Origin of the sequence: Klebsiella sp. K-3 (assembly GCF_051207495.1) — a bacterium.
Lineage (GTDB): Bacteria > Pseudomonadota > Gammaproteobacteria > Enterobacterales > Enterobacteriaceae > Klebsiella > Klebsiella aerogenes.
In genome coordinates, this window is sequence record NZ_JBPNXF010000001.1 from 57,672 (window position 1) to 113,297 (window position 55,626).

Here is a 55,626-nt window from a genome sequence, read left to right on the forward strand (position 1 = left end):
CCGCCTGCGAACCCGGCGTGGTTTTAAGCGTTGCCGTCGACAGCCAGTTCCAGCGCTGCTGGCGGGTCGGCCAGACGAAAACCGGGCGATGCGCCGCGCCGCCCGGCTGCTCGCGCGGCAGGGCGCTGGTGTGGGTCGCGAGATTGACCAGCGTAATCGGTACACCCTGGTAGGTTGGCACGCGCGCGCCAGGCGGGGCGTATTTACTCAGCGGATCGTCAAGCTTAACCACTCCCTGATCGAGCAGTTTCACCAACATTTCACTGGTCATCAGCTTACTCAGAGAGGCGATACGGATAACGGAATCCAATTGTGGATGCTGATTATTACCCGGACGGGTTTCGCCGAAGCTGCGGAATACGCGCTGGTTGCCGTCAATAACCACCATCGCCATGCCGGTGGCGCCGCTGCCGTAATAAATATGTTCGGCGAAGCGGTCGACCACATCAGAAGTAAATACCGGATCAACGCTCGGCTGAACCGCCTGGGCTGAGGTCCACGACGCCGCGCACAGCGCAGCAAAAATGAGCAAACTACGTTTCAACGGAGGCATCCATCGTTTATTAGGGGAATATACACCGTATTTATACTACGAAGTCGCGGCGAGCAAAGTGGGAATAACGACAATATTTCACAGAAAAGCGTAACGGTGCGTAAAAATGACTTTTTTCCGCTTTCAGATATCTGCTTTTCCGCCTGACGCGTATGATTAAGCTCTTATTCATCTTATAAAAGAGAGTGGTGATGGCATCTCAACGGGTTCTGATGGTAGTGGATATGCAAAACGGCGTATTCGAGACGCCGCGTATCGATCGCGAACGCTGCGTGGCGCAAATCAATCGCCTGATTCACGCCGCCGATAGCGTTATTTTCATTCAGCACGCTGAAGCGGGCGGCCTGGAAGAGGGAAGCGAGGGGTTTGCGCTGCTGCCTGAACTGGCGCAACCCGCCGGGGCGCGCTACGTCACCAAAACGGCCTGTGATGCATTTTATAAAACCGATCTTGAACAGGTGCTGCGCGAGAGCGGAACTCACGATTTTGTTATTTGCGGCTGCGCGACCGATTATTGCGTCGATACCACCATCAAAAACGGCGCCAGCCGCGGCTATGCCATCACCATCGCCGAAGATGCCCATACCACCGCTAACCGCGCCGCCGCTGAAGCCAAAACGCTGATCGCTCACTATAACGAGGTGTGGCGGACCTTCATCCTCCCTGGTAATCCTTTACGCGTGAAACCCGTAGAAACAATTCTTGCCGAATGGCAGACGAACTAAGTCGCTGATATCCGGTCTCATCATGGGTCCGCTTTACTTCGCCGCCGCGCGTTGCGGCGGGCGTACGTGTGGTACACAGCAAAAACAGAACGATAAGAAGTTAGCAGGAGAGTACGATGTTTAAAGCTTTTTTCCCCAAACCGGGGCCGTTTTTTATTTCTGCCTTTATCTGGTCGCTGCTGGCGGTGATCTTTTGGCAGGCGGGCGGCGGCGACTGGCTGCTGCGGATAACCGGCGCATCGCAGGATGTCGCCATCAGCGCGGCGCGGTTCTGGTCGCTCAACTATCTGGTGTTTTACGCGTATTACCTGTTCTGCGTCGGCGCCTTCGCGCTGTTCTGGTTTATCTATAGCCCGCATCGCTGGCAATACTGGTCGATTCTCGGCACCTCGTTGATTATTTTTGTCACCTGGTTTTTGGTGGAAGTTGGGGTGGCGATCAACGCCTGGTATGCGCCGTTCTATGATTTGATTCAGAGCGCGCTGGCCACGCCCCATAAGGTCAGCATCAATCAGTTCTACCACGAGATTGGTATTTTTCTCGGTATCGCGCTGATTGCGGTGGTGATTGGCGTGCTGAATAACTTCTTCGTCAGCCACTATGTGTTCCGCTGGCGTACCGCGATGAACGAACACTATATGGAGCACTGGCAGCATCTGCGCCATATCGAAGGTGCCGCTCAGCGTGTGCAGGAAGACACCATGCGCTTCGCCGCGACGCTTGAAGATATGGGCGTAAGCTTTATTAATGCGGTAATGACCCTGATCGCCTTCCTGCCGGTGCTAGTTTCGCTGTCGGCGCATGTGCCGGACCTGCCGATCGTTGGTCATTTACCGTATGGACTTGTGATCGCCGCTATCGTGTGGTCGCTAATGGGAACCGGGCTGCTGGCGGTGGTCGGGATCAAGCTGCCGGGCCTGCAATTTAAAAACCAGCGCGTAGAAGCCGCCTATCGTAAAGAGCTGGTGTATGGCGAGGACGACGCCAACCGCGCCACGCCGCCGACCGTGCGCGAGCTGTTCAGCGCGGTGCGCCACAACTACTTCCGTCTCTATTTCCACTATATGTATTTCAATATCGCCCGTATTCTTTACCTGCAGGTGGATAACGTTTTCGGCTTGTTCCTGCTGTTTCCGTCGATTGTCGCCGGTACGATTACGCTCGGCCTGATGACCCAGATCACCAACGTGTTCGGCCAGGTACGCGGCTCGTTCCAGTATCTGATTAGTTCGTGGACCACGCTGGTGGAACTGATGTCCATCTATAAACGTCTGCGCAGCTTTGAGCGCGAACTGGATAACAAAGGGCTGCAGGAAGTCTCTTCAACCGTTAATTAATGAATGCAAGGAAGGTTTATGGCGCAGGTTTCTCGCAGTGTTTCACTCTCTTTAACGCTGCTGGCCGGGTTGGTGCTGAGCGCCTGTACCAGCCAGCAGGCGCCTAAGTTGAAAGAAGGCGAGAAGCCGGTGGATGTCGCCGCCGTGGTGCGGCAAAAAATGCCCGCTAGCGTCAAAGACCGCGAGGCCTGGGCGCAGGCGATTGCCAAAACCTTTGACAGCCAGAAGCTGGCGCCGACGGAAGAAAATGTCTGTTCGGTGCTGGCGGTCGCCCAGCAGGAATCAAATTATCAGGCCGATCCGGCGGTGCCGGGGCTAAGCAAAATAGCCTGGCAGGAAATTGACCGCCGGGCGGAGAAAATGCATATCCCGGTATTTCTGGTGCATACCGCGCTGAAAATCACCTCGCCGAACGGTAAAAGTTACAGCGAGCGCCTCGATAACGTCAAAACGGAAAAACAGCTGAGCGCGATTTTTGATGACTTCATTGGCATGGTGCCGATGGGCCAGAAGCTGTTCGGCTCCCTCAATCCGGTGCATACCGGCGGGCCGATGCAGGTAAGCATCGCCTTTGCCCAGCAGCACACCGATGGTTATCCGTGGAAAATGGACGGCACCGTGCGCCAGGAGGTTTTCAGTCTACGTGGCGGGTTGTGGTTCGGCACCTATCATCTGCTGAACTACCCGGCTAACTACAGTGTGCCGCTGTACCGCTTTGCTGATTTCAATGCCGGTTGGTATGCCAGCCGTAATGCCGCCTTCCAGAATGCGGTGGTTAAAGCCACCGGCGTTAAGCTGGCGCTGGATGGCGATCTTATTCGTTATGACAGCGATGAACCCGGAACGACTGAGCTGGCGGTGCGCCGTTTAGCCGGGCAGTTGGGGATGAGCGATAGCGATATCCATCGTCAACTGAAGAAGGGTGACAGCCTGGCGTTTGAAGAGAGCGATTTGTATAAGAAAATATTCAAAATCGCCGAGAAAAAGGCCGGGAAAACGCTTCCGCGCGAGATGTTGCCAGGGATCCAGCTTGAGAGCCCGAAAATCACCCGCAATCTTACTACCGCGTGGTTTGCTAAGCGGGTCGACGATCGCCGCGCCAGCTGTATGGCGCGTCGTTAACGGTTATGGTACCAGCGCAGGATAAGCCCCAGCGCGCCGACCAGCAGGCTACCAAACAGGAATGGAATTAAACCGAACAGGGTACCGACGCCGAGCCCAATCTCAATACGCGGGCGGTTGGTATCCTGAATCTGAATGAGATGTTCGAATACGCCTGGCGCGTGTACCAGCATGCTCAACATTTGCGCGCCGACCCAGATGCACAGCAGAACAAAAAGCGCGTAGGCAATGTTACCGCTGGTGATCGATACCTTCTTTTTGTTGCTCCCCATCAGCGTCTTTGAAAACGTAAATTCAGCCATATAAACCTCCGCAACACCTGTTCCGCTGGTTTTTCCTCCAGCTCTATAGACAGGAATTCTGGCAGCGCCGGTCGTTTCCCTGTATCAGATTGCTGGTAATTTCTGCCAGGAATAATCCTGTTTTGACAAAACTGTCGGCGGGCCCGCATTGCCCCAAAAGGGAGAGCGGCTTCGCATTGTGCGAACAATCTTGTTGGCGCGGCGGGCGGCTATGCGATGATGTTTTTTTTCTGCAGGAGTCGTTATGAAGCTGACCGACAAAATCCGCCGTGACTGGCACTACTACGCGTTTGCGCTGGGGTTAATTTTTATTCTCAATGGCGTGGTAGGGCTGTTGGGGTTTGACGCGCAGGGCTGGCAATCTTATGCCGTTGGTCTGGCGACGTGGGTCGTGAGCTTTTGGCTGGCGGGATTTGTTATTCGCCGCCGTCCGGCAGAAGAGGCGTAATAACGACGTGGTAGCCCGGGTAAGGCGATACGCCGCTACCCGGGAAAGAGGCTTAGTTCATTGAGGTTTTCAGCGCGCGGTCGGCAGCGTGGCGCTCCAGCGCCAGCTCGATCAGGCGGCTTATCAGGCTGGTGTAATCCAGACCGCTGGCCTGCCACAGCTTCGGATACATACTGATGTTGGTAAAGCCCGGTAGCGTGTTGATTTCGTTGATCACCACCTCGTCATCTTCCGTCAGGAAGACGTCCACGCGGGCCATTCCGCTGCAGCCGAGCGTTTGGTAAGCGCGGACGGCGATATCGCGGATTTTGTCGTTGATCTCCGGGGCGATGGCTGCCGGAACCACCACCTGCGCGCCTTTATCATCAATATACTTGGTATCGTAGGCATAGAATTCGCTATTGAGTACGATCTCCCCGCAGGTGCTGGCCTCGGGATAATCATTGCCCAGCACGGCACATTCGATTTCACGGCCCTTAATCCCTTGTTCAACCACCACTTTATGGTCGAATTCAAAGGCTAACGCGATGGCCTGCAGATACTCTTCTTCGCTCTTCACTTTGCTGACGCCGACGGAAGAACCCTGGTTCGCGGGCTTCACAAACAGCGGTAGCCCCAGCTTCGCTTTGATATCGGCAAAGCTGAACTGCTGGCGGTTGGCGCGAGTCAGGGTGATGAACGGCGCAATCGACAGACCGGCATCGCGTAGCAGGCGTTTAGTGACGTCTTTATCCATGCAGGCGGCGGAGCCCAGCACATCGGATCCGACGAACGGCAAATTCGCCATCCGCAGCATCCCCTGCAGCGAGCCATCTTCGCCAAGGGTGCCGTGAACAATCGGGAAGATGACGTCGATGGCCGCCAGCGGCTGGCCGCTATCGGCGTTGATCAACTGATGGGCATCGCGACCGGGAATTTGCGCCAGCGTCACGTCCGATGGGCGCAGCGCGATATGGGCGGGATCCTGCGGGTTCAGCAGATAGTTGCTGGCATCGTTGATATGCCAAAGCCCCTGTTTATCGATTCCCAGCAGCACAACATCAAAGCGCGTTTTATCAATTGCTTCGACGATATTTTTGGCTGACTGCAGCGACACTTCATGTTCTGCCGACTTACCGCCAAAAACGATCCCAACCCTCATTTTAGCCATTTCAACTTCCATCCTGATTACATCAAAACACATAACATAGCATGTGTTTTAGCGAGATGGCTGCCTGAATCTTTACCCTTTGCCGCAGAGGGTTAAATGCTGCGCATTCGCCGCTATGCGCCGGTGTGCGTCAGCACATCGCACTGACGAAAATGCGGTTATCTTCGATTATGTTTGTCTACTCCGCGGTCAGGGCGATAAAACACCAAACTCGCGGCATGCGCATCTCTGGTACTACGTGCGAAGACGGAAATTGCTAAGCTAGATAATAATTAACGAAACACTAATGAATACGCGTTGTTATGGAATCCTGGAAGGTTAATCTCATTTCTGTCTGGTTCGGCTGCTTTTTCACCGGACTCGCCATCAGTCAAATTCTGCCCTTCTTACCGCTGTATGTCTCTCAGTTGGGCGTTACCTCACACGAAGCGCTGTCGATGTGGTCGGGCTTGACCTTTAGCGTCACGTTCCTGGTGTCGGCGATTGTCTCGCCGATGTGGGGGAGCCTGGCAGACCGCAAAGGGCGCAAACTCATGCTGCTGCGCGCCTCCCTTGGCATGGCGATAGCGATTTTGCTACAGGCTTTTGCGACCAACGTTTGGCAGCTATTTATTTTGCGGGCGGTAATGGGGCTGACCTCAGGCTATATACCCAACGCCATGGCGCTGGTGGCCTCGCAGGTGCCGCGTGAACGCAGCGGTTGGGCGCTGAGTACCCTCTCGACAGCGCAGATAAGTGGCGTGATCGGCGGCCCGCTGCTCGGCGGTTTTCTTGCCGACCACGTCGGCCTGCGGGCGGTGTTTTTCATTACCGCGATTTTACTGACGGTCAGCTTCCTTGTGACGTTATTTCTGATTAAAGAAGGCGCCCGGCCGCAAATAAGCAAAGCCGAGCGTCTGAGCGGCAAAGCGGTCTTTGCTACGCTAACGCATCCGGGGTTGGTAATTAGCCTGTTTTTCACAACCTTGGTTATCCAGTTGTGTAACGGCTCTATCGGGCCGATTCTGGCGTTATTTATCAAGTCGATGGCGCCAGACAGCAACAATATCGCGTTTCTGGCGGGGATGATTGCCGCCGTACCGGGCATTTCGGCGTTGATTTCCGCACCTCGGCTGGGAAAACTCGGCGATCGCATCGGGACGTCGCGTATTCTGCTGGCGACGTTATGCTGCGCGGTGGTGATGTTCTTCGCAATGTCGTTCGTGACCTCGCCGCTGCAGCTCGGAGTATTGCGCTTCCTGCTGGGCTTTGCCGACGGAGCGATGCTACCGGCGGTCCAGACGCTGCTCTTGAAATACTGCAGCGATAACGTCACCGGGCGTATTTTCGGTTATAACCAGTCATTTATGTATCTGGGTAATGTCGCCGGGCCGCTCATTGGCGCTTCGGTCTCGGCAATGGCAGGTTTCCGCTGGGTGTTTATTGCCACTGCGTTGATTGTCCTGATTAATATCTGGCAACTGGCGATTATGTTACGCCGTAGCCGCCGCGCGGCCGTTTAAATAAAAATATTGGGCGCTCATAAGGGCGCCTTATATTAATCAGCTGATATAGCTATTAACCATTACCTTTAGTTATCCTTAAATAGTGCGACGCATATTCCATTTTATTATTTACTATTAAATTTGGTTATAGAATTATCTTTTGGCTATTAATAATAGGGGCTTTGCCTTTGTTGCCTGGCGGTAATAAAAACGTTTCGCTGAATATTATTGCAGGAATAACCCTATTATTTGAAAATAATTCTGGTATCGATATGCCGATGTATGACATAACTAGGCCATTATGGATGTTGCTTAAGGATAATGCGTAATGAAAAATCTCATTGCCGAGCTGTTGGTCAATCTGGCGCAAAAAGAAGAAGAGGCAAAAGAACTGACGGTACAGGTTGAGGCGCTGGAAATTGTCGTCACCGCGCTGCTGCGCCATATGGCTGAGGATGCGCAGCAACGTTTGATTCAGGATATCGAAACCGCAATGGAGCAGGTAAAGCCCGGGCCGCTGGTGGACGACCGTGACACCCAGCTTCTGCAGCAATATATAAAAAAGCTGCTCCGGCATCCTCGTAACTAATCATGTGACCAGTAAGGATGCTGTCATTTTTCTGTCACACCACTTTTATAAAGTCTCCCTCGTTTTGTTTTTTAAGTATTTTTTACATGGAGACGACAAAGTGAAATTATCTGCCCTCTTTATTGCCCTGTTACCGCTGCTGGCTCCCCCGGTTATTCATGCGCAAACCACTTCTTCGCCGGTGTTGGAAAATCGCGCGGCGCAGGGCGATATCACGACCCCAGGCGGCGCGCGCCGTTTAACGGGCGATCAGACCGAAGCGCTGCGCGCTTCGTTAATCAATAAACCGGCGAAAAATATTATTTTGCTCATTGGCGATGGTATGGGCGATTCAGAAATTACCGCCGCACGAAATTATGCCGAAGGCGCCGGCGGTTTCTTTAAAGGTATTGATGCCCTGCCGCTGACGGGCCAATATACCCATTATTCTCTGGATAAAAAAACCGGCAAACCGGATTACGTGACGGATTCCGCCGCTTCGGCAACCGCGTGGACCACCGGCGTGAAAAGCTATAACGGCGCGCTGGGCGTTGATATCCACGAAAAAGATCATCAGACCATCCTTGAGCTGGCGAAAGCCGCGGGTTTTGCCACCGGCAATGTCTCGACGGCTGAACTGCAGGATGCGACGCCGGCGGCGCAGGTTGCCCATGTGACCTCGCGTAAATGCTATGGTCCCAGCGTGACCAGCGAAAAATGCGCCAGCAACGCGCTGGAAAAAGGCGGTAAGGGCTCTATCACCGAACAACTGCTGAATGCCCGTCCGGATGTCTCTTTAGGCGGCGGGGCGAAGACCTTTGCTGAAACGGCGACCGCGGGGGAGTGGCAGGGGAAAACCCTGCATGAGCAGGCGGTCGCTCGCGGCTATCAGATTGTGACCGACGCCGCCTCTCTCGCCGCTATCAGCGAAGCTAATCAGGGTAAACCGCTGCTCGGTCTGTTCTCCGACGGCAATATGCCGGTGCGGTGGGAAGGCCCGAAAGCCTCTTATCACGGCAATATCGACAAGCCGCCGGTAACCTGTACGCCAAACCCGAAACGCGATGCTTCCGTACCGACGCTGGCGCAGATGACTGAAAAAGCGATTGACCTCCTGAGCCACAATGAAAAGGGATTCTTCCTGCAGGTTGAAGGGGCGTCTATCGATAAACAGGACCATGCCGCAAACCCTTGCGGCCAGATTGGCGAAACCGTTGACCTCGATGAAGCGGTACAGAAAGCGCTGGAATTTGCCAAAAAAGAGGGCAATACCCTGGTTATCGTCACCGCCGATCACGCCCACTCCAGCCAGATTATCCCGGCAGACACGAAAGCGCCGGGCCTGACCCAGACGCTGACTACTAAAGATGGCGCGGTAATGGTGATGAGCTATGGCAACTCTGAAGAAGAGTCAATGGAGCACACCGGTACCCAACTGCGCATTGCCGCATACGGACCGCATGCGGGCAACGTGGTGGGGCTCACCGACCAGACCGATCTGTTTTACACCATGAAAGACGCGCTGGGTCTGAAATAACCCGCGGCCGGTAACGAATTTACGTTACCGGCTGGTTTTTTTGCTGATAGCGACCAGACTTACAGAGATCCACTAACAGAGGGATGGTGTGATGAAAATAACATTTCTGGTAACCCTACTTTTTGGTTTGGTCTTTGTTGCCGCGGTAAGTGCCGCAGATAAAACGTTAACGCCTCAGCAGCAGAAAATGAGCGTATGTAATACCGAAGCGGCGTCAAAGTCGCTGAAGGGTGATGAACGTAAAGCTTTTATGAGCAATTGCCTGAAGAAAGATGCGCCAGCGGCCGGCAAGACGCTGACGCCTCAACAGCAGAAGATGAGCGCTTGTAGCAAAGAAGCGTCGTCGAAATCGCTGAAGGGTGACGATCGTAATAAGTTTATGAGTACCTGCCTGAAGAAATAAGATGACGGGTGGGGCGGCGCCTCACCCGTAGTCTCTTTAAGGCTTATCAGGAACGGCTCAGTTGCTCTGATTTTTCCATACATTTTGCCATTGCTTCGATAACGGCTGAACGGAAACCTTTCTCTTCCAGTACGCGAACCGCTTCAATGGTGGTGCCACCCGGCGAGCAGACCATATCTTTCAGCGCACCCGGATGTTCGCCGCTTTCCAGTACCATCTTCGCTGACCCCATCACCGCCTGCGCGGCGAATTTGTAGGCCTGCGCGCGCGGCATACCGCCGAGAACGGCGGCATCGGCCATGGCTTCGATAAACATAAAGACGTAAGCCGGCGCGGAACCGCTGACGCCAACCACCGGGTGAATCATCGGTTCGGCGATGGTTTCCGCCTGGCCGAAGCAGCGGAAAATGGTTAACACCTCGGCGATCTCTTCCGCGCTGACCAGCGCGTTTGGCGTTACGGAGGTCATCCCGGCGTTCACCAGCGACGGCGTGTTCGGCATGGCGCGAATAATTTTGCGATCGTGGCCCAGCGCCCGCGCCAGCTGATCCAGCGTGACGCCTGCGGCTATCGAAACCACCAGCGAATCTTTGTTCAGACTGGATGCGATATCGCTTAATACCTTGGTCATGATCCCCGGCTTCACCGCGCCGAAGACGATATCGGCGACCTGAGCGACTTCCTGCGCGCTTTCCGCCGCATTAATACCGTATTGGTCATGCAGGGCGGCAACTTTGTCCGGCGATGGGGTATAGACCCAGATTTGCGCCGGTTGCACTTGTCCGCTGGCGATCAGGCCGCCGAGAATGGCTTTACCCATGTTGCCGCAGCCGATAAAGCCAATTTTCTTATCCATTACCTTTCCCCTCTGCATTTTTCGTTACGATCCCACTAGCTTATCATCCTGGCGCTTTTCTGGGGGAGAAAAGCAGGCGACAATGTCGCAACCTTTGCCAACGACAGGAGCCGAAATGGCGATTTGGGTAGATGCGGACGCGTGTCCGAATGTCATTAAAGAAATTTTGTTCCGCGCCGCCGAACGCACGCAGACGCCGTTGACGCTGGTCGCCAACCAGTCGCTGCGGGTTCCGCCGTCGCGCTACGTCCGCGCGCTACGGGTGGCACAGGGTTTTGATGTTGCCGATAACGAGATTGTCCGTCTCTGTGAACCGGGCGATTTGGTGATCACCGCTGACATCCCGCTGGCGGCGGAAGTGCTGGCGAAAGGAGGCGCGGCGTTGAATCCGCGCGGCGAGCGCTACAGTGAGGCGACCATTCGCGAGCGCCTGACGATGCGTGATTTTATGGAGACGATGCGGGCCAGCGGCGTACAGACCGGCGGCCCGGATAGTTTATCGCAGCGCGATCGGCAGTTATTCGCCGCCGAGCTGGAAAAGTGGCTGCTGGCGGTTAAACGCCAGCAGGATTAAACCCAGCTGTCATCATCGCTACCGAAATCATCGTCATTGCCGAAGCCGGCGTCGAAATCGGAGTCAAGGGGGTTGTTGTCCGCCAGGAAAGGATCGTCCTGCTGGCGGAACGGATCCTCGGCGGCGTTATTATCCAGCGCCGGGCTGACGTCTTGTTGCTGCTGCGGCTGCTGTTCATCGATGATGTTCACGATCTCCTGCGGATGTGAACCACTGAACATATTGGTCAGCATATTGCCCAGCACCACGCCGCCTGCCACCCCGGCCGCGGTTTGTAGCGCGCCCGCCATAAAGCCGCCGCCGCTGCGCCCGGCCGCCTGCGGGGCATAGTTTTGCTGCGGCGCATACTGCGGTTGCGCGTTATTGGCCTGCGGGCGGCCATATTGCTCGGCCCCGGGAATCGGATCGGCGCCGCGGGACTGGCCGCCGCCGAACAGGCCCGACAGGAAGCCGCCGCTGCTCGGTTTTGCCGCCTGCAGCTGGCTAACCTGCGCCTCCAGCGCCTGAATGCGGTCGTTAAGCTGTTTGATAGCCGCTTCCTGAATCAGGATAGTTTGCGCCATATAGTACGGGGCCGCCGGCTGCTGGGTTACGTGCTGGGCAATCCGCTCCTCGGCGCTGGCGTCGCGCGATGCGCTGTGCGTCTCGGCCTCTTTTAAACGGGAAAACAGGCCATCAATAAGGCGTTGTTCTTCAGATTGCATGATACATTCCTCTGTCACACGGGTCATTTACCGTCAGAGTGCGACGGTCGGCCGGTGTTGTAAATATGTTGCAGCGTAAAGCTGTGCAGAAATGTGTTACCGTTTACGGCAAACGATGGATAAAAAATAATCCTTCGACTTTAAGTAAAGCTGGCATAACACTAAATGCAATGATAAGTTTACATGCGGAATCCATTCAAACTCTATGGTAAATAGGGTTCCCTAAAAAATGTAACGATTATTTTACGGTTATCGTGGCAGGCATTTGCAGGTATCATGGCGTACTTTTCGCCTTTATTTCTCCGCGACACGCGGAACCAGGGGGTCTTCGGTAATGACACAACCAATTTTTCTCATCGGGCCGCGAGGCTGCGGTAAAACGACGATCGGCCATGCCCTGGCGCGCGCGCTGCATTTCCAGTTTTCCGATACCGATCATCGTTTACAGGCTCATGAGAAACGCACGGTAGCGGAAATCGTGCAGAAAGAGGGCTGGGAGCGCTTTCGTGAACTGGAGACGCTGTCGCTGAAGGCCGTTACGCTGCCGGATACGGTGATTGCGACCGGCGGAGGGATTATTCTTGCTGAACGCAATCGTCTGTTTATGCGTGAAAACGGCATCGTGATCTATCTGCAGGCTTCTGTTAACGCCTTGATTGAGCGGCTGGAAGCTTATCCGCAGGCGGAACAACGCCCAACGCTGACCGGTAAGCCCGTCCGCGAGGAAGTCGGCGAAGTGTTGGCGCAGCGGGAAGCCCTGTACCGCGAAACCGCCCATCATACCGTAGACGCCACCGCGACGCCGGATGCGGTGGTTGAACAGATTATGACCATGCTGTGCGATGTGACGGTAAGTTAGGATTTTACCTGGGTCAGGGGGGAAAGCGGAGCCTATACTTAATTGTTCTGACAGCCGAAAAAGGAAGAACAATGCCAAACAGACCCCCTTATCCGAGACAAGCACGCGTTGTCGCCGTCGAAAAAGGCGCCGCGGGTCAGACGGTCACCTGGTATCAGCTGCGTGCGGATTACCCGACACCCGATTCGCTAATCAGCGAACATCCCTCCGAGCAGGAAGCGTTAGACGCCAAACGGCGTTACGAAGATCCCGAGAAAACCTAATCCCCCGGCCCGGTTTGCGTCATGAAGATGGCAATACCGGGCCCAGCTCACATTTTTAATTCATCAATGGTACTAATGAATACCTAACATACGGATTTTTCAGGAGCGACTCTGAAACTTCTGGAATCTTTACATTCCGCAGCGGCGCTGAGCTGCTACGCTTCTCGACGGTTGATTTTTACTCACCAGGGGGGCGGATGTCGTGTGTGAAAAGCCTGTGTTGAAGCAGTGGTAGTGAAAAGGTACATGATATGAGTGCAACGATGGCAATTTTGACCATTGGCGTAGCGCCGGTGGCGGAAGTTTTGCCGCTGTTAACCGAACATATCAGGGAAGAGCAGATCACCCATATTAGCCTGTTAGGTAAAATGACGCGTGAAGACGTTATGGAAGATTATGCCGTGGAATCCGGCGACCAGGGGCTGCTGACCTTACTCAATGACAACCAACTGGTGGAAGTCTCCCGCCAAAAGGTGGAGCGCGATCTGCGCTGCGTTATCGAGATGCTGGATCGGCAGGAATATGATGTCATTCTTCTTCTCAGTTCCGAGCAGTTGAGCGGCCTTGCGACGCACAACGCTATCCTTCTTGAGCCTGAACGGATTATTCCGCCGCTGGTGGCATCGATTGTCGATGGCCATCAGGTGGGCGTGATTGTACCCGTTGAAGAAGTCCTGCCCCTGCAGCGACAAAAGTGGCTCACTTTAGAAAATACGCCTTACTATGCGCTGGCGAATCCGATGGGCGGCAGCGATAGCGATTTGCTGGATGCAGGAAGAGGTTTAGTCGAACAGGGGGCGGATGTACTGGTGCTCGACTGTCTTGGCTATCATCAGCATCACCGCGACGTATTACAAAAGGCGCTGGATGTCCCGGTATTATTGTCAAATGTGCTGGTTTCGCGACTGGCGGCAGAACTATTAGTTTAACCCGACGTTATCGATTAATTTTACGTGACAGGGGCAAGGAGCGCCCCCTATATTGAAGCTTCAACCAACGATGATAAGGTCTTGTTTATGCTTCAAAGCAATGAGTATTTTTCAGGGAAAGTGAAATCTATCGGCTTCACCAGCAGCAGTACCGGCCGCGCCAGCGTTGGGGTGATGGAAGAGGGTGAATACGCCTTTGGCACCGCTCAGCCGGAAGAGATGACCGTGGTCAGCGGCGCACTGAACGTACTGTTGCCTGGGGAAACGGAATGGAAAGTTTATGCGGCAGGCGAAGTGTTTAACGTGCCGGGTAATAGCGAATTCCACCTGCAGGTGGCTGAACCAACTTCCTACCTGTGCCGTTATCTGTAATTTAAGCACCTTCCTGCCGCGTCCACTTTGCGGGCCCGGCAGGAAGGTGACGCATTAGCGTTGGGCTTCGCCGCCCAGGCCTTCCACCAGATTTTGAATCAATGCCGCCAGCTCGCCGGTCATTAAAATAAAGTCGGCGTCAAAACGCTGCGCAAAATCTTCGCGGTCAATATCTTCATTCTGGTCACGTAATTCGTCGCAGAACTTCAGACGTTTAATCGATGCGTCGTCGCAGATCACAAACTGGATACGCTGCTGCCAGTCGAGCGCCAGTTTGGTGACCACTTTACCCGCTTCGATATGTACGGCGATCTCATCACTCACCAGATCCTGTTTCTTCGCGCGGATCACGCCACCATCTTCCAGCATCGCTTTCAATTCGGCTTCGTCAAGTAGCTGGAAGCCCTGAGCCACGCTACCGGAGCGCACCCATTCGGTCAGCGTCAGCTCGATCGGGTTTTCCAGCGTCAGCGGCACCACCGGCAGCGAGCCCAGCGTTTTACGCAGCAGCGCCAGCGTATCTTCCGCTTTCTTCGCGCTGGCGCAGTCCACCATGATCAGGCCGTTGACGGTATCGATCCACATCATCGTTTGGCTGAAGCGGCTAAAGGCGCGCGGCAGCAGCGAGTGCAGAACTTCATCTTTCAGCGAATCTTTTTCCGTTTTCTTCAGCTTGCGGCCCTGATCGGCTTCGAGCTTGAGGATCTTCGCTTCCAGCGCCTGTTTGATCACCGGCGACGGCAGGATCTTTTCTTCTTTACGGGCGCAGATAACGATCTGGCCGTTTGCCGTATGCGTCAGCGCGTCGCTGTGCGATCCCATCGGCGATACCCAACCGGTTTTCGCCATATCCTGGCTGCCACAAGGGGTAAATGTCAGCTCGGCCAGCTGTTTTTCCATCTCTTCGGCACGCAATTCGATATCGCGGCTCAGACGGTAAACCATTAAATTTTTGAACCACAGCATGATAATTTCCACGGCTTTGTCGTTAAATCAGGCGGGCATGATAGCGAATTGTCGCTATGCTTGCATTGTTAATCGGGGTGAGGAGCAGACTGTGCGTATTGGTATTGATTTAGGTGGAACAAAAACAGAAGTTATCGCCCTGAGTGAGCAGGGCCAGCAGTTATTTCGCCACCGCTTGCCAACCCCGCGGGAGGATTATCGCCAGACCATCGAGACCATTGCCTCGCTGGTGGAGATGGCCGAGCAGGCGACCGGGCAGCGCGGCACCGTCGGTATGGGCATCCCCGGCTCGATTTCGCCGTATAGCGGGGTGGTGAAAAACGCCAACTCGACCTGGCTGAACGGACAACCCTTCGATAAAGACCTCAGCCAGCGCCTCAATCGTGAGGTCCGGCTTGCCAACGATGCTAACTGCCTGGCGGTTTCGGAAGCAGTTGATGGCGCGGCCGCGGGGGCGCAAACCGTGTTTGCGGTCATTATCGGTACCGGCTGCGGCGCGGGGGTGGCGTTGAACGGGCGCGCGCATATCGGCGGCAATGGCACTGCCGGCGAATGGGGACACAACCCGCTGCCGTGGATGGATGAAGATGAGCTGATCTACCGCCAACAGGTCCCTTGTTACTGCGGCAAGCAGGGGTGTATTGAAACCTTTATTTCCGGCACCGGCTTCGCCACCGACTATCAGCGGCTGAGCGGAAAACCGTTAACCGGCAGCGAGATTATGCGCCTGGTGGGTGACGGTGACGAAAAGGCCGAACTGGCGCTTAGCCGCTACGAGCAGCGGCTGGCGAAATCGCTGGCGCATGTGGTGAATATCCTCGACCCGGATGTCATTGTGTTAGGCGGCGGGATGAGCAATGTCGAACGCCTGTATCAAACGGTACCGGGGCTGGTGAAGCAGTGGGTATTCGGCGGAGAATGCGAGACGCCGATTCGCCAGGCGATGCACGGCGATTCCAGCGGCGTACGCGGCGCGGCATGGCTGTGGCCGCTATGATCTCATTCCCTCTCCCCAGTGGGAGAGGGGAAGACTTCACTCTACCGCAAACGCTTTCTCCAACCGACTGTATCCCAGACCGTTTATTTTTTTCACTTTAATCTGCACCGGGATACGCTCTTTCATCGCCTCGACGTGGCTAATCACGCCGATAACTTTGCCGCTGGCGTTAAGCGCGTCGAGCGCATCCAGCGCGGTATCCAGCGTTTCGCTATCGAGGGTGCCGAATCCTTCATCAAGGAATAGCGAATCAATCCGCGTCTTATGGCTCACCAGGTCAGATAGCGCCAGCGCCAGCGCGAGGCTCACAAGGAAGCTTTCGCCGCCGGAAAGCGTGCGGGTATCGCGCACCGCGTCGGCCTGCCAGGTATCCACCACTTCCAGCTCCAGCGCCTCGCTGGCTTTGCGTTGCAGCAAGTAGCGACCATGCAGGCGGTTGAGCTGCTGGTTAGCCAGCCACACCAGATTATCCAGCGTCAGTCCCTGGGCGAATTTACGGAACTTATCGCCCTCTTTTGAACCGATGAGCGCATTCAGCCACGCCCAGTCTTCGACCTGCTGCGCGGCTTGTTCCATCTGCTGGCGCAATGATTGCTGGCGCTGTTGGTTATCGCTGTTTTGCTTCAACTGCTGGCGGATCTCCCCCTGACGGGCGCTGTTTTCCCGCAACTGGCGCGCCAGCAGCTCCAGCCTATTCTCTAGCTGCTCCAGCGGCTGATTAATATCAATATCGGCGGGCGGCTGTTGCTGATGGCGTTCAAGCGACGCCTGCGCCCGCAGGGCCAGCGTTTGGTTGTGCTGAACGTCTTTTTCCAGCGTCTGCTTGAGTTGTTCCAGCCGCTGGCGGGTTGCCTCGTCAAGCAGAGCGGCAAGAAATGCAGCCCGATCGACAAACGGGCTGGCGGCCAGCGCGGCGGTAAACTGCTTTTCGCTTTCCTTCACCAGCGCCTGCTGCTGGCTTTCCTGCTGGCTCAGCGTTTGCCACTGACTCTGTAGCGCCAGGCAATCATCATGCACCTGCCGCCAGCCCTCCAGCGGTGCGGGATCCGCGGTTTCCGTTGACTCAGGCAGGGTTTCCAGCAGCGGCGTTAACTGCTGGCGCTGTTCCTGCAGGGCGGCGGCTTCATTTTGTTTCGCCTGCCAGCCGCGGGTTTCGGCTTCACGCTGGGCCAGCCAGCCGTCAGCCTCCGCGGCAGGCGGCAGTTCCAGCGAATACACAGCAAGCTCTGCATGCAGCGCGCTACGGCGTTGTTCGAGATCCTGCTGTAACTGCTGCAGCTGCTGCTGGCTCTCCTGCTGTTGCGCCTGCCAGGCCAGACGTTGTTGATGCTGATACAGCTGCTGTTCATGCTGCTGTTGGCTATCAAGCCAACCGGCAATATCATCCTGCGGCGTCAGCGCAATCGCCAATTCCGCGAGGGTGTCTTGCCATTGAGAGGTGAGCGCTTGCTCCTGCTGCAGAAGCGATGTTTTCTCGTCAGCGTCTTTTTGCTGTTGTTTAAGCAGTGCTTCAAGCTGGCCGCGCAGCTGCGCGCCTTCTTCCGCCAGCTGTCGCACTTCACGCTCCAGCGCGTCGCGGCGAGTTTGATTGATGCCGGGCACCAGCGCCTGGTATTCCGCGACCGCCGGATGATGCTCGGAACCGCACAGTGGACAAGGCGCGCCTGGCTGCAGGCGGGCGCGCTCGGCTTCCAGCCCGGCGATACGCGCTTCCAGTTCGCAGATGGCTTTTACATCGCTGAATTGTTGGTTTTTTTCCTTCCACGCCTGACGCCGCTGTTGTAGCGCGGCTTCAAGCTTCTCTTTTTCCTGCTGCGATGCGTTTTCCGCGCTCTGCAGCTGCTGCAAGCGCAGGTACAGCGGTTGCAGCTGGCGATGGAGGGTTGAGAGCCGTTGGCGCAGCGGGCGGGCGGCGGCATGCTGTGCCAGCTCGCGGCTGACCTGCTGCGCATCGAGGGTTAGCGCGGTGGCCGGCAATTCGCCGAGCTTGCGGCTGGCATCCTGCAGGCGCTGTTGTAGCGTCAACTGTTGCTGAGCGTCGCGGTTAAGCTGCTGGAAGGTGGCTTTCCAGCCCGCCAGCGCCGTGCTCCACTGCTGGAATCGCTCGTGCGCTTTAAGCCACTCATTCAACGATTGCTGGCTGGTTTCAAGTTGAGCCAGCCGTTGTTGGGCAGCCTGGCGGATCCCGGCGCGACGGCGCAGGCTGTCCTGTAAGCGAGTATTTACTTCCTCAACCTGACGGCGGGTTTGCGCCAGCGCGGTACTGTGTTCCTGGAGCCGCGACCATATTGGGCGCAGTTGCTCTGCCGGCTGCGCGGCTTGGAGCGCAGCCAGCTGCGGCGCGGCGGCTTTCTGCGCCAGTAACGCCTGCTGTAAAGCGGCCTGCGCCTGGGTGGCTTCCGCGTTTAGCTCCTGACGGCGGCGCAGCCACTGTAGGCCATTTTGCTGACGGGTTTGTTCGGCAAGCTGTTGCTGTTCTTCAGCAGTAAGTACTTGCAAACTTTGTTGTAGCGCCTGCTCTTGCTCATCATTTAACAGTACGACGCCGGAAGCCTGCGCCTGCAGCTTTTCCAGCTCAATGCGGGCGAGTTTATGTTTTTCAAAGACCTGCGCGGAAATTTGCCCGTAAATTTCCGTTCCGGTGAGCTCTTCCAGCAGCTCGGCGCGCTCTTTCGGTTTGGCATTGAGGAAAGCGGCGAATTGCCCCTGCGAAAGCAGCATTGAACGGGTAAAGCGCCCATAGTCGAGGCCGGTGATCGATGCCGTCAGCTCCAGTTTGTCTTTGACCTTGTCGGCAAGAATTTTACCGTCGTCGCAGCGCGCCAGCTCAACGCGCGGCGCCTGCAGATTGCCATCCGGCTGGTTGCGGGCGCGGTTCTGACTCCAGAAGGCGCGATAGGCGGTGCCCCGTACCTCAAATTCAACCTCCGCCAGGCACTCGGCGGTGTCGCGGGTCATCAGATCGTTTTGCGATTGCGATACGCTGCTCAGGCGCGGCGTTTCGTGGTACAGCGCGAGGCAGATGGCATCTAACAGGGTGGTTTTCCCGGCGCCGGTCGGCCCGGTAATTGCGAATAACCCATTGCTGGCGAATGGTTCTGAGGTAAAGTCGATTTTCCATTCGCCCTTCAGCGAGTTGAGGTTTTTCAGGCGTAGGCTCAGGATTTTCACAGGTGTTCCTCACCGTTCAGGCTATGCAGCGTTTCCGTAAACAGTTGCTCCAGCCGCTGTTGCTGCGGAGCATCAAGGGTTTCCAGCGCCAGGCGGCGGGCAAACACCTCCTCAACCTGCAGTTCGCTCAGCGTTTCTCGCTGAACGCCGGCCAGAATGCGTTCACGCTGGGCGCGACTGCGGCGCACCAGCAGCACTTCCACCGGCAGCGATTCGGTCTGCTGCTGAATTTTTCTTTGGATATCGTGCAGGTATTCATCACTGGTGATTTCGATATCCAGCCAGACCGGCGGCTGCTGCGCGCTATCCTGCCACTGCTGAAGCTGTTCGCTGATGCTGGCGAAATCACCTTTCAATACCGCCAGCGGCTGGGTGATCGGCACCGGCAGCGGCGTCACCTCGCTGAGCTTGCCTTCGCTGAACGAGACCAGATTAACGCTTTTGCTTTTTCCGGTTTCATCAAAGCTCAGCGGCAGCGGCGAACCGCTGTAGCGAATATGCTCGCAGCCGCCAACCACCTGGGCGCGATGAATATGGCCGAGCGCGATGTAATCGGCGGGCGGGAAGCGGTTGGCCGGGAAGGCGTCGAGGGTGCCGATATAGATTTCACGGACCGCGTCGCTTTTGCTGGCGCCGACGGTGGTCAGGTGGCCGCTGGCAATGATCGGTAATACGCGTTCGCCGCGCAGATCGCAGGCCTGCTGATATTGCTGCTGATAATAGTCGCTGATGGCGGTCAGTAACTGCTGCTGTTTTTCACCGCTGGAGTGGCCAGCCTGGCTGACCACCAGTTCGCGCGGGCGCAAAAACGGCACCGGGCAGAAGACCGCGCCGGGCGTGCCGTCGCGCCGCGGTAAGATAAAGGGCGCGTGGCCGGCGTTAGCGACCACGGTGGTTTTCAGAAAGGCGAGAATTTCGCGCGACTCGTTTAACGTCGCCACCGAATCGTGATTGCCCGCCAGCACCACCAACTGGCAGCCGGTTTGCTGCAGCTGAACGACAAAACGGTTATACAGTTCGCGGGCGTAGCTCGGCGGAGAGCCGGTATCAAAAATATCGCCAGCGACGATAATGGCATCCACCTCGTGTTCCTGCGCGCGCGCCAGCAGCCAGTCGAGAAAGGCGGCGTGTTCGTCCGCGCGGCTTTTGCTGTAGAAGTTCTGGCCGAGGTGCCAGTCGGAGGTATGAAGGATGCGCATAAAAATTCCGTTGCGATAAAAGCCAGGCGGCCATTATAACGTCGATCCCGCCGCCCGTATTCCTTTTGCCCTATTACGGTGAGACTGGATGCGTTAAGTGCGTGTCATCATTAAAAATCCGCATTCATCAGACGGTCATTTTTTCATAAATCTGTCACAAATCTGACGCATAATGGCCGCGCACTTCTATACTGATGGCTAAAAAACACAGGGTAAATAATGGCGAGAAGAATTCTGGTCGTTGAAGATGAAGCTCCAATCCGCGAAATGGTCTGCTTTGTTCTGGAGCAAAACGGCTTTCAGCCCGTCGAGGCGGAAGATTTTGACAGTGCGGTGAATCAACTCAATGAACCCTGGCCTGATTTGATTCTCCTCGACTGGATGTTGCCGGGCGGATCGGGGCTACAGTTTATTAAACAGCTTAAGCGCGAAGCGATGACCCGCGATATTCCGGTGGTGATGCTGACGGCGCGCGGCGAAGAGGAAGATCGCGTTCGCGGTCTGGAAACCGGCGCGGATGATTACATTACCAAACCGTTTTCGCCGAAGGAGCTGGTGGCGCGAATTAAGGCGGTGATGCGGCGTATTTCGCCAATGGCGGTCGAAGAGGTGATTGAGATGCAGGGGCTGAGCCTGGATCCCTCCTCGCATCGCGTCATGACCGGTGAAAACCCGCTGGATATGGGGCCGACCGAGTTTAAATTATTACACTTCTTTATGACCCACCCGGAACGCGTATACAGCCGTGAGCAGCTGCTGAATCACGTTTGGGGAACCAACGTTTACGTTGAAGACCGGACGGTGGATGTGCATATTCGCCGCCTGCGCAAAGCGCTGGAACATAGCGGCCATGACCGGATGGTACAGACGGTTCGCGGCACGGGATATCGTTTCTCCGCCCGTTTCTGAATTTTGACAGGAGTGTGACCCGTGCTGGAACGGCTGTCATGGAAAAGGCTGGCGCTTGAGCTTTTCTTATGTTGTATCCCGGCCCTGATCCTCGGGGCATTTTTCGGTCATCTGCCGTGGTTTTTACTGGCGGCGGTGACCGGGTTGCTTATTTGGCATTTCTGGAATTTGTTACGTCTGTCATGGTGGCTGTGGGTCGACCGCAGTATGACGCCGCCGCCGGGAAGCGGCAGTTGGGAACCGCTGCTGTATGGTCTGCATCAAATGCAGATGCGTAATAAAAAACGTCGCCGCGAGCTGGGAAGCCTTATCAAGCGCTTTCGCAGCGGGGCGGAATCCTTACCCGATGCGGTGGTGCTCACCACCGAAGAGGGCGCCATCTTTTGGTGTAATGGCCTGGCGCAACAAATCCTTAATCTACGCTGGCCGGACGATAGCGGGCAGAATATCCTCAACCTGCTGCGCTACCCTGAGTTTGCTAACTATCTGAAAAACCGTGATTTCACCAAGCCCCTTAATCTGGTGCTCAATAACGCCCGTCATCTGGAAATTCGCGTGATGCCTTATAGCGATAAACAGTGGTTGATGGTGGCGCGCGATGTCACGCAAATGCACCAGCTGGAAGGCGCGCGGCGCAACTTTTTCGCCAACGTCAGCCACGAGCTGCGCACGCCGCTCACCGTACTGCAGGGTTATCTCGAGATGATGCAGGAGCAGGTGCTGGAAGGGCCGACGCGGGAAAAAGCGCTGCACACCATGCGTGAGCAAACGCAGCGGATGGAAGGGTTGGTGAAGCAGTTGCTGACGCTCTCGCGTATTGAAGCCGCGCCGGTGCTGGCGATGAATGATAAAATCGACGTCCCGATGATGCTGCGGGTGGTTGAGCGCGAGGCGCAAACCCTTAGCCAGGGTAAGCATCAGCTGCACTTTAGCGTCGACGAAACGCTCCAGGTGATGGGTAACGAAGAGCAGTTGCGCAGCGCGATTTCTAATCTGGTGTACAACGCCGTTAACCATACGCCAGCGGGAACTGAGATTCACGTCAGCTGGCAGCGGGCGCCACACGGCGTGCTGTTTAGCGTTGAGGACAACGGCCCTGGTATCGCGCCTGAACATTTACCCCGGCTGACCGAGCGATTCTACCGCGTCGACAAGGCGCGTTCCCGGCAAACCGGCGGCAGCGGTTTAGGGTTGGCTATTGTGAAACATGCGGTTAGCCATCATGAAAGCCGGCTGGAAATCGAAAGTACGGTCGGGAAGGGAACGCGCTTTAGCTTCCTGCTGCCGGAACGTTTAATTGCCAAAAATGGCGCCTGAGGCGGCGTCTGTCAGCTTTCCTTGCCAATGACCAGCTTCGGCTGGTCATTTTCATTTGCAGTCAACTTTTCGTTGCGTATTAAACGAACGCCTGGTTATTTATTGTTCGCATGATTAGCCACGCGTTTTGCGTCGTTATGGTCAATTAATCCAGGTTCAAAATCATAGTTAGCATAATCATCTGGTTTTACGATCCCACCTTGCTTTAAAACGTTATAAGCGTTTAAATTGCCCCCTATGCAGTCCCGGTAAGACTGCTTTTGCGTGGTAATTCAAAAAACAATTCTTTTCCACGCCGCTTCGAGAGCATATCTCGCTGAGTTTACAGGCAATGGCCGCTGTATCATCCCGAAAGGAAGGCACGGTATTTTTCCGTTTTTTACAACACCACATCCACAGGCAGTAATGAATTTATGACCCATCAGTTAAAATCTCGCGACATCATCGCGCTGGGCTTTATGACCTTCGCGCTGTTCGTTGGCGCAGGCAACATTATCTTCCCTCCGATGGTTGGCTTACAGGCCGGCGAACACGTCTGGACCGCAGCCATTGGCTTCCTGATTACCGCCGTGGGTTTGCCGGTGCTAACGGTAGTCGCGCTGGCGAAAGTCGGCGGCGGCGTTGAGCGTCTGAGCTCGCCAATCGGCAAAGTTGCGGGCATTCTGCTGGCCGTGGTGTGCTATCTGGCGGTTGGGCCGCTGTTCGCGACCCCGCGTACCGCCACCGTTTCATTTGAAGTAGGGATTGCCCCGCTGACCGGCGACGGCAGGCTGCCGCTGCTTATCTATAGCGTTATCTATTTCGCGCTGGTGATTCTGGTTTCCCTCTATCCGGGCAAACTGCTGGATACCGTCGGCAACTTCCTGGCGCCGCTGAAAATTATCGCCCTGGTCGTGCTCGCGGTGGCCGCGGTTATCTGGCCGGCCGGCCCGATTAGCGACGCGATGGAAGCCTATCGTACCGCGCCGTTCTCTAATGGTTTCGTCAATGGCTATCTGACCATGGACACGCTGGGGGCGATGGTCTTTGGTATCGTTATCGTCAATGCCGCGCGTTCCCGCGGCGTTAGCGAAGCCCGATTGCTGACCCGATACACCGTCTGGGCTGGTCTGATGGCCGGCGTGGGCCTGACGCTGCTGTACCTGGCGCTGTTCCGCCTGGGTTCCGATAGCGCGACGCTGGTCGATCAGTCGGCAAACGGCGCGGCTATTCTGCACTCCTACGTGCAGCATACCTTCGGCGGCGCGGGCAGCTTCCTGCTGGCGGCATTGATATTTATCGCCTGTCTGGTCACCGCGGTTGGCCTGACCTGCGCCTGCGCTGAGTTCTTCGCGCAGTATCTGCCGCTGTCGTATCGTTCGCTGGTGTTTATTCTCGGCCTGTTCTCCATGGCGGTTTCTAACCTGGGGCTCAGCCATCTGATTCAGATCTCGATTCCGGTGTTAACCGCTATTTATCCGCCGTGTATCGCACTGGTGGTATTAAGCTTTACCCGCGGTTGGTGGCATAATTCCTCCCGCGTTATCGCGCCGGCAATGTTTATCAGCCTGATGTTTGGTATCATTGACGGTGTTAAAGCATCGGCGTTCGCAGATATCCTGCCGCAATGGACCGCGAGCCTGCCGCTGGCAGCGCAAGGTCTGGCATGGTTGCTGCCAACCGCGGTGATGGCTGTGCTGGCCGCGATCATCGATCGCGCAGCGGGTAGCCCGGTGGTCTCAAAAGCCCACTAACCGACGCTTTACGCAGGTGTTTAACCACGGGACTTAAGGTCCCGTGGTTTTTTGTTTTTTTGGTCATTCCCTTTTGCGTTTTGCCCCCGCAAAGCACAAACGAGAAAAACGGCATGGAACACGATGGAAAGTAGTAACAAGCTTAAGCGCGGGCTAAGTACCCGGCACATTCGCTTTATGGCCCTTGGTTCCGCTATTGGTACCGGCCTGTTCTATGGTTCGGCAGACGCCATTAAAATGGCGGGGCCGAGCGTATTGTTGGCATACATTATCGGCGGCGTGGCGGCGTATATCATCATGCGCGCGCTGGGCGAAATGTCGGTGCATAACCCTTCCGCCAGCTCTTTCTCGCGTTATGCGCAGGAGAACCTCGGCGGGCTGGCCGGCTATATCACCGGCTGGACCTATTGTTTTGAAATCCTGATCGTCGCGATTGCCGACGTGACCGCCTTCGGTATCTATATGGGCGTCTGGTTCCCGGCGGTGCCGCACTGGATATGGGTACTGAGCGTGGTGCTGATTATCTGCGCCGTCAATCTGATGAGCGTGAAGGTGTTCGGCGAACTGGAGTTCTGGTTCTCATTCTTTAAAGTCGCCACGATTATAATCATGATCCTTGCCGGTTTCGGCATCATCATCTGGGGTATTGGCAACGGCGGTCAGCCAACCGGTATTCATAACTTATGGAGTAACGGCGGCTTCTTCAGTAACGGCTGGCTGGGAATGGTGATGTCGCTGCAGATGGTGATGTTCGCTTACGGCGGGATTGAGATTATCGGTATCACCGCCGGTGAAGCGAAGGATCCGGAAAAATCCATTCCGCGGGCGATTAATTCGGTGCCGATGCGTATCCTGGTGTTCTACGTGGGGACGCTGTTCGTCATTATGTCTATCTATCCCTGGAACCTGGTGGGCACAAACGGCAGCCCGTTCGTGTTGACCTTCCAGCATATGGGAATTACCTTTGCCGCCGGCATCCTGAACTTCGTGGTGTTAACCGCGTCGCTATCGGCGATTAACAGCGACGTATTTGGCGTTGGCCGTATGCTGCACGGAATGGCCGAACAGGGGAGCGCGCCGAAGGTGTTCGCCAAAACGTCGCGTCGCGGTACGCCCTGGGTGACGGTGCTGGTGATGACCGTGGCGCTGCTGTTTGCGGTCTATCTCAACTACATCATGCCGGAAAACGTCTTCCTGGTGATTGCCTCGCTGGCGACCTTCGCCACCGTGTGGGTGTGGATTATGATCCTGTTGTCGCAAATCGCTTTCCGTCGTCGCCTGTCGCCGGAAGAGGTGAAAGCGCTGAAGTTTAAGGTGCCGGGCGGCGTAGCTACTACCGTGGTCGGCCTGCTGTTCCTGGTCTTTATCATCGCGCTTATCGGCTACCATCCGGATACCCGCATTTCGCTGTACGTCGGCTTTGCGTGGATCGTGCTGCTGCTGGTTGGCTGGAAAATTAAGACCCGCCGCGATCGCCAGTTAGCCCAGGCGCAGTAATTCTCCGCTCTTCCGGGTCCGGCTTAGCCGCGGCCCGGAAAATCACATCCTCCTCCGTTCTCCTCCCCCAATTATTCTATTGATGATGAGTTATACGCCTGTTCACTGTGGCAAGGTGTGGCCATTACGCAAAAAGAGGAATGATGATGTTGAAGGCCTGGCACCTGCCGGTTGCTCCTTTTATTAAAGAGCAGCAGGAACGACTCGTTATCACATTGTGGCTAAGCGGCGAAACAATGCCGCAGCGAATTACGCTGCGCGCGGAAGAAGACAATGAAGAGCTGTCGTTGCCCATGCAGCGCCTGCGCCAATCCCCACACGCCGATGTCGTCGCCTGGCGTGGAGAGATAAACCTGATGAACGGCCAGCCGCGCCGTCGCTATAGCTTTAAGCTGCTGTGGGCTGACCGCCAGCTGTGGTTTACGCCGCAGGGTTTCCAGCGTTTTCCGCCCGCGCGGCTGGAACAGTTTGCGGTTGATGTGCCAGATAGCGGCCCGCAGTGGGTCGCCGATCAGGTCTTTTATCAAATCTTTCCCGACCGTTTTGCCCGTAGCGAGGCGCGAGAAGCCGGGCAGGACCTGGTTTATTACCATCATGCCGCAGGCCAGAATATTGTGCTAAAAGCGTGGGACGAGCCGTTGACCGGCGAAGCGGGCGGTTCGACCTTTTATGGCGGCGACCTCGACGGTATTAGCGAGAAACTTCCCTATCTGAAGCAGCTTGGCGTGACCGCGCTGTATCTTAACCCGGTATTCGTCGCGCCCAGCGTACATAAATACGATACCGCTGATTACCGCCGTGTCGATCCGCAGTTCGGCGGCGATGCCGCGCTGTTGCGTCTGCGCCACAATACGCAGCGTGAAGGGATGCGCCTAATCCTCGACGGCGTGTTTAACCATACCGGTGATTCGCACCCGTGGTTCGATCGCCACCAGCAGGCGAGCAATGGCGCCTGCCATCAGCCGGATTCACCCTGGCGTGAGTGGTTTAATTTTTCGCAGGAAGGGGTGGCGCATAACTGGCTGGGTTACGCCAGTCTGCCAAAACTTGACTACCGTTCATCGAGCCTGGTTAACGAAATCTATGCGGGCGAAGACAGCGTGGTGCGGCACTGGTTAAAAGCGCCGTGGAGTATGGATGGCTGGCGGCTGGACGTGGTGCATATGCTGGGCGAAGATGGCGGGGCGCGTAATAACCTGCGCCATATTGCCGGTATCACCCAGGCGGCGAAGCGGGAGCAGCCGGAGGCTTTTGTATTCGGCGAGCATTTTGGCGACGCGCGTCAGTGGCTGCAGGCTGATGCCGAAGACGCGGCGATGAACTATCGCGGTTTTACCTTCCCGCTGTGGGGGTTCCTCGCTAATACCGATATTTCCTACGATCCGCAGCACATCGATGCGCAAACCTGTATGGCGTGGATGGACAACTATCGCGCCGGGCTGTCGCATCAGCAGCAATTGCGGATGTTTAACCAACTGGATAGCCACGATACCGCGCGTTTCAAATCCTTGCTGGGTAAAGATGTGGCGCGACTGCCGCTGGCGGTGGTCTGGCTGTTCTGCTGGCCGGGCGTTCCGTGTATTTACTATGGTGATGAAGTCGGCGTCGATGGCAACAACGATCCCTTCTGCCGTAAACCCTTCCCATGGGATCCGTCGCTGCAGGATGAAACCTTGTTGGCGTTATATAAGCGTATGACTACCTTGCGTAAGGGGTATCAGGCGCTGCGCTACGGCGGCTGCCAGGTCATCTATGCGGAAGATAACGTGGTGGTCTTTGTTCGCGTTTATAAACAGCAGCGGGTGCTGGTGGCGATAAACCGCGGTCACGCCTGCGAGGTGGTAATCGACGTATCGCCATTGCTGGAGGGGAAAACGTGGCAGCGTAAAGAAGGCGCGGGCGACATGCACGATGATGTGCTGAGTCTGCCCGCGATTTCCGCAAGCGTCTGGTGTAGCCGTTAACGGTAGAGCTGGCTCAGACAGCTGTCTTCGAGAATAGCCTCTCGCCACCAGCGCTGAGCCAGACCGTTATTGCCGCTACGCCAGGCCATATAGGTAATATCTTTCTCACGGCTCGAAATCACCGGTTTCTCCAGCAACTCACCGCTCTCCAGCCACGGGCGGGCGATGTGGCGGGGCAGGAACCCGCATCCCAAACCGGCGCGCAAGAGCGCGACTTTGGTGGCGAAATCATCGACCCGGATTTGCTCCTGCTCATCGAGCAGGTTGCTGTTCAGTGGATGACAGTAGCGGGCGCTATCGCTAATAACCACCGCGCGATGCAGGCTGAGCTGTTTGTTGGTCAGCGGCTGGGTTGTTTCCGCCAGCGGGTGGCCGGGCGCGACAACGAACACGTTGTCCATCGCGCCGAGCATTTTCCATGACCATTCCGCGGAGGTCGGCGGTTCGTTAATCGCCCCAAGAATAATATCCGCGCCGTTGTGAGTCAGCTCTTCCCACGAGCCCGCCAGAGTATGGTGGGTAAAGTTGAGCCGGGTTTGCGGATATTGCGCGTAAAACTTTTCAATCAGCGGCAATAGGGCCTGGAAAGGAAAAGAGTCGTCTAGCGCAATCGCCAGATCCCGCTCCCAGCCGGAACTCAGTAGCTGTGCCTGTTTTTCCAGATCGTTGGCGGCATTGAGCAGCAGGCGCCCCTTTTCCAGCATCATTTTACCGGTATCGGTAAATTTCGCCCGGTGCCCGGAACGATCCAGCAGACTGATGTTCAGATCGTTTTCCAGTTTTTGGATCATATAGCTCAGCGCGGCGGGGGTTTTAAATAGCGACTCGGCCGCCAGCGCGAAAGAGCCATGTCTATCCAGAGCATCAAGAATCAAAAGTACATCAAGGTTTAAACGCATTAGTCTCGATCCGCCAGTCTAATAATAATGTTGTTTTACCGAAGGCCGATGTTCAATTCCAGTGAATAAATTAGAACAGTTCCCCGTAATTTTTTGATTAGTCTTTTTTTAATTATTCAAACGGTCACTATTTTTACTCAAGTGAATTAAAACGGAAAGATTTCTTTAATAACTCGTTAGAAATTACTGACTATACTCATCATGCGTTATTGGCCACAATCAGCACAGCACAACGGCAGTGTATTATCTTCCTAACTAATTGATTAATAGGATGTGTTATGTCTATTCGTGAACTGATTGATCCGTCTAATTCCACCCTTATATTTATTGACCACCAGCCGCAAATGGCTTTTGGCGTGGCCAATATCGATCGCCAGACGCTGAAAAATAACACCGTCGCGTTGGCCAAAGCGGGCAAGATTTTTAACGTTCCTGTTATTTATACCTCTGTCGAAACCAAAAGCTTCAGCGGCTATATCTGGCCGGAACTGCTGGCGGTTCATCCTGAAGTGAAACCAATTGAACGTACTTCTATGAACTCCTGGGAAGACGCCGGTTTTGTTAATGCGGTGAAAGCCACTGGACGTAAAAAACTGATTATTTCCGCGCTGTGGACCGAAGTGTGCCTGACCTTCCCGGCGCTGATGGCGCTGGAAGAAGGTTATGAAGTGTACGTGGTCACCGATACCTCCGGCGGTACCTCCGTTGACGCTCACGAGCGCGCCATCGACCGTATGGTGCAGGCCGGCGCGGTACCGGTGACCTGGCAGCAGGTTCTGTTGGAGTACCAGCGCGACTGGTCACGTAAAGAGACTTACGATGCGGTGATGGATCTGGTTCGCGAACATAGCGGCGCTTACGGTATGGGCGTGGATTATGCTTATACCATGGTGCACGGCGCGCCGGAACGTAAAGCCTAAAACACTTCATCCTGCAAGCTGCCTCTTTGTTGGCTTCGCTTGCCCGCCCCGGTCACTGGCTGATGTCAGTGCTCGAGGGCGGGCAATCTTGCCGCCTCAATGCGGCATGAATGATTTTGTGTATTGTCATTTATGGCTGATGGCGGGAGAAATCCCGTCATTCCCCTGAAGCAAGGAACTCTTAATGGCGCAACAGAAATCAGTGACGCTGGTCATCAGTCATCATCTCGATCCACAAAACGGCCAGCGCTATGAAGCATGGTTGGGCAAAATCATGCCGGTTGCGGCGGAGTTTCCCGGCCATCTTGGCGCCAACGTGATCCGTCCGGCGGCTGGGCAAAATCTCTGGAGCGTGATTATTCGCTTCGACACCATAGAACATCTCTATGCCTGGACGCAGTCGGAAACCCGTCGCGAGTTAGTCGCGGAAATCGCGCCGTTTCTCAATGATGGCGATCGTACCGAAATCCGCACCGAACCGGCGTTCTGGTTTACCCCACCTGCGGCTAATGTTCGCCAGCCGCTGCGCTGGAAACAGTTTCTGATAACCCTGCTGGTCATCTTCCCAAGTACCAACCTGGTGCCGTGGCTGACCGGCATGGCGCTGCCGGAGTTACGGGGAAGCTTGTTACTGCATCTGATAAACGATGCCCTGGTGGTTGCGTTGGTGGTCTGGTTGTGGATGCCTATCGTGACCCGTCTGTTTGCCGGCTGGTTGAAAAAAAACTAGCTCAACCAGCTTAAAGGAGTGCGTTATGTCGCAAACTGCCACACTGATTCTGACCCACGGTCAGATTCATACGCTCGATCGCGCGAACCCACTGGCGGAAGCCGTGGCCATCGCCGATGGAAAAATTCTCGCGACCGGAAGCCACGATCGAATCATGACGTTCGCCGCCGAGGGGACGCAAATTGTCGATCTTAAAGGCCATACGGTGATCCCGGGTCTTAACGACTCCCACCTGCACCTGATTCGCGGCGGCCTGAACTATAACCTCGAGCTGCGCTGGGAAGGCGTGCCCTCGCTGGCGGATGCGCTGCGTATGCTAAAAGATCAGGCCGATCGCACGCCGTCGCCGCAGTGGGTGAGGGTGGTCGGCGGCTGGAGCGAATTCCAGTTTGCCGAACGCCGCATGCCGACGCTGGAAGAGCTGAATGAAGCGGCGCCTGACACGCCGGTATTCGTGCTGCATCTGTACGATCGCGCGCTGCTTAACCGCGCGGCGCTGAAAGCCGTTGGCTATACCAAAGAGACGCCGGATCCTGCGGGCGGCGAGATCGTTCGCGATAACAACGGCAACCCGACCGGGATGCTGATCGCCAAACCGAATGCTATGATCCTGTATGCCACGCTGGCCAAAGGACCGAAGCTGCCGCTCGATCTACAGGTTAACTCCACGCGCCAGTTTATGCGCGAACTGAACCGTTTAGGTTTAACCAGCGCTATCGATGCCGGCGGTGGTTTCCAGAACTACCCGGAAGATTACGAAATTATCGAGCAACTGCACGCCAAAGAGCAGATGACCGTGCGTATCGCTTACAACCTCTTTACCCAGAGGCCGAAGCAGGAGCTGGAAGATTTCGAGCGCTGGACCGACATGCTGAAGCCGGGGCAGGGCACCGATTTCTACCGTGCCAACGGCGCTGGTGAAATGCTGGTCTTCTCGGCGGCGGATTTTGAAGATTTCCTGCAGCCGCGGCCGGATCTGCCGCAAGGCATGGAAGATGAGCTGGAGCGGGTGGTGCGTCATCTGGTGGAACACCGCTGGCCTTTCCGTCTGCATGCCACCTACGATGAGTCGATTAGCCGAATGCTGGATGTGTTCGAGAAGGTGAACCGCGATATTCCGTTTAACGGCCTGCACTGGTTCTTCGATCACGCCGAGACCATCACCGAACGTAATATTGAACGTGTGAAGGCATTAGGCGGCGGCATCGCGGTACAGCACCGGATGGCCTTCCAGGGGGAATATTTCGTCGATCGCTACGGCAAAGAGGCGGTGAAACATACGCCGCCGGTGGCGAAAATGCTGGAACTGGACGTACCGGTAGGCTTGGGGACCGATGCGACCCGCGTCGCCAGTTATAACCCGTGGACCGCGCTGTACTGGCTGGTTTCCGGGCGTACCGTCGGCGGCATGGCGATGTACGACGATAACAACCGTCTGCCGCGCGACGTCGCCCTTGAGCTATGGACCGCCGGTAGCGCGTGGTTCTCCAGCGAGCAGGGTAAAAAAGGACGCATTGAGAAAGGGCAACTGGCTGACCTGGTGGTGCTGTCAAAAGACTACTTCAGCGTTGCCGAAGAAGAAATTAAGGGCATAGAGTCAGTGCTGACGGTAGTGGATGGCAAGGTAGTGTACGCGGCCGGTCATTTCTCGCCGCTGGCGCCGCCGCCAATTCCGGTATTGCCGGAGTGGTCGCCGGTGGTAAAAGTGCCAGGGCATTATCGCTCGGCGCCGCCTGCGGCCGCGAAGATTGGCGCGGTAGTGCAGATGCACCAGTGCTGCGGCAGCTGCGGCGTGCACGGACATCAGCATGATATTGCGCGCAAGTCGTCGATTCCGGTGGCGGATGAGCAGGCTTTCTGGGGCGTATTAGGCTGTTCTTGCTTCGCGTTCTGATACTTTTGCCCGGTGGCGCCGCGCTTACCGGGACTACAGCGAATATAACAGGTACAAAAAAGGCTCGCATTGGCGAGCCTTTTTATGGAAACGTCTAGCCGATTACAGGCTGGATACGTTTTCGGTCAGGTATTTAGCTACGCCTTCCGGAGATGCGGCCATACCTTCTTTTCCTTTTTCCCACTGAGCCGGGCAAACTTCACCGTGCTCTTCGTGGAACTGCAGCGCGTCAACCATACGCAGCATTTCGTCGATGTTACGGCCCAGCGGCAGGTCGTTAACAACCTGGTGGCGAACGATGCCGTTAGCGTCGATCAGGAAGGAACCGCGCAGCGCAACGCCTTCGTCCGGATGCTCGATACCGTAAGCTTTCTGAATTTCACGTTTGATGTCGGCAACCATCGCGTATTTAACCGGGCCAATACCGCCCTGGTCTACCGGGGTGTTACGCCATGCGTTGTGAACGAACTCGGAGTCGAAGGAAACGCCAACCACTTCTACGCCGCGTTTCTGGAATTCTTCGTAGCGCTTGTCGAAAGCGATCAGTTCAGACGGGCAAACGAAAGTGAAGTCCATTGGCCAGAAGAACAGGACGGTAGCTTTACCGTTGGTGTGCTGTTTGAAGTTGAATTTCTCAACGATTTCGCCGTTACCTAATACTGCTGCAGCGGTAAAGTCCGGAGCCTGACGAGTAACCAGAACCATATGATTCTCCTGTTATTACTAAGGTTAATTGGAACGCAACGCGGGCCAGTATAGGCAGAGGCGGGCAGGAACTCAATGCGGCGCTGACAATCGATGAGATAGGTTTTGCCTATTAATAATTATTCAATAGCGCTTTCAGAATAATCGTTTTGTGAGAAAGCGCAAGGTTTTACAGCGTTCTCTTTTTCGCCTGCTCCATCATTCGCGGATAAAAACGCCAGAATTGCTGCTCCAGTTGCCCATAGTGGTTATCAAGGTCGTACCATGAATCACGCAGCGCATCGAGGCGCGGGCGGCGACTGGCCATACCGTTCAGGACGCGCTGAATGAATTCCATATCCTGATAACGTTCCAGCCAGCGTTCGGACCACATATATTCATTGAGATTAACAAAGCGCGGCGGCGAATCCGGCAGAATTTGCGCTACCTGCGCGTGGGCGTAGCGCACAAACTCGTTTAGCGGCAGATCCGGCGACAGCTGCGCCCAGTGATGCGACAGGAAATGATCCCACATGACGTCGAGGGAAATTGGCGCGACGCGGCGGGTCTCGGGGCGAAACCATTCGCGCGCCGTTTTAACTTCCGCCAGATTGTCGGTCATTACATCTATACGCCGATGCATATAAATGCCGTCAACCACATCCGCAGGATACTCGCCCTGCGGGTTACCGCGGACAAAATCGGCCAGCAGGTTGCCCGGCAGCGAGCTATCCGCAAGATGGGCGAGATGTAAATGCGCGAGAAAATTCATATCGACTTCAATCCTTCACACGGTCATGCCGTTCTTGCTGGTTAATCATGGTATTCCGCTATTATATCCAGCGTTGAATAGGGTAACGGTTGCAGGAAGACCCGCCCGGCACTAGACTACCCGCCTCTTTATTTAGTCTGAGTCATCGTCATGCGCGTTACCGATTTTTCCTTTGAATTACCTGAATCCCTGATTGCTCACTATCCGCAGCCGGAGCGCAGTAGCTGCCGCTTGCTGTCGCTGGACGGGCCGACGGGCGCGCTGACGCACGGTACTTTCACCGATCTGCTCGATAAGCTCAACCCTGGCGATCTGCTGGTCTTTAACAACACCCGGGTGATCCCGGCGCGTCTGTTTGGGCGTAAAGCCAGCGGCGGCAAGATTGAAGTGCTGGTTGAGCGCATGCTGGATGATAAACGTATTCTGGCACATATTCGCGCCTCTAAAGCGCCGAAGCCGGGGGCGGAGCTGCTGTTAGGCGATGACGAAAGCATTAACGCCACGATGCTGGCGCGCCACGGCGCGCTGTTTGAAGTTGAATTCAACGATGAGCGCCCGGTGCTCGATATCCTGAACAGCATCGGTCATATGCCGCTGCCGCCGTATATCGACCGCCCGGACGAAGACGCGGATCGCGAGCTGTACCAGACGGTTTACGGCACCAAGCCGGGCGCGGTCGCCGCGCCGACCGCCGGCCTGCATTTTGACGATCCGCTGCTGGAAAAGCTGCGCGCGAAAGGCATTGAGATGGCGTTTGTGACGCTGCACGTTGGCGCAGGAACCTTCCAGCCGGTGCGCGTTGACAGCATCGAAGAGCACATCATGCACTCTGAATATGCGGAAGTGCCGCAGGATGTGGTCGATGCGGTTCTGGCGGCGAAAGCGCGCGGTAACCGCGTCATCGCCGTCGGCACCACTTCCGTGCGTTCGCTGGAAAGCGCGGCGCAGGCGGCGAAAAATGGCCTGATTGAGCCGTTCTTTGCCGATACGCAGATCTTTATCTATCCGGGATATCAGTACAAAGTCATCGATGCGCTGGTGACTAACTTCCATCTCCCTGAATCCACACTGATTATGTTGGTCTCCGCTTTCGCTGGCTATCAGCATACCATGAACGCCTATAAGGCTGCGGTAGAACAAAAATATCGCTTTTTTAGCTACGGTGACGCGATGTTTATCACGTACAATCCGCAGGCTATTTCTGAGCGTCCCTAAAAAGGCCACACGCCGGCTTTCTGACGCCTTGACGCATTTTTTAGCCACGGAATCATTCCGCGGCGAGTATTTAAACGTCGGACTGTTTTTCTGACGCAGGAGCAATAATGAAATTTGAACTTGATACCACCGATGGCCGCGCGCGTCGCGGCCGTTTGGTGTTTGATCGCGGCGTGGTTGAAACGCCAGCCTTTATGCCCGTTGGTACCTACGGCACCGTCAAAGGGATGACGCCGGAAGAAGTTGAAGCCACCGGCGCGCAAATCATCCTCGGCAACACCTTCCACCTGTGGCTGCGCCCGGGCCAGGAAATCATGAAGCTGCACGGCGACCTGCATGATTTCATGCAGTGGAAAGGGCCGATCCTCACCGATTCCGGCGGTTTCCAGGTCTTCAGCCTTGGCGATATCCGTAAGATCACCGAACAGGGCGTGCACTTCCGCAATCCGATCAACGGCGATCCGATTTTCCTCGATCCGGAAAAATCGATGGAGATTCAGTACGATCTCGGTTCCGATATCGTGATGATTTTCGACGAATGTACGCCGTACCCGGCAGACTGGGATTACGCTAAGCGTTCGATGGAGATGTCTCTGCGCTGGGCGAAGCGCAGCCGTGACCGTTTCGATGGTCTCGGCAACAAAAACGCGCTCTTTGGCATCATTCAGGGCAGCGTTTACGAAGATTTACGAGATATCTCGGTGAAAGGTCTGGTAGAGATTGGCTTTGATGGCTACGCTGTCGGCGGTTTGGCTGTCGGCGAGCCGAAGGAAGACATGCACCGTATCCTGGAGCACGTTTGCCCGCAGATCCCGGCAGATAAACCGCGATACCTGATGGGCGTCGGGAAACCGGAAGACCTGGTGGAAGGGGTACGTCGCGGCATCGATATGTTTGACTGCGTTATGCCGACGCGCAACGCGCGTAACGGCCATCTCTTCGTGACCGATGGCGTAGTGAAAATCCGCAACGCGAAGCATAAAAGCGATACATCGCCGCTGGATGCTGAGTGCGATTGCTATACGTGTCGCAATTATTCACGTGCTTACTTGCATCATCTTGATCGTTGCAACGAAATATTGGGCGCGCGCCTCAATACCATTCATAACCTGCGCTACTATCAGCGTTTAATGGCTGGTTTACGCAAGGCTATCGAAGAGGGTAAATTAGAGAGCTTCGTGACCGATTTTTACCAACGTCAGGGGCGTTCCGTTCCTCCTTTGAACGTTGATTAATTTTAATAATGAGGGAATTTCAATGAGCTTTTTTATTTCTGATGCGGTAGCAGCAACCGGCGCGCCGGCGCAGGGCAGCCCAATGTCTCTGATTCTGATGCTGGTGGTGTTCGGTCTGATTTTTTACTTCATGATCCTGCGCCCACAGCAGAAACGTACTAAAGAGCACAAGAATCTGATGAGCTCTATCGCCAAAGGTGATGAAGTCCTGACTAACGGCGGTCTGGTTGGTCGTGTGACTAAAGTCGCGGAAAATGGCTACATCGCTATCGCGCTGAACGATACCACCGAAGTGGTTATCAAACGTGACTTCGTAGCTGCCGTTCTGCCGAAAGGCACCATGAAGGCGCTGTAATTACCATTTTCCCTAAGGGAACTGCCGTGTTAAACCGTTATCCTTTGTGGAAGTACGTTATGCTGGTCGTCGTGATTATCGTCGGCCTGATTTACGCGCTTCCCAACCTGTATGGTGAGGATCCGGCTGTTCAAATCACTGGCGCGCGCGGCGTCGCCGCCAGTGAGCAAACGCTGATCCAGGTCCAGAAAACTTTACAAGAAGAAAAAATCACCGCGAAGTCTGTGGCACTGGAAGAGGGCGCAATTCTTGCGCGCTTCGACACCACCGACACTCAGCTGCGAGCGCGCGAAGCGCTGGTTAATCTGCTGGGTGACAAATACGTCGTGGCGCTAAACCTTGCTCCTGCTACCCCGCGCTGGCTGGCGGCGATGTATGCCGAGCCGATGAAGCTGGGTCTTGACCTGCGCGGCGGCGTCCACTTCCTGATGGAAGTGGACATGGACACCGCATTAGGCAAACTGCAGGAACAAAACATCGATAGCCTGCGCAGCGAGCTGCGTGACAAAGGCATTCCTTACTCCACCGTGCGTAAGGAAGACAACTACGGTCTGAGCATCGTCTTCCGCGACAGCGCGGCGCGCGACCAGGCTATCTCTTATCTCAGCCCGCGCCATCGCGATCTGGTTATTTCAAGCCAGGGTAACAATGCGCTGAAAGCGGTGATGACCGACGAACGTCTGAAAGAAGCCCGTGAATACGCCGTTCAGCAGAACATCAACATTCTGCGTAACCGTGTAAACCAGCTCGGCGTGGCCGAACCGCTGGTTCAGCGTCAAGGTTCCGACCGTATCGTGGTTGAACTGCCGGGTATCCAGGATACCGCGCGTGCGAAGGAAATCCTTGGCGCGACCGCGACGCTGGAATTCCGTCTGGTGAACACCAACGTCGATCAGTCCGCAGCCGCTTCTGGCCGCGTACCGGGCGATTCGGAAGTGAAAGATACCCGTGAAGGCCGTCCGGTGGTGCTGTATAAGCGCGTGATCCTGACCGGCGACCATATCACCGACTCCACTTCCAGCATGGACGAGTACAACCAGCCGCAGGTTAACATCTCGCTCGATAGCGCGGGTGGCAACATCATGTCTAACTTCACCAAGGACAATATCGGTAAACCGATGGCGACCCTGTTCGTGGAGTACAAAGACAGCGGTAAGAAAGATGCCAACGGTCGCGCTATCCTTGCGAAAGAGGAAGAGGTGATTAACATCGCCAATATCCAGTCTCGCCTTGGCAATAGCTTCCGTATCACCGGTATCAGCAACCCGACCGAAGCGCGTCAGCTTTCTCTGCTGCTGCGTGCGGGCGCCCTGATTGCGCCGATTCAGATCGTTGAAGAACGTACTATCGGCCCAACTCTGGGTATGCAGAACATCAAGCAGGGCCTGGAAGCGTGTCTGGCCGGTCTGGTGGTCTCTATCCTGTTCATGATCTTCTTCTATAAGAAGTTCGGTCTGATTGCGACCTCCGCGCTGATTGCTAACCTGGTGCTGATTGTCGGCATTATGTCCCTGATTCCTGGGGCAACGCTGACCATGCCGGGTATCGCGGGTATCGTCTTAACCCTTGCGGTGGCGGTCGATGCTAACGTACTGATTAACGAGCGTATCAAAGAAGAGCTGAGCAACGGACGTACCGTTCAGCAGGCGATTGACGAAGGTTATAAGGGCGCATTTAGCTCTATCTTCGACGCCAACGTGACGACGCTAATTAAGGTTATCATCCTGTACGCGGTCGGTACCGGTGCCATTAAAGGGTTTGCGATTACTACCGGTATCGGTATCGCGACCTCAATGTTTACCGCTATCGTCGGCACCCGTGCCATCGTGAACCTGCTGTACGGCGGCAAGCGCGTGAAAAAGCTGTCTATCTGAGGAGTGCGTTGTGGCACAGGAATATACTGTTGAACAATTGAACCACGGCCGTAAAGTCTGGGACTTTATGCGCTGGGACTACTGGGCCTTCGGCATTTCAGGTTTTCTGCTGATTGTGTCGATCGCCATCATCGGCGTCCGCGGGTTTAACTGGGGTCTCGATTTCACCGGCGGTACGGTGATTGAAATTACCCTCGAAAAACCGGTTGATATGGACCAGCTGCGCGATTCGCTGCAGAAAGCGGGCTTTGAGGAGCCGCAGCTGCAGAACTTCGGCAGCAGCCGCGACATCATGGTGCGTATGCCGCCGGTACACGATGCCAACGGCAGCCAGGAGCTGGGCAGCAAAGTCGTTAACGTAATTAACGAATCGACCAGCCAAAGCGCGACGGTGAAACGTATTGAGTTCGTTGGCCCGAGCGTGGGCGCGGACCTTGCGCAAACCGGCGCTCTGGCGCTGATTGCGGCGCTGGTGTGTATCCTTATCTATGTCGGCTTCCGCTTTGAATGGCGACTGGCGGCAGGGGTCGTTATCGCACTGGCGCACGACGTGGTGATTACCATGGGCGTGCTGTCGTTGTTCCATATCGAGATTGACCTGACCATCGTCGCATCATTGATGTCGGTCATCGGTTACTCGTTGAACGATAGTATCGTGGTATCGGACCGTATCCGTGAAAACTTCCGTAAGATCCGTCGCGGTACGCCGTACGAAATCTTTAACGTGTCGTTGACCCAGACGCTGCACCGTACCTTGATCACCTCCGGTACCACCCTGATGGTGATCCTGATGCTGTTCCTCTTCGGCGGCCCGATTCTGGAAGGCTTCTCGCTGACCATGCTGATCGGTGTATCCATCGGTACGGCTTCTTCTATCTACGTCGCGTCCGCGCTGGCGTTGAAACTGGGCATGAAGCGCGAGCATCTGATCCAGCAGAAGGTCGAAAAAGAAGGGGCGGATCAGCCGTCTATTCTGCCGTAATCGGTTCAGTTGAGATAAAGCAATCCTGGCCTTGTGGCCGGGATTTTTTTTGCCAAAATTATCCGGCCTCGGCTACAAGTGCGGAAAAATCGCCTCTTTAGCCCTGATTTCTCCAGAAAACCTCGCCTCTGCCTTCATCTTCAGCATAAAACAAACTTAGTAAACCTTCGCCAGGCAACTCGCTACCTGCAACATTTATCTCTGCAAATCACGGCCCTCAGCCCGCATCTATGCGGGCTGCTCCGACCTTCCGGGAACGTCTCAGCGATTTTGAGGCCACCAACACCGGCAGTTTCAGCCAGCATGGTGAATAAATTAACGGCAGGCCGCACGGACCGTAGGCCGGATAAGGCGCAGCTGCCATCCGGCGCAAAAGCGGCTCCTTATCCGCGGATATTGCCCGGCGGCGCTGCGCTTGCAATAACCCTTCAAACAGGGATATCTGCGCAGGTTGAGTATACCCACAACCTGATATGCCAAATTCTGAAAACCGTTTAGCACACTGCTGACAGTATGCTGTCAGGAGCCCTCTCGTACACTGCTTGTGAACTCACTAACGAGCAGGAGGAAGTATGAACAACGTGATTAACTGGTTTGAAATTCCGGTCGCAGATATGGATCGCGCCGTCGCGTTTTATGAGCCGGTAATGCAGGTGACGTTACGTCGTGAAACCATGGATTGCGCGGACCTGGCCGTCTTCCCACATCAGGACCCGGCCCCCGGCGGCGCGTTGGCTAAATTTGACGGTATCGCGCCATCGCCGCAGGGCGCTATTATTTATCTGCATACCGACAACCTTGCCGCGACGCTGGATCGTATCGCCTCGGCGGGAGGAGCGTGCGTATTTGGCCCGCTGGCGCTGCCGAATGATATTGGTACCATCGCCCTGTTTGCCGACAGCGAAGGCAACCGTGTAGGTTTGCATCAACCGGTTTAACCTGACTATTTAGCGAAACGAGAAATGACCCGACGCGCCGACCGTTTATTTCAGATAGTGCAGATCCTGCGCGGCAGGCGGCTAACTACTGCCGCGCTGCTGGCGGAACGGTTGGGCGTGTCGGAGCGTACCGTCTATCGCGATATCCGCGACCTCTCGCTCTCAGGCGTCCCGGTTGAGGGGGAGGCCGGGAGCGGTTATCGTCTGCTGGCGGGTTACGACCTGCCGCCACTCATGTTGACCACCAAAGAATCCGAAGCGCTCATTGCGGCGATTCGACTGTTAAAAACCTGGGGCGGCGATGCGCTTTCGCAGTCGCTGGAGTCAGCCCAGGAAAAAATGCTGGCGATTTTGCCGGAAGAGAGGCGGCGCAAAGCGGAGCAGACCCGGCTGTTTGCCCCCGACCTTGGCGCGCATCGTTATGCTAAAACCCATTTTGACGTTATCCATCAGGCTGTATCCAATCAGCAGGTATTACAGCTTCACTACCAGGATGAATCCGGTCAGGTGACGCGGCGTGAAGTGCTGCCGCTGGGGCTATTTTTCTGGGGGGAGCGTTGGCTGCTGGTGGCCTGGTGCGAACTGCGCAGTGATTATCGTAACTTTCGACTCGACCGTTGTCTGGAGGTAAGGGCGACCGAGCGTCGTTTCAGCGAGTGCGCCGACCGTTCATTGAGTGATTTCTTACGCAAGGTGAGATGTGAGGAGCGATAAAAAAACGCCCGGTTGGCGTAAACGCGCACCGGGCGCTCTGTTACAGGAAAAGGCGCTTAGAAGTTGTAACCGACAACGAAGTAACCACCCCAGCCGGTAGAGCGTACGCTGAAGTCGCCGTCGCCGAAGTTCAGCTTAGCATCATCAGCCCACTGGCCGCCGTTATGGAAGTAACGCGCGACGATAGAGTAGTGCCAGTGCGCGTAGTTCAGCGCCAGGATGTGGCTGGACGCGATAGAGTTGCTGGTACGCGCGTGCTTACCGTTCATATCGTAGAAGTTGTCGTCGCCAAGGTCAGAACCCCAGTCGAAGTTGGTGAAGCCGATATAGCTCAGCGAACCGCCCCACAGGTCGGTCAGCGGAACGAAGTATTTCACCTTGAAGCGGTAGCCGTCCCACTCGTTTTCGTTGGAGGCGCCGTAGTTCTGCCACTGGTATTTAGCATAGATGTTCAGCGACAGGCTCATCGGCAGACCGGTATCGATGTCGGTACCCAGACCCATATACCAGGTGCTTTGCTCCTGAGAGTCGTTGCGGCCCATATCGTAGATATAGTTGTTCGCGAAGTACCACTCTTTGAACGGTCCGAAGCTCAGATCGGTGTTGGTCAGCTTGTCGATAGAGAAACGCGGTTCGATCTCCATAAACAGCGGGGAGCCTTTGTTCCAGATACCTTTCGCCGTGCTGTTGCCGCCGAAGAAGACCGGCGCATCGATATAGCCGTAGAAATCAAACCAATCTTTTTTAGCAAACGCTTCGTATTCCAGATAGGTATCGTTACGGATCTGCGGTCCAAAACGAGTGTGGTAGCTACCGACCACGTTCACACTCTGGTGCCACCAATCAGACAGGTACTGCGGTTTTTCAGTTTCTGCCGCGCCAGCGGTGAAAGAAGCGGAAAGCGCCACAACAGCGCTCGCTGCCAGTAATGTTTTTTTCATGTTGATGCCACTGTTTAAATTAAGCCAAAAGGCGTTAAGAAAATTGCCGAAGCGTTGCTAAATATTTCGTCTTTCTGTGGGGGTCTATTATAGAAATCATTGCTCACAAAAATACGTGTTGTTTCACATAACCAGAACATGCGTAATCGATTGCGTTCACGATTCTATGCATTTCTTGACAAAATGCTACTGAAAATCGCCTTCAGGAGCGATTTCTAATGAACTCTTATGAAAAGTTGTAAATGGATAACTTCGATAGATGAAAACTGGGGCGCCGGGCCGTTTTGCCCGGCGTGAGCGCTTACTGCGCGCTGGCAGGTTGGATATCGTGGATACGAATAAAGCCGACTTTATCAGGCGTCACATTCAGGCGCAGCGGGATATCGACATCGCTGGGCGCCAGGATGCTGGCCGGGGCGCTAATCAGCTGATCCTGGACGTTGACTTCCTGATAGCTGTGGGTGGTACCGGTGATCTGCCCGGAAGCGACGGTCGCGGTGAAGGCCGGGAGCGGATCGTTAGACTCGCCCTGGATACGTAAGGTCAGGCGCGAACCGTCGCCATCGGCCGTAATACTGCCCACTGACATGCGCAGGGTGCCGATCTGGCTCTCCAGCCGCGCCGGCGTTTTAGCATCCGGTAGCAGGTAGACGCCGCTGGTGGATTTAGCATTCAGTGCGTTTTGCTGAGTGATTTTTATCGTTTGCTGATTCAGCTGGGTCATCTCTTTGCTCAGCGTACTGACGCTCTCGTTCATCTGACGAACTTCGCTTTGCTGGGCGCAGGCGGTAAGGGTGAACAGGCTGCCGATGATAGCCAGTTGTAGGTAACGTCTTGTCATGGTCAGGATTCCGTTTACAGAGGATGATTAATGGTAGCTAAACTGAATTGGCCTACCATAGATCCTTTGTCTCAAAAGCTCTTTCTTTGTAGTCCGCTGACTTCAGGGTAAACTACCCTTCAGATTAACTACCTGTCAGGACGCGCCATGCATTGCCCTTTCTGTTTCGCCGTGGATACCAAAGTCATCGATTCTCGCCTGGTCGGCGAAGGCTCCTCCGTGCGTCGTCGTCGGCAGTGTCTGGTCTGCAATGAACGCTTTACCACTTTTGAAGTGGCGGAACTGGTAATGCCGCGGGTGGTAAAAAGCAACGACGTGCGCGAACCTTTCAACGAAGACAAGCTGCGTAGCGGGATGTTGAAAGCGCTGGAAAAGCGACCGGTCAGCGCCGATGACGTTGAAATGGCGGTAAATCACATCAAAACCCATCTGCGCGGCACCGGTGAACGTGAAGTCGCGAGTAAAATGATCGGTAATCTGGTGATGGAACAGCTGAAGAAGCTCGACAAGGTCGCCTATATTCGCTTCGCTTCCGTCTATCGCAGTTTCGAAGATATTAAAGAGTTCGGCGAAGAAATCGCCCGTTTACAGGACTAAGCCATGCAGGACGAAATGTACATGGCGCGAGCGCTGAAGCTTGCCGCGCGCGGACGCTTTACTACCCATCCTAATCCCAACGTCGGCTGCGTGATTGTAAAAGACGGCGAGATCGTCGGCGAGGGCTTCCACTATCGGGCCGGCGAGCCGCACGCCGAAGTGCACGCGCTGCGTATGGCCGGCGAGAAAGCCAAAGGCGCGACCGCCTACGTCACTCTCGAGCCCTGCAGCCACCATGGCCGCACGCCGCCGTGCTGCGATGCGCTGATCGCCGCGGGCGTTGCTCGTGTGGTAGCGGCAATGCAGGACCCGAATCCGCAGGTGGCCGGTCGCGGCCTGTATCGCCTGCAGCAGGCAGGTATTGACGTCAGCCATGGGCTGATGATGAATGAAGCGGAAGCGCTGAATAAAGGTTTTCTGAAGCGGATGCGCACCGGTTTTCCGTGGATCCAACTGAAGATGGGCGCTTCGCTTGATGGCCGTACGGCGATGGCCAGCGGCGAAAGCCAGTGGATCACCTCGCCGCAGGCGCGGCGCGACGTGCAGCGCCTGCGCGCGCAGAGCCACGCTATTCTGACCAGCAGCGCGACCGTGCTGGCGGACGATCCGGCGTTGACCGTGCGCTGGCAAGAGCTGAGCGCCGATACGCAGGCGCTCTATCCGCAGGAAAATCTGCGTCAACCGCTGCGTATCGTCATCGATAGCCAAAACCGCGTCACGCCGGAGCATCGAATTGTTCATCAGCAAGGTGAAACCCTGTTTGCCCGCACCCATGCCGATGAACGTACCTGGCCTGACAATGTGCGTACCTTGCTGGTGCCGGAACATAACGGCCATCTCGATCTCGTGCTGCTGATGATGCAGCTTGGTAAACAGCAGGTGAACAGCATTTGGGTGGAAGCGGGGCCGACGCTGGCCGGCGCTTTGCTACAGGCCGGGCTGGTGGATGAGCTTATCGTCTACATTGCGCCTAAACTGTTAGGCAGTGACGCGCGCGGTTTATGCGCGCTGCCGGGGCTTGAGAAACTGAGCCAGGCCCCCCATTTCAAATTCAACGAGATACGTCAGGTCGGACCCGATGTCTGCCTGCATTTAACGACTGCGTGATGTATTCCTAATATTAGGAAGCAGCGCCCAGAATATTATGATAAAATCCGCCCCCCTTGCGGGGCACATGAACCCGAAGGAAGAGTATGAACATTATTGAAGCTAACGTTGCTACCCCGGACGCTCGCGTCGCCATCACCATTGCGCGTTTCAACAACTTTATCAATGACAGCCTGCTGGAAGGCGCGATTGACGCCCTCAAGCGCATTGGTCAGGTAAAAGATGAAAACATCACCGTTGTTTGGGTTCCAGGCGCGTATGAGCTGCCGCTGGCGGCTGGCGCACTGGCAAAAACCGGTAAATATGACGCGGTGATCGCGCTGGGTACGGTGATTCGCGGCGGTACCGCCCACTTTGAATATGTGGCTGGCGGTGCAAGCAATGGCCTGGCGCACGTCGCTCAGGACAGTGAAATCCCGGTAGCCTTCGGTGTTCTGACTACTGAAAGTATTGAACAAGCCATCGAACGCGCTGGCACCAAAGCCGGTAACAAAGGCGCAGAAGCCGCGCTGACCGCGCTGGAAATGATTAACGTATTGAAAGCCATCAAGGCCTGATTTTTTGTAAGGGGAATTCCGTGAAACCTGCTGCTCGTCGCCGCGCCCGTGAGTGTGCCGTCCAGGCGCTCTACTCCTGGCAGTTGTCCCAGAACGACATCGCTGATGTTGAATACCAGTTCCTGGCGGAACAGGATGTAAAAGATGTAGACGTTCTGTATTTCCGTGAACTGCTGTCCGGAGTGGCGACTAACAGCGCGTATCTCGACGGTCTGATGAAGCCATACCTGTCGCGCCAGCTGGAAGAGCTGGGTCAGGTAGAAAAAGCGGTACTGCGTATTGCGCTGTTTGAGCTGTCGAAGCGTGACGACGTGCCGTATAAAGTGGCTATCAACGAAGCTATCGAGCTGGCGAAAACCTTCGGCGCTGAAGATAGCCACAAGTTTGTCAACGGCGTGCTGGATAAAGCGGCCCCGGTAATCCGTCCCCGCAAAAAGTAAACTGCAGGCCGGGCTTTGTAGGATCAGATCCTGCGAACCCGGCCTTATTCTTTTCTTTGCTGAGGCATAACGTATGGCATGCGGCGAATTTTCCCTGATTGCCCGTTATTTTGATCGCGTTAAAAGCGCCCGCCTTGATGTTGAAACCGGCATCGGCGATGACTGCGCGCTCCTGAATATCCCTGAGAAAAAAACGCTGGCAATCAGCACCGACACCCTGGTGGCGGGCAACCACTTTTTAGCCGACATCGACCCTGCCGACCTGGCCTATAAAGCGCTGGCGGTGAACCTGAGCGATTTGGCGGCGATGGGCGCGGAACCGGCGTGGTTGACGCTGGCGCTCACTTTGCCGGAAGCAGACGAAGCGTGGCTTGAAGCCTTTAGCGACAGTCTGTTTGTCCAGCTTAACTATTACGATATGCAGCTAATCGGCGGCGACACCACGCGTGGGCCGCTATCGATGACGCTGGGTATCCACGGCTTTGTACCGCCGGGCCGCGCGATGAAGCGTTCCGGTGCCAAGCCAGGCGACTGGATTTATGTCACCGGCACGCCCGGTGATAGCGCCGCCGGGCTGGCGCTTTTACAGGACCGGTTAACGGTTGATTCGCCAGCGGATGCCGATTACCTGCTGGCGCGCCATTTGCGTCCGATGCCCCGCGTACTGCAGGGCCAGGCGCTGCGCGATCTGGCCAATTCAGCGATCGATCTTTCTGACGGTCTGATTTCTGACCTTGGTCATATCCTGAAGGCCAGCGCCTGCGGCGCGCGTATCGATCTCGATGCGATGCCGTATTCCGATGCCATGCTGCGCCAGGTTGATCCTGAGCAGGCGCTGCGCTGGGCGCTCGCCGGCGGCGAAGATTATGAGCTGTGCTTTACCGTACCTGAGCTCAACCGCGGGGCGCTCGATGTCGCGATTGGTCAGCTAGGCGCGCGTTTTACCTGTATCGGCCAGATCGTGGCGGAAGCAGATGGACTGCAGTTTACCCGTGAGGGTAAGCCGATTAAATTGGATTTAAAGGGGTACGATCATTTTGGCACGCAGTAGAGACGAGGCGAAAAGCCGCCTTAATATGCGCAATCCCTGGCACCTGCTGGCGACCGGGTTCGGTAGCGGGCTGAGTCCGGTGGTTCCGGGAACGATGGGGTCGCTGGCGGCGATTCCGTTCTGGTATCTGATGACCTTTCTCCCCTGGCAGCTCTATTCGCTGGTGGTGATGATGAGCATCTGTATCGGCGTCTATCTTTGTCACCGTACGGCCAAAGATATGGGCACCCATGACCACGGCAGCATCGTTTGGGATGAGTTTGTCGGGATGTGGATCACCCTGATGGCGTTACCGACGATGGACTGGCAGTGGGTGGCAGCCGGTTTCGTTATTTTCCGTATCTTCGATATGTGGAAGCCATGGCCAATTCGTTGGTTCGACCGCAACATCCATGGCGGAATGGGGATCATGGTCGACGATATCGTCGCCGGGGTGATCTCCGCCGGCGTACTTTATCTGATAGGCCACCACTGGCCGATAGGTATAATTTAAATCTGCACCCCGGCACGGCCGGGGTTTAAATTGCGGCGTTACTTGAAGCCGACGATTGGGTGGGGCCGATAGGGGGCTTCCAGCTTATCGATCTGTTCCGGCGTCAGAGTTAAATCGACGGCATGCAGGAGCTCATCCAGCTGTTCCTGACGCGAGGCGCCAATAATCGGCGCAGCCACGCCGGGCTTGCTTAAGAGCCAGGCCAGCGCCACCTGTGCGCGGTTGGCATCTAATTCTTCAGCCACTTCCTCCAGCTTCTGCGCTATCTGCTCATCATTGGCGTCGGTGGCGCTATACAGCGATTTACCGAACTCATCAGAGACGAGGCGTGCAGTCGTTTCTCCCCATGGCCGCGTCAAACGGCCGCGCGCCAGCGGGCTCCACGGCATGACCGCAATCCCTTTGCGCTGGCATAGCGGCAACATCTCGTTTTCTTCTTCGCGATAAATCAGGTTGTAGTGATCCTGCATGGTGACGAAGCGTGCCCAATTGTTCTGTTCCTGCAGAGCGAGCGCCTGGGCGAACTGTCGGGCATGCATAGATGATGCGCCGATATAGCGCGCTTTCCCGGCGCGAACGACATCGCTGAGCGCCTCCAGCGTCTCTTCGATCGGCGTGGCGTAATCCCAGCGGTGGATCTGCAACAGGTCGACATAGTCCATTCCCAGACGGCGCAGGCTATCGTCGATGGATCGCATGATTTGCGCGCGTGACAGCCCCTGCGGCAGATCGCCGACCTGATGATAAACTTTGGTGGCGACGATCACCGAATCGCGGCGAGCATATTCCCGCAGCGCGCGGCCAAGGATCTCTTCGCTGCTGCCATCGGAATAGTTGTTCGAGGTATCAAAGAAGTTAATTCCGCCTTCCAGCGCACGTTTAATCAGTGGACGGCTACTTTCTTCGGGCAGCGTCCAGGCGTGATTGCCGCGGTCAGGCTCGCCGAAGGTCATGCAGCCAAGACAGAGTCGGGAAACGCGAAGATGGGTATCGCCAAGAGGGATGTAGTGCATAAGACGCTCCTGCTACTTTAAAGGGAATCCTTTAAGCATAGCAGGAGCGGTATGGGCAATTATGCCAACCAGTCGCGGATTTTGGCTTCGATACCGGCGGCATCCAGGCCGAGGTCGGCGCGAACTTCTTCTTGAGTCCCCTGCGGGATAAAGAAGTCCGGCAGGCCGATGTTCAGCACCGGTACCGCGCGACGGTGGGCCATCAACAGCTCGTTGACGCCGCTGCCAGCGCCGCCCATGACGGCGTTCTCTTCAAGCGTGACCAACACATCGTGATCGGCGGCAAGCTGCAGGATCAGCGCCTCATCAAGCGGTTTCACAAAACGCATATCGACCAGCGTCGCATTGAGTTTTTCCGCAACCTGAGCGGCTTCCGGCAGTAAAGTCCCGAAGTTAAGAATTGCCAGCTTCTCGCCGTTACGTTTCACCACGCCTTTCCCGATCGGCAGCGACGCCAGTGGTGCCAGTTCCGCGCCAGTACCTGTGCCTCGCGGATAGCGTACTGCGCTAGGGCCGTCGTTATAGTGGTATCCGGTGTAGAGCATCTGGCGACATTCATTCTCGTCGCTCGGGGTCATGATCACCATTTCCGGAATGCAGCGCAGGAAGGAGAGATCGAATGCCCCCTGATGCGTCTGACCGTCGGCGCCGACGATGCCCGCGCGATCGATTGCAAACAGTACCGGCAGCTTTTGAATGGCGACATCATGGATCACCTGATCGTAAGCGCGCTGCAGGAAGGTTGAGTAAATCGCCACGATCGGCTTATAGCCGCCAATCGCCATCCCGGCGGCAAAGGTGACTGCGTGCTGTTCGGCAATGGCGACATCAAAATATTGATCGGGGAATTTCTTCGAGAACTCGACCATGCCCGAACCTTCACGCATCGCCGGGGTGACGGCCATCAGTTTGTCATCCTTCGCCGCGGTTTCGCACAGCCAGTCGCCAAAGATTTTCGAATAGGTTGGCAGGCCGCCGCTGCTTTTTGGCAGCACGCCGCTGGTGTGATCGAATTTCGGTACCGCGTGGAAGGTGATGGGATCTTTTTCAGCCGGTTCATATCCACGGCCTTTTTTGGTCATGATGTGCAAGAACTGCGGTCCTTTCAGATCGCGCATATTCTTCAACGTATTGACCAGACCCAGTACATCGTGGCCATCTACCGGACCGATGTAGTTAAAGCCCATCTCTTCAAACAGCGTGCCGGGCACCACCATACCTTTAATATGCTCTTCGGTACGCTTAAGCAGTTCTTTAATCGGCGGTACGCCGGAGAAGACTTTTTTGCCGCCTTCACGTAGCGAAGAGTACAGCTTGCCGGACAGCAGCTGCGCCAGATGGTTGTTCAACGCGCCGACATTCTCTGAGATCGACATTTCATTGTCGTTCAGCACCACCAGCATGTCTGGTTTGATATCGCCCGCGTGGTTCATCGCCTCAAATGCCATCCCGGCGGTGATCGCGCCATCGCCAATGACGCAAACGGTGCGCCGCTGCTTGCCTTCTTTTTCGGCGGCAATAGCGACCCCAATACCCGCGGAGATAGAGGTAGAGGAGTGACCGACGCTCAGTACGTCATATTCGCTTTCGCCGCGCCACGGGAACGGATGCAACCCGCCTTTCTGGCGAATAGTGCCGATTTTATCGCGACGGCCGGTGAGAATTTTGTGCGGGTAAGCCTGATGGCCGACGTCCCAGATTAAGCGGTCGAAAGGCGTATTGTAGACATAGTGCAGCGCCACGGTCAGTTCAACCGTGCCAAGGCCAGAGGCAAAATGGCCGCTTGAGCGGCTCACGCTGTCCAGAAGATAACGGCGCAGCTCATCGCAAAGCTTAGGCAGGCTATCTTTTGGCAGCAGGCGCAACTCCTGGGTGGAATCTACCAGCGCCAGGGTTGGGTATTTGGCAATATCAAAACTCATCAGAGACTCATTTATTGTTTATTTATCGCGCTGAATAATGTAATTCGCGAGCGCTTCCAGTGCCGTGGTATCCAGCGATTGCGCTGCCAGCTCATCTAAAGCCTGGCGGGCATCGGCAATCAGATCGCGCGCTTTCTGCTGGGCTTGCTCAAGACCCAAAAGCGCCGGATAGGTACTTTTGCCTAACTGTTGGTCGGCACCCTGACGTTTGCCAAGAGTCGCAGTATCACCTACCACATCGAGAATGTCATCCTGCACCTGGAAGGCGAGGCCGATATTCTCAGCGAAGCGATCGAGCGCTGGCAGCGCCTGACGGCCACGCTCGCCGGCGCTCAGCGCGCCAAGACGAACCGCCGCGCGGATAAGCGCTCCGGTCTTATGGCGATGAATTCGCTCCAGCGCCTGTAGATTGACCTGTTCGCCTTCCGCCTCGAGATCCAGCGCCTGACCGCCGCACATTCCGGCGACGCCGCTGGCCTGGGCCAGTTCGGAAACCATCGCCAGACGGTCGCGATCCGGCACTTCCGGCATCGGCGTATCACTTAGTATAGAAAATGCCAGCGTTTGCAGGGCGTCGCCGGCAAGAATTGCGTTCGCTTCGCCAAACTTGATGTGGCACGTGGGTTGACCGCGGCGCAGATCGTCGTCGTCCATCGCCGGCAGATCGTCATGCATCAGTGAGTAGGCATGAATACATTCGACGGCGGCGGCTGGGGCATCCAGCGTAGAACGGCTAACGCCGAACATCTCGCCGGTGGCGTAAACCAGGAAAGGGCGCAGGCGTTTACCGCCTAATAATGCGCCATAGTGCATGGCTTCAACCAGCGGAGTGTTCTGAAACGGCAGCGGAGAGATAAAACGGCGCAGCGCGTCATTGGCCTGGGAGACACAGGCCTGTAATTGTTGCGGGAAGTCCATTTATTCAGCGTCCGGCGTAAAGGGAGTCAACGGCGCATCTTCGCTATCGGCCAGCAGGATTTGGACACGCTGTTCGGCCTGTTGCAGTTTCGTCTGCCCCTGGCGCGCGAGCTGCACGCCGCGTTCAAATTCGCTGAGCGCTTCTTCCAGCGGTAGTGAGCCGCTTTCCAGACGATTAACGATCTGCTCGAGTTCGCCTAAAGCGCTCTCAAAGCTGGCCGGGGCCTCATTTTTCTTTGGCATAGTGAATATAGACTCTTGTTATGTCTCGATGGCTATCAGTATGGTAACGGAGTCGGGCGGTTAAGCAAACTCGCGGCATTCACCCTACGGATACATTTTTGCGAAAATGCGCAATGCCAGGCGAAAAGCGAACAATGATGGTATACTCCGCGCCCTGGATGCAGACGCTGTGTTGCGCCTGTACAATTTTTTTGCTTAAAGCCCCGTCGGGCTTGCCAACGAACTAATGTCGCTATGAAGTTTATCATTAAATTGTTCCCGGAAATCACCATCAAAAGCCAATCTGTGCGGTTGCGCTTTATTAAAATTTTAACCGGGAACATTCGTAACGTTCTCAAAAACTATGATGAGACGCTCGCCGTCGTTCGTCATTGGGATCATATCGAAGTTCGCGCGAAAGACGAAAACCAGCGACCGGCTATTCGCGACGCGTTGACCCGTATCCCGGGCATTCACCATATTCTGGAAGTGGAAGACGTTCCTTTCACCTCGCTGCACAATATTTTTGAGCAGACATTACCGCTGTGGCGCGAGCAGCTCGAAGGCAAAAGCTTCTGCGTACGTGTGAAGCGCCGTGGTAAACATGAATTCACCTCAATTGAGGTTGAGCGCTACGTTGGCGGCGGCCTGAACCAGCATATCGAATCGGCGCGCGTGAAGCTCACCGACCCGGACGTGACGGTTAATCTGGAGATCGAAAACGATCGTCTGTTGCTGGTGAAAGGGCGCTATGAAGGTATTGGCGGCTTCCCTATCGGTACTCAGGAAGATGTGCTGTCGCTCATCTCCGGCGGCTTCGACTCCGGCGTCTCCAGCTATATGCTGATGCGTCGCGGCTGTCGCGTACACTACTGCTTCTTCAACCTCGGCGGCGCCGCGCATGAAATCGGTGTTCGCCAGGTGGCGCACTATTTGTGGAACCGCTTCGGCAGCTCTCATCGTGTTCGCTTCGTGGCAATCAATTTTGAGCCGGTGGTTGGCGAAATCCTTGAAAAAGTCGATGATGGCCAGATGGGCGTGGTGCTCAAACGTATGATGGTGCGTGCGGCATCGAAAGTTGCTGAGCGTTATGGCGTGCAGGCGCTGGTGACCGGCGAAGCGCTGGGCCAGGTATCCAGTCAGACGCTGACCAACCTGCGTCTTATCGACAATGTCTCCGACACGCTGATCCTGCGTCCGCTGATTTCGCATGATAAAGAACACATTATCAATCTTGCACGCGAAATCGGCACGGAAGATTTTGCCCGCACCATGCCGGAATACTGCGGCGTTATCTCGAAGAGCCCAACCGTGAAAGCGGTAAAAGCGAAGATCGAAGCGGAAGAAGAAAACTTCGATTTTAGCATTCTGGATAAAGTGGTTGAGGAAGCGAATAACATCGACATTCGCGACATCGCTCAGCAAACGCAGCAGGACGTGGTGGAAGTCGAAACCGTCAGCGGCTTCAGCGCGAACGACGTGATTCTCGATATTCGTTCTGTCGATGAGCAGGATGATAAACCATTGAAAGTGGAAGGCGTCGATGTTGTTTCGCTGCCGTTCTATAAACTGAGCACCCAATTTGGCAACCTCGATCAGAGTAAAACCTGGCTGTTGTGGTGTGAACGGGGTGTGATGAGCCGTCTGCAGGCGCTGTACCTGCGTGAGCAGGGCTTTACTAACGTGAAAGTGTATCGCCCGTAATTCACCTGTACTGATGAAAAAGCCTTCCCTTAGGGAAGGCTTTTTTACATCTGGGGGTTAGCGTAGCGTCATCGCCAGTGCACTCAACTGATCGATAACGATATTCCAGCCTTCAAAAAATCCCATCTTTTCATGCTGCTCTCGGGTTTCCGCGTCCGCATGCAGTACCGTTGCCGTATAGCGACAACCGTCGTTTTCATCCGCAAAGGTAATAATAGCCGTCATGGCAAAAGGGGTAACGGCCGGGCGAAAGTTCTCAGTTAGCATTGAGGTCATAACTATTTTTTGCTGCGGAATGACTTCAAGAAAACAGCCGGGGTTATCGCTACGTTCACCGTCAGGGCCGTGCATCACGGTATGGAAAGCCCCGCCAGGACGCAAATCAAAAGCCAGGACGTCGGTATACCACGGTTTCGGGCACCACCAGGTTTTGAGTAATACAGGATCGGCCCACGCGCGCCAGAGAGCTGCAGTGGGGGCGCTGAGCCAGCGGCTGATGACGAGGTCACGAGAATCGGTTGCGCTACGGGACATGCTACGGCTCCTCAGGAAATAAGGGGCGCCAGTCCGCTGCGCGGACCGGCTATCAGGATTCGTAGTAATTATAGATGCCAGCAGCCATGACCAACTGCGAAGCAACTTCATGCGCTTTTTCACGGCCAACCAGCAGGTCAATCATTTTGAGAGCGAAATCAATGGATGTTCCTGGACCCTGACTGGTCAACAAATTAACCCTTGGATCCCAAACGACGCGCTTATCCTGCCACTGTTCGGCGGGGATTTGCTCTTTTAGCGCCGGGAAACCGGTAATGTTGCCGATAGGAAACAGATTATGTGGCACCAGAACGGTCGCTGGCGCGGCGCAGATTGCCGCCACGATGCGCCCGGATAAATGAAATTGTCTTACGGTTTCTACCAGTAAAGGGCTGTCGCGGAAGCACTCGGCGCCTTTAATTCCGCCAGGCAAAACGATGATATCAAAATCGCCATCGGCGACTTCGACCAGCGGCGCATCCGCGACGAGCTTCACGCCTCGCGAGCAGACAATGGTCAGATTGCCATCACTGGCGACGCTGGCGGTGGTCACTTTCACGCCGCCGCGCGCTAATAAATCGATAGTGGTGACCGCTTCGGTCTCTTCGCTACCAGGGGCGAGGCAAATCAGTGCCGACGCGTTCATAAATATTCTCCTTTCGCTTTACCTGCTCAAATAAACGGGCATTTTCCGGCACAGGCAGGCCGTGGGCGCGTGCGCGATTAAGCAGAAAACCAGTGATATAGTCGATTTCCGTATGCCGCTGTGCGCGGATGTCCTGCAACATCGATGAAATATTATCTGCAGTACTTTCAATGACCTGATTCACATACAATAACAGGTTTTCCGCCGATGTATGAATTCCTTCGCGCTCCATCACCGCTGCGACTTCCTGACAAATGGCAGTGATCTCATGCGGGAAATCACGCAGATCGCCATTTCGGCAATCTTTCAGCGCGGTCAGGGGGTTAATGACGCAGTTGACGGCCAGCTTACTCCATAATGCCGGATGAATGTTGTCGTGCCAGGCGACATCCGGAAGTACATTTTGCAGGATGTCAGCGAGGCCGCTGTAATCCTGGCTATAGCTTTTAGCAGGCCCGATATGGGTAGTCCCCTGCGCGACATGAATGATGACATTGCCATCGCGGCGGGCGGCGTGGGTGGTGGACGCCAGCAACAGAGGTTGCTTGATGCTTTTTAATTCATTCAAGGTGCCCATGCCGTTATGAATAAGCAAAATAGGGGCTGAAGCCGGTAATATAGCGGCCAGATTTTTCACCGCCTGCGAAACCTGCCATGCCTTTAACGTCACCAGTAGCAAATCGCTGGTGGCGAGAAAATCAGGATCGTTAGCGGTCATTGATTCATTGAAATTACTACCGTCAGTCTCAATAAGATTAACGCTACAAAATGGTTGCGGGACGCGTAACCAGCCCTGGACCTCATGTCCGTTTTTATACAGCGCGGTTAACCATAATTGTCCCAGTGCACCGCATCCCAGTACGGTTACTTTCATTATTCCTCCTCACCTGCGACTTCCCAGGCGCTTGTAGCTAAAGTATAGCGTTATCAGCTAAGCTTCCGGGATAACAAGTTGAGTTATGCCGCGTTGTGGGTATTATGCAACGCAAAAGAAACGGAAGGAGAGGAAAAGATGCCATCTTTCGATATTGTCTCTGAAGTCGATCTTCAGGAAGCGCGTAATGCGGTCGAAAACGCAAGCCGCGAAGTCGAGTCACGATTTGATTTTCGTAATGTTGAAGCCACCTTTGAGCTGAACGAAACCAGTAAAACCATCAAGGTACTGAGCGAGTCTGATTTCCAGGTCAATCAGCTGTTGGATATTCTTCGCGCCAAGCTACTCAAGCGCGGCATTGAGGGAAGTTCGCTCGATGTGCCGGAAGCCTTTGTACATAGCGGGAAAACCTGGTTTGTCGAAGCTAAGCTGAAGCAGGGCATTGAAAGTGCGATTCAGAAGAAAATCGTCAAACTGATTAAAGACAGCAAACTCAAAGTACAGACGCAGATCCAGGGCGAAGAAATTCGCGTCACTGGTAAATCTCGTGACGATTTGCAGTCGGTTATGGCCTTAGTGCGCGGTGGCGACCTTGGCCAGCCATTCCAGTTCAAG

At 55.5% G+C, this 55,626-nt stretch carries 57 protein-coding genes (2 of these 57 running past the window's edge); 37 read left to right on the top strand and 20 right to left on the bottom strand.

The features are described 5' to 3' along the window. Window positions 1-544, bottom strand: the beginning of a protein-coding gene (gene ampH / locus ACSEMK_RS00270; protein WP_020079517.1) for a D-alanyl-D-alanine-carboxypeptidase/endopeptidase AmpH. 617 nt of this gene lie to the left of the window's left edge; only the first 544 of its 1,161 coding nucleotides appear in the window; its start codon is at window positions 542-544; its stop codon lies off the left edge, out of view. A 221-nt stretch (window positions 545-765) separates the two neighbouring features. On the opposite strand from ampH, the gene ACSEMK_RS00275 reads away from it, so the two are divergent. The 3 genes from ACSEMK_RS00275 to ACSEMK_RS00285 all read left to right on the top strand — a co-directional run bounded on the left by ACSEMK_RS00275 (window position 766) and on the right by ACSEMK_RS00285 (window position 3,737). Further along, window positions 766-1,278 carry an isochorismatase family protein gene (locus tag ACSEMK_RS00275; protein ID WP_183269041.1) on the top strand — a complete coding sequence of 171 codons (513 nt, stop codon included), beginning with the start codon at window positions 766-768 and terminating at the stop codon, window positions 1,276-1,278. Window positions 1,279-1,394: 116 nt separating this feature from the next. Beyond that, window positions 1,395-2,615: a peptide antibiotic transporter SbmA gene (gene sbmA, locus ACSEMK_RS00280; RefSeq protein ID WP_046884025.1), complete on the top strand. Its 1,221-nt coding sequence runs from the start codon at window positions 1,395-1,397 to the stop codon at window positions 2,613-2,615. A gap of 18 nt (window positions 2,616-2,633) precedes the next feature. Continuing rightward, complete coding sequence (locus ACSEMK_RS00285; RefSeq protein WP_308958593.1) at window positions 2,634-3,737, top strand: DUF1615 domain-containing protein; 1,104 nt, start codon at window positions 2,634-2,636, stop codon at window positions 3,735-3,737. Here the strand turns inward: ACSEMK_RS00285 and ACSEMK_RS00290 are convergent. Further along, window positions 3,734-4,039: a DUF2755 family protein gene (locus ACSEMK_RS00290; protein ID WP_435336267.1), complete on the bottom strand. Its 306-nt coding sequence runs from the start codon at window positions 4,037-4,039 to the stop codon at window positions 3,734-3,736. The genes ACSEMK_RS00285 and ACSEMK_RS00290 overlap by 4 nt on opposite strands. A gap of 244 nt (window positions 4,040-4,283) precedes the next feature. On the opposite strand from ACSEMK_RS00290, the gene ACSEMK_RS00295 reads away from it, so the two are divergent. Further along, the gene (locus ACSEMK_RS00295) at window positions 4,284-4,487 is read left to right on the top strand and encodes a DUF2754 family protein (RefSeq protein WP_015368030.1); all 204 of its coding nucleotides are present in this window, start codon (window positions 4,284-4,286) and stop codon (window positions 4,485-4,487) included. Window positions 4,488-4,539: 52 nt separating this feature from the next. Here the strand turns inward: ACSEMK_RS00295 and ddlA are convergent, their stop codons facing one another. Then, window positions 4,540-5,637 carry a D-alanine--D-alanine ligase gene (gene ddlA / locus ACSEMK_RS00300; protein ID WP_308958594.1) on the bottom strand — a complete coding sequence of 366 codons (1,098 nt, stop codon included), beginning with the start codon at window positions 5,635-5,637 and terminating at the stop codon, window positions 4,540-4,542. A gap of 302 nt (window positions 5,638-5,939) precedes the next feature. Here ddlA and ACSEMK_RS00305 point away from each other — a divergent pair, with 302 nt between their 5' ends. The 4 genes from ACSEMK_RS00305 (at window position 5,940) to ACSEMK_RS00320 (ending at window position 9,629) form a co-directional block, all read left to right on the top strand. Further along, window positions 5,940-7,139, top strand: coding sequence for a multidrug efflux MFS transporter (locus tag ACSEMK_RS00305; protein ID WP_087860419.1), 1,200 nt, complete (start codon window positions 5,940-5,942; stop codon window positions 7,137-7,139). A gap of 310 nt (window positions 7,140-7,449) precedes the next feature. After that, window positions 7,450-7,710 carry an anti-adapter protein IraP gene (gene iraP, locus ACSEMK_RS00310; RefSeq protein WP_015368026.1) on the top strand — a complete coding sequence of 87 codons (261 nt, stop codon included), beginning with the start codon at window positions 7,450-7,452 and terminating at the stop codon, window positions 7,708-7,710. 100 nt (window positions 7,711-7,810) lie between these two features. Beyond that, entirely contained in the window at window positions 7,811-9,226 is a 1,416-nt protein-coding gene (gene phoA / locus ACSEMK_RS00315; protein WP_435336268.1) for an alkaline phosphatase, read from the top strand. Between the two features lie 91 nt (window positions 9,227-9,317). Further along, window positions 9,318-9,629, top strand: coding sequence for a PsiF family protein (locus ACSEMK_RS00320; RefSeq protein WP_047078668.1), 312 nt, complete (start codon window positions 9,318-9,320; stop codon window positions 9,627-9,629). Window positions 9,630-9,675: 46 nt separating this feature from the next. On the opposite strand, the gene proC is transcribed toward ACSEMK_RS00320, so the two are convergent. After that, window positions 9,676-10,485, bottom strand: a complete 810-nt coding sequence (proC, locus tag ACSEMK_RS00325) for a pyrroline-5-carboxylate reductase (RefSeq protein WP_015368023.1) — start codon at window positions 10,483-10,485, stop codon at window positions 9,676-9,678. Between the two features lie 115 nt (window positions 10,486-10,600). Here proC and ACSEMK_RS00330 point away from each other — a divergent pair, with 115 nt between their 5' ends. Then, window positions 10,601-11,059, top strand: a complete 459-nt coding sequence (locus ACSEMK_RS00330) for a YaiI/YqxD family protein (RefSeq protein WP_015368022.1) — start codon at window positions 10,601-10,603, stop codon at window positions 11,057-11,059. On the opposite strand, the gene ACSEMK_RS00335 is transcribed toward ACSEMK_RS00330, so the two are convergent. Further along, entirely contained in the window at window positions 11,056-11,763 is a 708-nt protein-coding gene (locus ACSEMK_RS00335; RefSeq protein WP_430914452.1) for a DUF2076 domain-containing protein, read from the bottom strand. The genes ACSEMK_RS00330 and ACSEMK_RS00335 overlap by 4 nt on opposite strands. 334 nt (window positions 11,764-12,097) lie before the next feature. On the opposite strand from ACSEMK_RS00335, the gene aroL reads away from it, so the two are divergent. From aroL to ppnP, 4 genes are all read left to right on the top strand, one after another. Further along, window positions 12,098-12,622, top strand: coding sequence for a shikimate kinase AroL (gene aroL, locus ACSEMK_RS00340; RefSeq protein ID WP_032707531.1), 525 nt, complete (start codon window positions 12,098-12,100; stop codon window positions 12,620-12,622). Window positions 12,623-12,693: 71 nt separating this feature from the next. Further along, window positions 12,694-12,885 carry a YaiA family protein gene (locus ACSEMK_RS00345; RefSeq protein WP_015368019.1) on the top strand — a complete coding sequence of 64 codons (192 nt, stop codon included), beginning with the start codon at window positions 12,694-12,696 and terminating at the stop codon, window positions 12,883-12,885. A 251-nt stretch (window positions 12,886-13,136) separates the two neighbouring features. Continuing rightward, the gene (locus ACSEMK_RS00350) at window positions 13,137-13,814 is read left to right on the top strand and encodes an AroM family protein (protein ID WP_015704547.1); all 678 of its coding nucleotides are present in this window, start codon (window positions 13,137-13,139) and stop codon (window positions 13,812-13,814) included. Between the two features lie 87 nt (window positions 13,815-13,901). After that, a complete protein-coding gene (gene ppnP / locus ACSEMK_RS00355) occupies window positions 13,902-14,186 on the top strand; it encodes a pyrimidine/purine nucleoside phosphorylase (protein ID WP_047044546.1) in 285 nt (94 codons plus the stop codon). A 54-nt stretch (window positions 14,187-14,240) separates the two neighbouring features. Here the strand turns inward: ppnP and rdgC are convergent, their stop codons facing one another. After that, on the bottom strand, window positions 14,241-15,152 hold the full coding sequence (gene rdgC / locus ACSEMK_RS00360) for a recombination-associated protein RdgC (RefSeq protein ID WP_047050739.1): 912 nt from the start codon (window positions 15,150-15,152) through the stop codon (window positions 14,241-14,243). A gap of 91 nt (window positions 15,153-15,243) precedes the next feature. Here rdgC and mak point away from each other — a divergent pair, with 91 nt between their 5' ends. Next, on the top strand, window positions 15,244-16,149 hold the full coding sequence (gene mak, locus ACSEMK_RS00365) for a fructokinase (protein ID WP_087860416.1): 906 nt from the start codon (window positions 15,244-15,246) through the stop codon (window positions 16,147-16,149). A gap of 36 nt (window positions 16,150-16,185) precedes the next feature. Here mak and sbcC read toward each other — a convergent pair whose 3' ends face one another. Both sbcC and sbcD read right to left on the bottom strand, forming a co-directional pair. Continuing rightward, complete coding sequence (sbcC, locus tag ACSEMK_RS00370) at window positions 16,186-19,320, bottom strand: exonuclease subunit SbcC (RefSeq protein ID WP_430914451.1); 3,135 nt, start codon at window positions 19,318-19,320, stop codon at window positions 16,186-16,188. Then, window positions 19,317-20,519 (bottom strand): exonuclease subunit SbcD, encoded by a 1,203-nt coding sequence (gene sbcD / locus ACSEMK_RS00375; protein WP_113373725.1) that lies wholly within the window; start codon window positions 20,517-20,519, stop codon window positions 19,317-19,319. The genes sbcC and sbcD overlap by 4 nt, the downstream gene beginning before the upstream one ends. A gap of 219 nt (window positions 20,520-20,738) precedes the next feature. On the opposite strand from sbcD, the gene phoB reads away from it, so the two are divergent. From phoB to malZ, 5 genes are all read left to right on the top strand, one after another. Continuing rightward, window positions 20,739-21,428, top strand: a complete 690-nt coding sequence (phoB, locus tag ACSEMK_RS00380) for a phosphate response regulator transcription factor PhoB (RefSeq protein WP_004099401.1) — start codon at window positions 20,739-20,741, stop codon at window positions 21,426-21,428. A gap of 21 nt (window positions 21,429-21,449) precedes the next feature. Further along, window positions 21,450-22,745 carry a phosphate regulon sensor histidine kinase PhoR gene (gene phoR / locus ACSEMK_RS00385; protein WP_430914450.1) on the top strand — a complete coding sequence of 432 codons (1,296 nt, stop codon included), beginning with the start codon at window positions 21,450-21,452 and terminating at the stop codon, window positions 22,743-22,745. Between the two features lie 413 nt (window positions 22,746-23,158). Next, the gene (brnQ, locus tag ACSEMK_RS00390; RefSeq protein ID WP_316425280.1) at window positions 23,159-24,478 is read left to right on the top strand and encodes a branched-chain amino acid transporter carrier protein BrnQ; all 1,320 of its coding nucleotides are present in this window, start codon (window positions 23,159-23,161) and stop codon (window positions 24,476-24,478) included. A gap of 123 nt (window positions 24,479-24,601) precedes the next feature. After that, entirely contained in the window at window positions 24,602-25,975 is a 1,374-nt protein-coding gene (gene proY / locus ACSEMK_RS00395) for a proline-specific permease ProY (protein WP_015368010.1), read from the top strand. Between the two features lie 146 nt (window positions 25,976-26,121). After that, window positions 26,122-27,939: a maltodextrin glucosidase gene (gene malZ / locus ACSEMK_RS00400; RefSeq protein ID WP_430914449.1), complete on the top strand. Its 1,818-nt coding sequence runs from the start codon at window positions 26,122-26,124 to the stop codon at window positions 27,937-27,939. On the opposite strand, the gene ACSEMK_RS00405 is transcribed toward malZ, so the two are convergent. Further along, complete coding sequence (locus ACSEMK_RS00405) at window positions 27,936-28,838, bottom strand: LysR family transcriptional regulator (RefSeq protein ID WP_087860411.1); 903 nt, start codon at window positions 28,836-28,838, stop codon at window positions 27,936-27,938. The genes malZ and ACSEMK_RS00405 overlap by 4 nt on opposite strands. A 278-nt stretch (window positions 28,839-29,116) precedes the next feature. Between ACSEMK_RS00405 and ACSEMK_RS00410 the strand changes: the two genes are divergently transcribed. From ACSEMK_RS00410 to ACSEMK_RS00420, 3 genes are all read left to right on the top strand, one after another. Beyond that, entirely contained in the window at window positions 29,117-29,758 is a 642-nt protein-coding gene (locus tag ACSEMK_RS00410; protein WP_020079504.1) for a hydrolase, read from the top strand. A gap of 184 nt (window positions 29,759-29,942) precedes the next feature. After that, the gene (locus ACSEMK_RS00415; RefSeq protein ID WP_087860410.1) at window positions 29,943-30,488 is read left to right on the top strand and encodes an antibiotic biosynthesis monooxygenase; all 546 of its coding nucleotides are present in this window, start codon (window positions 29,943-29,945) and stop codon (window positions 30,486-30,488) included. 25 nt (window positions 30,489-30,513) lie between these two features. Beyond that, window positions 30,514-32,382, top strand: a complete 1,869-nt coding sequence (locus ACSEMK_RS00420; protein ID WP_047740003.1) for an amidohydrolase — start codon at window positions 30,514-30,516, stop codon at window positions 32,380-32,382. A gap of 102 nt (window positions 32,383-32,484) precedes the next feature. On the opposite strand, the gene ACSEMK_RS00425 is transcribed toward ACSEMK_RS00420, so the two are convergent. Both ACSEMK_RS00425 and acpH read right to left on the bottom strand, forming a co-directional pair. Next, the gene (locus tag ACSEMK_RS00425; RefSeq protein ID WP_015368004.1) at window positions 32,485-33,087 is read right to left on the bottom strand and encodes a peroxiredoxin; all 603 of its coding nucleotides are present in this window, start codon (window positions 33,085-33,087) and stop codon (window positions 32,485-32,487) included. Window positions 33,088-33,256: 169 nt separating this feature from the next. Beyond that, window positions 33,257-33,838, bottom strand: a complete 582-nt coding sequence (gene acpH / locus ACSEMK_RS00430; protein ID WP_015704556.1) for an ACP phosphodiesterase — start codon at window positions 33,836-33,838, stop codon at window positions 33,257-33,259. A gap of 150 nt (window positions 33,839-33,988) precedes the next feature. Between acpH and queA the strand changes: the two genes are divergently transcribed. From queA to ACSEMK_RS00465, 7 genes are all read left to right on the top strand, one after another. After that, window positions 33,989-35,053, top strand: coding sequence for a tRNA preQ1(34) S-adenosylmethionine ribosyltransferase-isomerase QueA (gene queA / locus ACSEMK_RS00435; RefSeq protein ID WP_015368002.1), 1,065 nt, complete (start codon window positions 33,989-33,991; stop codon window positions 35,051-35,053). Between the two features lie 107 nt (window positions 35,054-35,160). Next, a complete protein-coding gene (gene tgt / locus ACSEMK_RS00440) occupies window positions 35,161-36,288 on the top strand; it encodes a tRNA guanosine(34) transglycosylase Tgt (RefSeq protein ID WP_015368001.1) in 1,128 nt (375 codons plus the stop codon). A 22-nt stretch (window positions 36,289-36,310) separates the two neighbouring features. Beyond that, window positions 36,311-36,643, top strand: coding sequence for a preprotein translocase subunit YajC (gene yajC, locus ACSEMK_RS00445; RefSeq protein WP_087860408.1), 333 nt, complete (start codon window positions 36,311-36,313; stop codon window positions 36,641-36,643). Between the two features lie 26 nt (window positions 36,644-36,669). Then, a complete protein-coding gene (gene secD, locus ACSEMK_RS00450; RefSeq protein ID WP_015704558.1) occupies window positions 36,670-38,517 on the top strand; it encodes a protein translocase subunit SecD in 1,848 nt (615 codons plus the stop codon). A 10-nt stretch (window positions 38,518-38,527) separates the two neighbouring features. Continuing rightward, a complete protein-coding gene (gene secF, locus ACSEMK_RS00455; protein WP_015367999.1) occupies window positions 38,528-39,499 on the top strand; it encodes a protein translocase subunit SecF in 972 nt (323 codons plus the stop codon). 572 nt (window positions 39,500-40,071) lie between these two features. Next, window positions 40,072-40,437 (top strand): VOC family protein, encoded by a 366-nt coding sequence (locus tag ACSEMK_RS00460; protein ID WP_430914448.1) that lies wholly within the window; start codon window positions 40,072-40,074, stop codon window positions 40,435-40,437. 24 nt (window positions 40,438-40,461) lie between these two features. Beyond that, a complete protein-coding gene (locus tag ACSEMK_RS00465) occupies window positions 40,462-41,151 on the top strand; it encodes a helix-turn-helix transcriptional regulator (protein ID WP_087860406.1) in 690 nt (229 codons plus the stop codon). A 56-nt stretch (window positions 41,152-41,207) separates the two neighbouring features. Here ACSEMK_RS00465 and ACSEMK_RS00470 read toward each other — a convergent pair whose 3' ends face one another. Both ACSEMK_RS00470 and ACSEMK_RS00475 read right to left on the bottom strand, forming a co-directional pair. Beyond that, complete coding sequence (locus tag ACSEMK_RS00470) at window positions 41,208-42,092, bottom strand: nucleoside-specific channel-forming protein Tsx (protein ID WP_015367996.1); 885 nt, start codon at window positions 42,090-42,092, stop codon at window positions 41,208-41,210. 301 nt (window positions 42,093-42,393) lie between these two features. After that, the gene (locus ACSEMK_RS00475; RefSeq protein WP_087860405.1) at window positions 42,394-42,933 is read right to left on the bottom strand and encodes a DUF3251 domain-containing protein; all 540 of its coding nucleotides are present in this window, start codon (window positions 42,931-42,933) and stop codon (window positions 42,394-42,396) included. 147 nt (window positions 42,934-43,080) lie between these two features. On the opposite strand from ACSEMK_RS00475, the gene nrdR reads away from it, so the two are divergent. The 6 genes from nrdR to pgpA all read left to right on the top strand — a co-directional run bounded on the left by nrdR (window position 43,081) and on the right by pgpA (window position 47,178). Continuing rightward, a complete protein-coding gene (nrdR, locus tag ACSEMK_RS00480; protein ID WP_002890417.1) occupies window positions 43,081-43,530 on the top strand; it encodes a transcriptional regulator NrdR in 450 nt (149 codons plus the stop codon). A gap of 3 nt (window positions 43,531-43,533) precedes the next feature. Then, complete coding sequence (gene ribD, locus ACSEMK_RS00485) at window positions 43,534-44,637, top strand: bifunctional diaminohydroxyphosphoribosylaminopyrimidine deaminase/5-amino-6-(5-phosphoribosylamino)uracil reductase RibD (protein ID WP_087860404.1); 1,104 nt, start codon at window positions 43,534-43,536, stop codon at window positions 44,635-44,637. Window positions 44,638-44,723: 86 nt separating this feature from the next. After that, entirely contained in the window at window positions 44,724-45,194 is a 471-nt protein-coding gene (gene ribH / locus ACSEMK_RS00490) for a 6,7-dimethyl-8-ribityllumazine synthase (RefSeq protein WP_001021161.1), read from the top strand. Between the two features lie 20 nt (window positions 45,195-45,214). Beyond that, entirely contained in the window at window positions 45,215-45,634 is a 420-nt protein-coding gene (nusB, locus tag ACSEMK_RS00495; RefSeq protein ID WP_015367993.1) for a transcription antitermination factor NusB, read from the top strand. Between the two features lie 73 nt (window positions 45,635-45,707). Beyond that, on the top strand, window positions 45,708-46,685 hold the full coding sequence (gene thiL / locus ACSEMK_RS00500) for a thiamine-phosphate kinase (protein WP_087860403.1): 978 nt from the start codon (window positions 45,708-45,710) through the stop codon (window positions 46,683-46,685). Beyond that, complete coding sequence (gene pgpA / locus ACSEMK_RS00505; RefSeq protein WP_430914481.1) at window positions 46,666-47,178, top strand: phosphatidylglycerophosphatase A; 513 nt, start codon at window positions 46,666-46,668, stop codon at window positions 47,176-47,178. Before thiL ends, pgpA begins: the two co-directional genes overlap by 20 nt. Window positions 47,179-47,216: 38 nt before the next feature. Here pgpA and ACSEMK_RS00510 read toward each other — a convergent pair whose 3' ends face one another. From ACSEMK_RS00510 to xseB, 4 genes are read right to left on the bottom strand one after another with little or no spacing between them, the layout of a single operon-like run. Then, window positions 47,217-48,191, bottom strand: coding sequence for an aldo/keto reductase (locus ACSEMK_RS00510; RefSeq protein WP_045381017.1), 975 nt, complete (start codon window positions 48,189-48,191; stop codon window positions 47,217-47,219). A 59-nt stretch (window positions 48,192-48,250) separates the two neighbouring features. After that, complete coding sequence (dxs, locus tag ACSEMK_RS00515; protein ID WP_430914447.1) at window positions 48,251-50,113, bottom strand: 1-deoxy-D-xylulose-5-phosphate synthase; 1,863 nt, start codon at window positions 50,111-50,113, stop codon at window positions 48,251-48,253. 18 nt (window positions 50,114-50,131) lie between these two features. Further along, on the bottom strand, window positions 50,132-51,031 hold the full coding sequence (gene ispA, locus ACSEMK_RS00520) for a (2E,6E)-farnesyl diphosphate synthase (RefSeq protein WP_087860399.1): 900 nt from the start codon (window positions 51,029-51,031) through the stop codon (window positions 50,132-50,134). Continuing rightward, window positions 51,032-51,274 (bottom strand): exodeoxyribonuclease VII small subunit, encoded by a 243-nt coding sequence (xseB, locus tag ACSEMK_RS00525; protein ID WP_015367987.1) that lies wholly within the window; start codon window positions 51,272-51,274, stop codon window positions 51,032-51,034. A 234-nt stretch (window positions 51,275-51,508) separates the two neighbouring features. Between xseB and thiI the strand changes: the two genes are divergently transcribed. Next, window positions 51,509-52,957, top strand: coding sequence for a tRNA uracil 4-sulfurtransferase ThiI (thiI, locus tag ACSEMK_RS00530; protein WP_087860398.1), 1,449 nt, complete (start codon window positions 51,509-51,511; stop codon window positions 52,955-52,957). Between the two features lie 57 nt (window positions 52,958-53,014). On the opposite strand, the gene ACSEMK_RS00535 is transcribed toward thiI, so the two are convergent. The 3 genes from ACSEMK_RS00535 to panE are packed head-to-tail and all read right to left on the bottom strand — an operon-like array spanning window position 53,015 to window position 55,011. Further along, entirely contained in the window at window positions 53,015-53,491 is a 477-nt protein-coding gene (locus ACSEMK_RS00535; protein ID WP_430914446.1) for an SRPBCC family protein, read from the bottom strand. A 52-nt stretch (window positions 53,492-53,543) separates the two neighbouring features. Next, window positions 53,544-54,137 carry a protein deglycase YajL gene (gene yajL / locus ACSEMK_RS00540; protein WP_087860396.1) on the bottom strand — a complete coding sequence of 198 codons (594 nt, stop codon included), beginning with the start codon at window positions 54,135-54,137 and terminating at the stop codon, window positions 53,544-53,546. Continuing rightward, a complete protein-coding gene (panE, locus tag ACSEMK_RS00545) occupies window positions 54,100-55,011 on the bottom strand; it encodes a 2-dehydropantoate 2-reductase (RefSeq protein ID WP_113373735.1) in 912 nt (303 codons plus the stop codon). The genes yajL and panE overlap by 38 nt, the downstream gene beginning before the upstream one ends. 138 nt (window positions 55,012-55,149) lie before the next feature. Here panE and ACSEMK_RS00550 point away from each other — a divergent pair, with 138 nt between their 5' ends. Continuing rightward, window positions 55,150-55,626, top strand: partial view of a YajQ family cyclic di-GMP-binding protein gene (locus ACSEMK_RS00550; RefSeq protein ID WP_087860394.1) — the 5' portion only. It continues 15 nt past the right edge of the window; only the first 477 of its 492 coding nucleotides appear in the window; its start codon is at window positions 55,150-55,152; its stop codon lies beyond the right edge, outside the window.

Excerpts from the sequence above, each read along its gene's own strand:
- ACSEMK_RS00275 (WP_183269041.1), top strand. The coding sequence starts at position 766 with ATGGTAGTGGATATGCAAAACGGCGTATTCGAGACGCCGCGTATCGAT.
- sbmA (WP_046884025.1), top strand. The coding sequence starts at position 1,395 with ATGTTTAAAGCTTTTTTCCCCAAACCGGGGCCGTTTTTTATTTCTGCC.
- ACSEMK_RS00285 (WP_308958593.1), top strand. The coding sequence starts at position 2,634 with ATGGCGCAGGTTTCTCGCAGTGTTTCACTCTCTTTAACGCTGCTGGCC.
- ACSEMK_RS00290 (WP_435336267.1), bottom strand. The coding sequence starts at position 4,039 with ATGGCTGAATTTACGTTTTCAAAGACGCTGATGGGGAGCAACAAAAAG.
- ACSEMK_RS00295 (WP_015368030.1), top strand. The coding sequence starts at position 4,284 with ATGAAGCTGACCGACAAAATCCGCCGTGACTGGCACTACTACGCGTTT.
- ddlA (WP_308958594.1), bottom strand. The coding sequence starts at position 5,637 with ATGGCTAAAATGAGGGTTGGGATCGTTTTTGGCGGTAAGTCGGCAGAA.
- ACSEMK_RS00305 (WP_087860419.1), top strand. The coding sequence starts at position 5,940 with ATGGAATCCTGGAAGGTTAATCTCATTTCTGTCTGGTTCGGCTGCTTT.
- iraP (WP_015368026.1), top strand. The coding sequence starts at position 7,450 with ATGAAAAATCTCATTGCCGAGCTGTTGGTCAATCTGGCGCAAAAAGAA.
- ACSEMK_RS00320 (WP_047078668.1), top strand. The coding sequence starts at position 9,318 with ATGAAAATAACATTTCTGGTAACCCTACTTTTTGGTTTGGTCTTTGTT.
- proC (WP_015368023.1), bottom strand. The coding sequence starts at position 10,485 with ATGGATAAGAAAATTGGCTTTATCGGCTGCGGCAACATGGGTAAAGCC.
- ACSEMK_RS00330 (WP_015368022.1), top strand. The coding sequence starts at position 10,601 with ATGGCGATTTGGGTAGATGCGGACGCGTGTCCGAATGTCATTAAAGAA.
- ACSEMK_RS00335 (WP_430914452.1), bottom strand. The coding sequence starts at position 11,763 with ATGCAATCTGAAGAACAACGCCTTATTGATGGCCTGTTTTCCCGTTTA.
- aroL (WP_032707531.1), top strand. The coding sequence starts at position 12,098 with ATGACACAACCAATTTTTCTCATCGGGCCGCGAGGCTGCGGTAAAACG.
- ACSEMK_RS00345 (WP_015368019.1), top strand. The coding sequence starts at position 12,694 with ATGCCAAACAGACCCCCTTATCCGAGACAAGCACGCGTTGTCGCCGTC.
- ACSEMK_RS00350 (WP_015704547.1), top strand. The coding sequence starts at position 13,137 with ATGAGTGCAACGATGGCAATTTTGACCATTGGCGTAGCGCCGGTGGCG.
- ppnP (WP_047044546.1), top strand. The coding sequence starts at position 13,902 with ATGCTTCAAAGCAATGAGTATTTTTCAGGGAAAGTGAAATCTATCGGC.
- rdgC (WP_047050739.1), bottom strand. The coding sequence starts at position 15,152 with ATGCTGTGGTTCAAAAATTTAATGGTTTACCGTCTGAGCCGCGATATC.
- sbcD (WP_113373725.1), bottom strand. The coding sequence starts at position 20,519 with ATGCGCATCCTTCATACCTCCGACTGGCACCTCGGCCAGAACTTCTAC.
- phoB (WP_004099401.1), top strand. The coding sequence starts at position 20,739 with ATGGCGAGAAGAATTCTGGTCGTTGAAGATGAAGCTCCAATCCGCGAA.
- brnQ (WP_316425280.1), top strand. The coding sequence starts at position 23,159 with ATGACCCATCAGTTAAAATCTCGCGACATCATCGCGCTGGGCTTTATG.
- proY (WP_015368010.1), top strand. The coding sequence starts at position 24,602 with ATGGAAAGTAGTAACAAGCTTAAGCGCGGGCTAAGTACCCGGCACATT.
- malZ (WP_430914449.1), top strand. The coding sequence starts at position 26,122 with ATGTTGAAGGCCTGGCACCTGCCGGTTGCTCCTTTTATTAAAGAGCAG.
- ACSEMK_RS00405 (WP_087860411.1), bottom strand. The coding sequence starts at position 28,838 with ATGCGTTTAAACCTTGATGTACTTTTGATTCTTGATGCTCTGGATAGA.
- ACSEMK_RS00410 (WP_020079504.1), top strand. The coding sequence starts at position 29,117 with ATGTCTATTCGTGAACTGATTGATCCGTCTAATTCCACCCTTATATTT.
- ACSEMK_RS00415 (WP_087860410.1), top strand. The coding sequence starts at position 29,943 with ATGGCGCAACAGAAATCAGTGACGCTGGTCATCAGTCATCATCTCGAT.
- ACSEMK_RS00420 (WP_047740003.1), top strand. The coding sequence starts at position 30,514 with ATGTCGCAAACTGCCACACTGATTCTGACCCACGGTCAGATTCATACG.
- ACSEMK_RS00425 (WP_015368004.1), bottom strand. The coding sequence starts at position 33,087 with ATGGTTCTGGTTACTCGTCAGGCTCCGGACTTTACCGCTGCAGCAGTA.
- acpH (WP_015704556.1), bottom strand. The coding sequence starts at position 33,838 with ATGAATTTTCTCGCGCATTTACATCTCGCCCATCTTGCGGATAGCTCG.
- queA (WP_015368002.1), top strand. The coding sequence starts at position 33,989 with ATGCGCGTTACCGATTTTTCCTTTGAATTACCTGAATCCCTGATTGCT.
- tgt (WP_015368001.1), top strand. The coding sequence starts at position 35,161 with ATGAAATTTGAACTTGATACCACCGATGGCCGCGCGCGTCGCGGCCGT.
- yajC (WP_087860408.1), top strand. The coding sequence starts at position 36,311 with ATGAGCTTTTTTATTTCTGATGCGGTAGCAGCAACCGGCGCGCCGGCG.
- ACSEMK_RS00460 (WP_430914448.1), top strand. The coding sequence starts at position 40,072 with ATGAACAACGTGATTAACTGGTTTGAAATTCCGGTCGCAGATATGGAT.
- ACSEMK_RS00465 (WP_087860406.1), top strand. The coding sequence starts at position 40,462 with ATGACCCGACGCGCCGACCGTTTATTTCAGATAGTGCAGATCCTGCGC.
- ACSEMK_RS00470 (WP_015367996.1), bottom strand. The coding sequence starts at position 42,092 with ATGAAAAAAACATTACTGGCAGCGAGCGCTGTTGTGGCGCTTTCCGCT.
- ACSEMK_RS00475 (WP_087860405.1), bottom strand. The coding sequence starts at position 42,933 with ATGACAAGACGTTACCTACAACTGGCTATCATCGGCAGCCTGTTCACC.
- nrdR (WP_002890417.1), top strand. The coding sequence starts at position 43,081 with ATGCATTGCCCTTTCTGTTTCGCCGTGGATACCAAAGTCATCGATTCT.
- ribD (WP_087860404.1), top strand. The coding sequence starts at position 43,534 with ATGCAGGACGAAATGTACATGGCGCGAGCGCTGAAGCTTGCCGCGCGC.
- ribH (WP_001021161.1), top strand. The coding sequence starts at position 44,724 with ATGAACATTATTGAAGCTAACGTTGCTACCCCGGACGCTCGCGTCGCC.
- thiL (WP_087860403.1), top strand. The coding sequence starts at position 45,708 with ATGGCATGCGGCGAATTTTCCCTGATTGCCCGTTATTTTGATCGCGTT.
- ACSEMK_RS00510 (WP_045381017.1), bottom strand. The coding sequence starts at position 48,191 with ATGCACTACATCCCTCTTGGCGATACCCATCTTCGCGTTTCCCGACTC.
- dxs (WP_430914447.1), bottom strand. The coding sequence starts at position 50,113 with ATGAGTTTTGATATTGCCAAATACCCAACCCTGGCGCTGGTAGATTCC.
- ispA (WP_087860399.1), bottom strand. The coding sequence starts at position 51,031 with ATGGACTTCCCGCAACAATTACAGGCCTGTGTCTCCCAGGCCAATGAC.
- xseB (WP_015367987.1), bottom strand. The coding sequence starts at position 51,274 with ATGCCAAAGAAAAATGAGGCCCCGGCCAGCTTTGAGAGCGCTTTAGGC.
- thiI (WP_087860398.1), top strand. The coding sequence starts at position 51,509 with ATGAAGTTTATCATTAAATTGTTCCCGGAAATCACCATCAAAAGCCAA.
- ACSEMK_RS00535 (WP_430914446.1), bottom strand. The coding sequence starts at position 53,491 with ATGTCCCGTAGCGCAACCGATTCTCGTGACCTCGTCATCAGCCGCTGG.
- yajL (WP_087860396.1), bottom strand. The coding sequence starts at position 54,137 with ATGAACGCGTCGGCACTGATTTGCCTCGCCCCTGGTAGCGAAGAGACC.
- panE (WP_113373735.1), bottom strand. The coding sequence starts at position 55,011 with ATGAAAGTAACCGTACTGGGATGCGGTGCACTGGGACAATTATGGTTA.